The 53,404-nt window shown below is 59.1% G+C and carries 65 protein-coding genes and 1 tRNA gene; 44 read left to right on the forward strand and 22 right to left on the reverse strand.

What is annotated here, in order from left to right; all coding sequences use genetic code 11:
* Positions 1 to 122 precede the first annotated feature (122 nt).
* The 4 genes from G7025_RS22170 to G7025_RS22185 all read left to right on the forward strand — a co-directional run bounded on the left by G7025_RS22170 (position 123) and on the right by G7025_RS22185 (position 2,235).
* On the forward strand, positions 123 to 374 hold the full coding sequence (locus G7025_RS22170; RefSeq protein WP_181081217.1) for a hypothetical protein: 252 nt from the start codon (positions 123 to 125) through the stop codon (positions 372 to 374).
* A 58-nt stretch (positions 375 to 432) separates the two neighbouring features.
* Complete coding sequence (locus G7025_RS22175; protein WP_181081218.1) at positions 433 to 858, forward strand: structural protein; 426 nt, start codon at positions 433 to 435, stop codon at positions 856 to 858.
* Entirely contained in the window at positions 855 to 1,373 is a 519-nt protein-coding gene (locus tag G7025_RS22180; RefSeq protein ID WP_181081219.1) for a lysis system i-spanin subunit Rz, read from the forward strand. Before G7025_RS22175 ends, G7025_RS22180 begins: the two co-directional genes overlap by 4 nt.
* A 67-nt stretch (positions 1,374 to 1,440) precedes the next feature.
* Complete coding sequence (locus tag G7025_RS22185) at positions 1,441 to 2,235, forward strand: DNA adenine methylase (protein WP_181081220.1); 795 nt, start codon at positions 1,441 to 1,443, stop codon at positions 2,233 to 2,235.
* On the opposite strand, the gene G7025_RS22190 is transcribed toward G7025_RS22185, so the two are convergent.
* On the reverse strand, positions 2,232 to 2,912 hold the full coding sequence (locus G7025_RS22190; protein WP_181081221.1) for an SOS response-associated peptidase family protein: 681 nt from the start codon (positions 2,910 to 2,912) through the stop codon (positions 2,232 to 2,234). The two genes, G7025_RS22185 and G7025_RS22190, sit on opposite strands and share 4 nt — an antisense overlap.
* Before the next feature lie 101 nt (positions 2,913 to 3,013).
* Between G7025_RS22190 and G7025_RS22195 the strand changes: the two genes are divergently transcribed.
* From G7025_RS22195 to G7025_RS22230, 8 genes are all read left to right on the forward strand, one after another.
* Entirely contained in the window at positions 3,014 to 3,439 is a 426-nt protein-coding gene (locus tag G7025_RS22195) for a LexA family protein (RefSeq protein ID WP_181081222.1), read from the forward strand.
* Positions 3,432 to 4,709 (forward strand): translesion error-prone DNA polymerase V subunit UmuC, encoded by a 1,278-nt coding sequence (gene umuC / locus G7025_RS22200; RefSeq protein ID WP_181081223.1) that lies wholly within the window; start codon positions 3,432 to 3,434, stop codon positions 4,707 to 4,709. Before G7025_RS22195 ends, umuC begins: the two co-directional genes overlap by 8 nt.
* 365 nt (positions 4,710 to 5,074) lie before the next feature.
* On the forward strand, positions 5,075 to 5,500 hold the full coding sequence (locus G7025_RS22205) for a hypothetical protein (protein ID WP_181081224.1): 426 nt from the start codon (positions 5,075 to 5,077) through the stop codon (positions 5,498 to 5,500).
* 123 nt (positions 5,501 to 5,623) lie between these two features.
* The gene (locus G7025_RS22210; protein WP_181081225.1) at positions 5,624 to 7,237 is read left to right on the forward strand and encodes a histidine kinase famiy protein; all 1,614 of its coding nucleotides are present in this window, start codon (positions 5,624 to 5,626) and stop codon (positions 7,235 to 7,237) included.
* Positions 7,238 to 7,489: 252 nt separating this feature from the next.
* Positions 7,490 to 8,206 (forward strand): DUF969 domain-containing protein, encoded by a 717-nt coding sequence (locus G7025_RS22215; RefSeq protein ID WP_181081226.1) that lies wholly within the window; start codon positions 7,490 to 7,492, stop codon positions 8,204 to 8,206.
* The gene (locus tag G7025_RS22220) at positions 8,203 to 9,153 is read left to right on the forward strand and encodes a DUF979 domain-containing protein (RefSeq protein WP_181081227.1); all 951 of its coding nucleotides are present in this window, start codon (positions 8,203 to 8,205) and stop codon (positions 9,151 to 9,153) included. Before G7025_RS22215 ends, G7025_RS22220 begins: the two co-directional genes overlap by 4 nt.
* Before the next feature lie 7 nt (positions 9,154 to 9,160).
* The gene (pcp, locus tag G7025_RS22225; RefSeq protein WP_181081228.1) at positions 9,161 to 9,790 is read left to right on the forward strand and encodes a pyroglutamyl-peptidase I; all 630 of its coding nucleotides are present in this window, start codon (positions 9,161 to 9,163) and stop codon (positions 9,788 to 9,790) included.
* A gap of 79 nt (positions 9,791 to 9,869) precedes the next feature.
* Positions 9,870 to 10,328, forward strand: a complete 459-nt coding sequence (locus G7025_RS22230) for an anti-virulence regulator CigR family protein (RefSeq protein ID WP_181081229.1) — start codon at positions 9,870 to 9,872, stop codon at positions 10,326 to 10,328.
* Here the strand turns inward: G7025_RS22230 and G7025_RS22235 are convergent, their stop codons facing one another.
* Genes G7025_RS22235 through G7025_RS22245 form a run of 3 tightly spaced genes read right to left on the reverse strand, consistent with a single transcriptional unit; the run spans position 10,329 to position 12,694 of the window.
* Entirely contained in the window at positions 10,329 to 11,732 is a 1,404-nt protein-coding gene (locus G7025_RS22235) for a heavy metal sensor histidine kinase (protein WP_181081230.1), read from the reverse strand.
* Complete coding sequence (locus G7025_RS22240) at positions 11,729 to 12,400, reverse strand: heavy metal response regulator transcription factor (protein WP_181081231.1); 672 nt, start codon at positions 12,398 to 12,400, stop codon at positions 11,729 to 11,731. Before G7025_RS22240 ends, G7025_RS22235 begins: the two co-directional genes overlap by 4 nt.
* Before the next feature lie 42 nt (positions 12,401 to 12,442).
* Positions 12,443 to 12,694, reverse strand: coding sequence for a DUF2790 domain-containing protein (locus tag G7025_RS22245; RefSeq protein WP_181081232.1), 252 nt, complete (start codon positions 12,692 to 12,694; stop codon positions 12,443 to 12,445).
* A 215-nt stretch (positions 12,695 to 12,909) separates the two neighbouring features.
* Between G7025_RS22245 and G7025_RS22250 the strand changes: the two genes are divergently transcribed.
* Positions 12,910 to 13,587, forward strand: coding sequence for an HAD-IA family hydrolase (locus tag G7025_RS22250; RefSeq protein ID WP_181081233.1), 678 nt, complete (start codon positions 12,910 to 12,912; stop codon positions 13,585 to 13,587).
* Positions 13,588 to 13,605: 18 nt separating this feature from the next.
* Here the strand turns inward: G7025_RS22250 and G7025_RS22255 are convergent, their stop codons facing one another.
* The 3 genes from G7025_RS22255 to csrA all read right to left on the reverse strand — a co-directional run bounded on the left by G7025_RS22255 (position 13,606) and on the right by csrA (position 14,652).
* On the reverse strand, positions 13,606 to 13,902 hold the full coding sequence (locus tag G7025_RS22255; protein WP_181081234.1) for a hypothetical protein: 297 nt from the start codon (positions 13,900 to 13,902) through the stop codon (positions 13,606 to 13,608).
* Between the two features lie 96 nt (positions 13,903 to 13,998).
* Positions 13,999 to 14,250, reverse strand: a complete 252-nt coding sequence (locus G7025_RS22260) for a hypothetical protein (protein WP_181081235.1) — start codon at positions 14,248 to 14,250, stop codon at positions 13,999 to 14,001.
* Between the two features lie 207 nt (positions 14,251 to 14,457).
* On the reverse strand, positions 14,458 to 14,652 hold the full coding sequence (csrA, locus tag G7025_RS22265) for a carbon storage regulator CsrA (RefSeq protein WP_003192511.1): 195 nt from the start codon (positions 14,650 to 14,652) through the stop codon (positions 14,458 to 14,460).
* 247 nt (positions 14,653 to 14,899) lie between these two features.
* Here csrA and G7025_RS22270 point away from each other — a divergent pair, with 247 nt between their 5' ends.
* A complete protein-coding gene (locus G7025_RS22270; protein WP_181081236.1) occupies positions 14,900 to 15,280 on the forward strand; it encodes an SPOR domain-containing protein in 381 nt (126 codons plus the stop codon).
* 31 nt (positions 15,281 to 15,311) lie between these two features.
* On the opposite strand, the gene G7025_RS22275 is transcribed toward G7025_RS22270, so the two are convergent.
* The 3 genes from G7025_RS22275 to G7025_RS22285 all read right to left on the reverse strand — a co-directional run bounded on the left by G7025_RS22275 (position 15,312) and on the right by G7025_RS22285 (position 17,509).
* Positions 15,312 to 16,001 (reverse strand): endonuclease, encoded by a 690-nt coding sequence (locus tag G7025_RS22275; RefSeq protein ID WP_181081237.1) that lies wholly within the window; start codon positions 15,999 to 16,001, stop codon positions 15,312 to 15,314.
* A gap of 4 nt (positions 16,002 to 16,005) precedes the next feature.
* Complete coding sequence (locus G7025_RS22280; RefSeq protein WP_181081238.1) at positions 16,006 to 16,254, reverse strand: DUF1654 domain-containing protein; 249 nt, start codon at positions 16,252 to 16,254, stop codon at positions 16,006 to 16,008.
* Positions 16,255 to 16,420: 166 nt separating this feature from the next.
* On the reverse strand, positions 16,421 to 17,509 hold the full coding sequence (locus G7025_RS22285; RefSeq protein WP_181081239.1) for an asparaginase: 1,089 nt from the start codon (positions 17,507 to 17,509) through the stop codon (positions 16,421 to 16,423).
* Positions 17,510 to 18,058: 549 nt separating this feature from the next.
* On the opposite strand from G7025_RS22285, the gene G7025_RS22290 reads away from it, so the two are divergent.
* The 7 genes from G7025_RS22290 to G7025_RS22320 are packed head-to-tail and all read left to right on the forward strand — an operon-like array spanning position 18,059 to position 25,024.
* A complete protein-coding gene (locus tag G7025_RS22290) occupies positions 18,059 to 19,018 on the forward strand; it encodes a sugar ABC transporter substrate-binding protein (protein WP_181081240.1) in 960 nt (319 codons plus the stop codon).
* A 58-nt stretch (positions 19,019 to 19,076) separates the two neighbouring features.
* The gene (locus G7025_RS22295; protein WP_181081241.1) at positions 19,077 to 20,630 is read left to right on the forward strand and encodes a sugar ABC transporter ATP-binding protein; all 1,554 of its coding nucleotides are present in this window, start codon (positions 19,077 to 19,079) and stop codon (positions 20,628 to 20,630) included.
* Positions 20,627 to 21,604 (forward strand): ABC transporter permease, encoded by a 978-nt coding sequence (locus G7025_RS22300; RefSeq protein ID WP_181081242.1) that lies wholly within the window; start codon positions 20,627 to 20,629, stop codon positions 21,602 to 21,604. Before G7025_RS22295 ends, G7025_RS22300 begins: the two co-directional genes overlap by 4 nt.
* A gap of 3 nt (positions 21,605 to 21,607) precedes the next feature.
* Positions 21,608 to 22,630 (forward strand): LacI family DNA-binding transcriptional regulator, encoded by a 1,023-nt coding sequence (locus G7025_RS22305; RefSeq protein ID WP_181081243.1) that lies wholly within the window; start codon positions 21,608 to 21,610, stop codon positions 22,628 to 22,630.
* 23 nt (positions 22,631 to 22,653) lie between these two features.
* Entirely contained in the window at positions 22,654 to 23,571 is a 918-nt protein-coding gene (gene rbsK, locus G7025_RS22310) for a ribokinase (RefSeq protein ID WP_181081244.1), read from the forward strand.
* Complete coding sequence (gene rbsD, locus G7025_RS22315; protein ID WP_181081245.1) at positions 23,568 to 23,972, forward strand: D-ribose pyranase; 405 nt, start codon at positions 23,568 to 23,570, stop codon at positions 23,970 to 23,972. Before rbsK ends, rbsD begins: the two co-directional genes overlap by 4 nt.
* Positions 23,973 to 23,995: 23 nt before the next feature.
* Entirely contained in the window at positions 23,996 to 25,024 is a 1,029-nt protein-coding gene (locus G7025_RS22320; RefSeq protein ID WP_181081246.1) for a nucleoside hydrolase, read from the forward strand.
* A 32-nt stretch (positions 25,025 to 25,056) separates the two neighbouring features.
* Here the strand turns inward: G7025_RS22320 and G7025_RS22325 are convergent, their stop codons facing one another.
* A complete protein-coding gene (locus G7025_RS22325) occupies positions 25,057 to 25,269 on the reverse strand; it encodes a hypothetical protein (protein WP_181081247.1) in 213 nt (70 codons plus the stop codon).
* Between the two features lie 170 nt (positions 25,270 to 25,439).
* Between G7025_RS22325 and G7025_RS22330 the strand changes: the two genes are divergently transcribed.
* Complete coding sequence (locus G7025_RS22330) at positions 25,440 to 25,748, forward strand: hypothetical protein (RefSeq protein ID WP_181081248.1); 309 nt, start codon at positions 25,440 to 25,442, stop codon at positions 25,746 to 25,748.
* Positions 25,749 to 25,892: 144 nt separating this feature from the next.
* Positions 25,893 to 26,210 (forward strand): I78 family peptidase inhibitor, encoded by a 318-nt coding sequence (locus G7025_RS22335; protein WP_181081249.1) that lies wholly within the window; start codon positions 25,893 to 25,895, stop codon positions 26,208 to 26,210.
* Between the two features lie 72 nt (positions 26,211 to 26,282).
* Here G7025_RS22335 and G7025_RS22340 read toward each other — a convergent pair whose 3' ends face one another.
* Both G7025_RS22340 and G7025_RS22345 read right to left on the reverse strand, forming a co-directional pair.
* Positions 26,283 to 26,495 (reverse strand): cold-shock protein, encoded by a 213-nt coding sequence (locus G7025_RS22340; RefSeq protein ID WP_003234260.1) that lies wholly within the window; start codon positions 26,493 to 26,495, stop codon positions 26,283 to 26,285.
* A gap of 289 nt (positions 26,496 to 26,784) precedes the next feature.
* On the reverse strand, positions 26,785 to 27,099 hold the full coding sequence (locus G7025_RS22345) for a hypothetical protein (RefSeq protein ID WP_181081250.1): 315 nt from the start codon (positions 27,097 to 27,099) through the stop codon (positions 26,785 to 26,787).
* A 365-nt stretch (positions 27,100 to 27,464) separates the two neighbouring features.
* Here G7025_RS22345 and thrS point away from each other — a divergent pair, with 365 nt between their 5' ends.
* The 9 genes from thrS (at position 27,465) to G7025_RS22390 (ending at position 34,921) form a co-directional block, all read left to right on the forward strand.
* Complete coding sequence (gene thrS / locus G7025_RS22350; RefSeq protein ID WP_003192490.1) at positions 27,465 to 29,387, forward strand: threonine--tRNA ligase; 1,923 nt, start codon at positions 27,465 to 27,467, stop codon at positions 29,385 to 29,387.
* Positions 29,387 to 29,938 carry a translation initiation factor IF-3 gene (infC, locus tag G7025_RS22355; protein WP_169850653.1) on the forward strand — a complete coding sequence of 184 codons (552 nt, stop codon included), beginning with the start codon at positions 29,387 to 29,389 and terminating at the stop codon, positions 29,936 to 29,938. Before thrS ends, infC begins: the two co-directional genes overlap by 1 nt.
* A gap of 60 nt (positions 29,939 to 29,998) precedes the next feature.
* Entirely contained in the window at positions 29,999 to 30,193 is a 195-nt protein-coding gene (gene rpmI / locus G7025_RS22360; RefSeq protein ID WP_002553160.1) for a 50S ribosomal protein L35, read from the forward strand.
* A 30-nt stretch (positions 30,194 to 30,223) separates the two neighbouring features.
* Positions 30,224 to 30,580, forward strand: a complete 357-nt coding sequence (gene rplT / locus G7025_RS22365; protein WP_002553161.1) for a 50S ribosomal protein L20 — start codon at positions 30,224 to 30,226, stop codon at positions 30,578 to 30,580.
* Positions 30,581 to 30,689: 109 nt separating this feature from the next.
* The gene (gene pheS / locus G7025_RS22370; protein ID WP_181081251.1) at positions 30,690 to 31,706 is read left to right on the forward strand and encodes a phenylalanine--tRNA ligase subunit alpha; all 1,017 of its coding nucleotides are present in this window, start codon (positions 30,690 to 30,692) and stop codon (positions 31,704 to 31,706) included.
* A gap of 26 nt (positions 31,707 to 31,732) precedes the next feature.
* Positions 31,733 to 34,111 (forward strand): phenylalanine--tRNA ligase subunit beta, encoded by a 2,379-nt coding sequence (pheT, locus tag G7025_RS22375; RefSeq protein ID WP_181081252.1) that lies wholly within the window; start codon positions 31,733 to 31,735, stop codon positions 34,109 to 34,111.
* A gap of 3 nt (positions 34,112 to 34,114) precedes the next feature.
* On the forward strand, positions 34,115 to 34,417 hold the full coding sequence (gene ihfA, locus G7025_RS22380) for an integration host factor subunit alpha (protein ID WP_002553164.1): 303 nt from the start codon (positions 34,115 to 34,117) through the stop codon (positions 34,415 to 34,417).
* The gene (locus G7025_RS22385; protein WP_003174972.1) at positions 34,398 to 34,754 is read left to right on the forward strand and encodes a MerR family transcriptional regulator; all 357 of its coding nucleotides are present in this window, start codon (positions 34,398 to 34,400) and stop codon (positions 34,752 to 34,754) included. Before ihfA ends, G7025_RS22385 begins: the two co-directional genes overlap by 20 nt.
* Positions 34,755 to 34,844: 90 nt before the next feature.
* A tRNA-Pro gene (locus G7025_RS22390) sits at positions 34,845 to 34,921 on the forward strand.
* 68 nt (positions 34,922 to 34,989) lie between these two features.
* Here G7025_RS22390 and G7025_RS22395 read toward each other — a convergent pair.
* The 5 genes from G7025_RS22395 to G7025_RS22415 all read right to left on the reverse strand — a co-directional run bounded on the left by G7025_RS22395 (position 34,990) and on the right by G7025_RS22415 (position 37,473).
* A complete protein-coding gene (locus tag G7025_RS22395; protein WP_181081253.1) occupies positions 34,990 to 36,186 on the reverse strand; it encodes a tyrosine-type recombinase/integrase in 1,197 nt (398 codons plus the stop codon).
* A 279-nt stretch (positions 36,187 to 36,465) separates the two neighbouring features.
* On the reverse strand, positions 36,466 to 36,813 hold the full coding sequence (locus G7025_RS22400) for a hypothetical protein (RefSeq protein WP_181081254.1): 348 nt from the start codon (positions 36,811 to 36,813) through the stop codon (positions 36,466 to 36,468).
* A complete protein-coding gene (locus G7025_RS22405; protein WP_181081255.1) occupies positions 36,806 to 36,973 on the reverse strand; it encodes a hypothetical protein in 168 nt (55 codons plus the stop codon). Before G7025_RS22405 ends, G7025_RS22400 begins: the two co-directional genes overlap by 8 nt.
* Positions 36,970 to 37,203: an Arc family DNA-binding protein gene (locus G7025_RS22410; RefSeq protein WP_181081256.1), complete on the reverse strand. Its 234-nt coding sequence runs from the start codon at positions 37,201 to 37,203 to the stop codon at positions 36,970 to 36,972. The genes G7025_RS22405 and G7025_RS22410 overlap by 4 nt, the downstream gene beginning before the upstream one ends.
* A 48-nt stretch (positions 37,204 to 37,251) precedes the next feature.
* A complete protein-coding gene (locus tag G7025_RS22415) occupies positions 37,252 to 37,473 on the reverse strand; it encodes a hypothetical protein (protein ID WP_181081257.1) in 222 nt (73 codons plus the stop codon).
* Between the two features lie 323 nt (positions 37,474 to 37,796).
* Between G7025_RS22415 and G7025_RS22420 the strand changes: the two genes are divergently transcribed.
* The 4 genes from G7025_RS22420 (at position 37,797) to G7025_RS22435 (ending at position 39,854) form a co-directional block, all read left to right on the forward strand.
* Positions 37,797 to 37,928: a YHYH domain-containing protein gene (locus G7025_RS22420; RefSeq protein ID WP_156338103.1), complete on the forward strand. Its 132-nt coding sequence runs from the start codon at positions 37,797 to 37,799 to the stop codon at positions 37,926 to 37,928.
* Positions 37,929 to 37,967: 39 nt separating this feature from the next.
* Positions 37,968 to 38,204, forward strand: coding sequence for a hypothetical protein (locus G7025_RS22425; RefSeq protein ID WP_181081258.1), 237 nt, complete (start codon positions 37,968 to 37,970; stop codon positions 38,202 to 38,204).
* A 48-nt stretch (positions 38,205 to 38,252) separates the two neighbouring features.
* Positions 38,253 to 38,771 carry a BRCT domain-containing protein gene (locus G7025_RS22430; protein WP_181081259.1) on the forward strand — a complete coding sequence of 173 codons (519 nt, stop codon included), beginning with the start codon at positions 38,253 to 38,255 and terminating at the stop codon, positions 38,769 to 38,771.
* Between the two features lie 177 nt (positions 38,772 to 38,948).
* Positions 38,949 to 39,854 (forward strand): hypothetical protein, encoded by a 906-nt coding sequence (locus G7025_RS22435; protein WP_219855411.1) that lies wholly within the window; start codon positions 38,949 to 38,951, stop codon positions 39,852 to 39,854.
* Between the two features lie 58 nt (positions 39,855 to 39,912).
* On the opposite strand, the gene G7025_RS22440 is transcribed toward G7025_RS22435, so the two are convergent.
* Positions 39,913 to 40,200, reverse strand: coding sequence for a type II toxin-antitoxin system RelE family toxin (locus G7025_RS22440; RefSeq protein WP_181081260.1), 288 nt, complete (start codon positions 40,198 to 40,200; stop codon positions 39,913 to 39,915).
* A complete protein-coding gene (locus G7025_RS22445) occupies positions 40,190 to 40,477 on the reverse strand; it encodes a type II toxin-antitoxin system Phd/YefM family antitoxin (RefSeq protein WP_181081261.1) in 288 nt (95 codons plus the stop codon). Before G7025_RS22445 ends, G7025_RS22440 begins: the two co-directional genes overlap by 11 nt.
* A 396-nt stretch (positions 40,478 to 40,873) precedes the next feature.
* Between G7025_RS22445 and G7025_RS22450 the strand changes: the two genes are divergently transcribed.
* Entirely contained in the window at positions 40,874 to 41,191 is a 318-nt protein-coding gene (locus G7025_RS22450; RefSeq protein WP_034099046.1) for a helix-turn-helix domain-containing protein, read from the forward strand.
* Between the two features lie 51 nt (positions 41,192 to 41,242).
* On the opposite strand, the gene G7025_RS22455 is transcribed toward G7025_RS22450, so the two are convergent.
* Positions 41,243 to 41,668: a hypothetical protein gene (locus G7025_RS22455; protein ID WP_181081262.1), complete on the reverse strand. Its 426-nt coding sequence runs from the start codon at positions 41,666 to 41,668 to the stop codon at positions 41,243 to 41,245.
* A 590-nt stretch (positions 41,669 to 42,258) separates the two neighbouring features.
* Between G7025_RS22455 and G7025_RS22460 the strand changes: the two genes are divergently transcribed.
* The 7 genes from G7025_RS22460 (at position 42,259) to G7025_RS22490 (ending at position 50,368) form a co-directional block, all read left to right on the forward strand.
* Positions 42,259 to 42,927 (forward strand): GntR family transcriptional regulator, encoded by a 669-nt coding sequence (locus G7025_RS22460; RefSeq protein ID WP_181081263.1) that lies wholly within the window; start codon positions 42,259 to 42,261, stop codon positions 42,925 to 42,927.
* A gap of 61 nt (positions 42,928 to 42,988) precedes the next feature.
* A complete protein-coding gene (locus G7025_RS22465) occupies positions 42,989 to 43,795 on the forward strand; it encodes an ABC transporter substrate-binding protein (RefSeq protein ID WP_181081264.1) in 807 nt (268 codons plus the stop codon).
* An 11-nt stretch (positions 43,796 to 43,806) separates the two neighbouring features.
* Positions 43,807 to 44,583: an amino acid ABC transporter permease gene (locus tag G7025_RS22470; protein ID WP_181081265.1), complete on the forward strand. Its 777-nt coding sequence runs from the start codon at positions 43,807 to 43,809 to the stop codon at positions 44,581 to 44,583.
* A 2-nt stretch (positions 44,584 to 44,585) separates the two neighbouring features.
* The gene (locus tag G7025_RS22475; protein WP_181081266.1) at positions 44,586 to 45,365 is read left to right on the forward strand and encodes an amino acid ABC transporter ATP-binding protein; all 780 of its coding nucleotides are present in this window, start codon (positions 44,586 to 44,588) and stop codon (positions 45,363 to 45,365) included.
* Between the two features lie 36 nt (positions 45,366 to 45,401).
* Positions 45,402 to 47,012 (forward strand): gamma-glutamyltransferase family protein, encoded by a 1,611-nt coding sequence (locus G7025_RS22480; protein WP_181081267.1) that lies wholly within the window; start codon positions 45,402 to 45,404, stop codon positions 47,010 to 47,012.
* A 120-nt stretch (positions 47,013 to 47,132) separates the two neighbouring features.
* Positions 47,133 to 49,538: a TonB-dependent receptor gene (locus G7025_RS22485; protein ID WP_181081268.1), complete on the forward strand. Its 2,406-nt coding sequence runs from the start codon at positions 47,133 to 47,135 to the stop codon at positions 49,536 to 49,538.
* A 215-nt stretch (positions 49,539 to 49,753) separates the two neighbouring features.
* Positions 49,754 to 50,368, forward strand: coding sequence for a TetR/AcrR family transcriptional regulator (locus G7025_RS22490; protein ID WP_181081269.1), 615 nt, complete (start codon positions 49,754 to 49,756; stop codon positions 50,366 to 50,368).
* A 58-nt stretch (positions 50,369 to 50,426) separates the two neighbouring features.
* Here G7025_RS22490 and G7025_RS22495 read toward each other — a convergent pair whose 3' ends face one another.
* Complete coding sequence (locus G7025_RS22495; RefSeq protein WP_181081270.1) at positions 50,427 to 53,177, reverse strand: beta-glucosidase; 2,751 nt, start codon at positions 53,175 to 53,177, stop codon at positions 50,427 to 50,429.
* Between the last annotated feature and the right edge of the window lie 227 nt (positions 53,178 to 53,404).

A 53,404-nucleotide genomic window follows, 5' to 3' on the forward strand; every position in this document is an offset into this window, starting at 1 on the left:
ACCCGACAGAATGGTGAGCTCATCGTCACATTGCTTCTACCGTGCGGGGCAGATGCCTCCGACGCCGCGAACTTTCCTTTCGATATTGTCAGCCCGCCTGACGGCAACGTGAGCCTGCCCCAATGAACATTGATTTCAGCAAGATGAAGACCCGCGACCAGCTGTTGGCGGAGAAGGCTCGAGCAGAGCTTGAGTTGGTGCTCAGCAATCGCCGGGCTGCCTACCTTTCCGAGTCCGATCCGTTGCGCCTGGAAGCGGACTATGACGCGTTGAGCCAGGGTAGGGCGCCTGACTACACCGCCTGGCTTGCGTCGGTTGCCGCAATCAAAGCTCGGTTCCCGCTTCCGGTGAGCGCCTCCGCCCTCGACGCTTGACCGCCCTATACACCGCCACCCGCCACTGAGCGGGTTTTTTTACGCCTGGAGAAAGCCAATGCCGACCACCGAAACCCGTGGGGTGCGCAACAACAACCCCGGCAACATCGACTACAACCCGGCCAACCAGTGGCAAGGCCAGCTCAAGCCAGACCCTGCCATCGAGAAGCGGTTTGCCAGGTTCGACAGCCCGGAGAATGGAATCCGTGCCCTCGGCAAGCTGCTGCTGACCTACCAGCGAAAGCATGGGCTCAAGACCGTCAAGGCAATCATCAGCCGGTGGGCACCGTCGGTAGAGAACGACACCGCTGCGTACGTGCGCGCGGTTGAAGCCAATACCGGCACCCGGCCTGGCGCCGAGATCGACCTGAGCCAGCCGACGGTGATGACTGGCTTCGTCAAAGCGATCATTCATCACGAGAACGCATGGTACGCATACCCCAACGCGGTTGTGGCGGAAGGCGTGCGGCGGGCGCTGGCATGACGCCGGTGCAGAAACTGGTCGGTTTGTTGGGGCTGGTACTGGTGTTGATGGCCGGCGCCGCGGGCGTGACCTGGCAGGTGCAGGACTGGCGGATGGGTAAGAAGCTGGCCGAACAGGCCGGCCTGCATCAGGGCGACATGGCCAGGATCAGCATGGCCGCTGCCGCCCAGGCCCGCGCGGAGCAGGAGAAGCGCCTGGCCACCGAGCAACAGATCGCCGTCCAGGACCAACAACACACCAAGGAATTGACCGATGCCCAACGTATTCAGGCTGCTCTGCGCGATCGCCTTGCCACTGCTGATGTGCGGCTGTCAGTCCTTGTCGACGCAGCGGATACAGCCAGTGGATACAACATGCCTACCGCCGCCGGCGCCGTCGGCGTGGTTCATGCAACCCGTCGAGCCCAACTTGACCCAGCGCATGCTCAACGAATTATCGCCATCACCGATGCCGGCGACCAAGGATTGATCGCGCTGCGGGCGTGCCAGGCGTATGTCAGGGCCATTGCGCCCTGACCTACATTCCCGGTCGCAAAAATTAACATGACCCCAATAAACACCCACTTTGCAAAGGATTGCAAAAATGACAAACCCAATCGTTCCATGGATGGGCGGCAAGCGTCGCTTGGCTGATCGCCTTATTCCTCTGTTCCCACCGCACGAATGCTACGTTGAAGTGTTTGCTGGTGGTGCTGCGCTTTACTTCATGCGCCCTCAGGCCGCCCCGGTCGAAGTTCTCAACGATATCAATGGCGACCTGGTGACGTTGTACCGGGTGGTGCAGAACCACATGGAGGAGTTCGTACGCCAATTCAAATGGGCCCTGAGCTCGCGCCAAGTGTTTGAGTGGCAGAAGATGACCCGACCGGAAACCCTCACCGATATCCAGCGAGCTGCCCGTTTTTTCTACCTGCAGCACCATGCCTTCGCCGGGAAGGTCAGCGGCCAGACCTTCGGCACTGCCACTACGGGCCCCGCTATTAATCTGTTGCGGATCGAAGAGAACCTTTCCGCAGCCTGGCAGCGCCTCTCCGGAACCTATGTCGAAAACTTAGGATGGCTCGAATGCGCCGAGCGCTACGACCGGCCCCACACCTTCCACTACATGGACCCACCTTACTGGCAGACCGCGGGCTACGGGGTGGACTTTCCGTTCGAAAACTATGAGCGAATGGCCGACTTCATGCGCCGCTGCAAAGGCAAGGTCATGGTGAGTATTAACGACCATCCTGATATTCGGCGGGTATTTGAAGGGTTTCACTTTGAAACGCTGGAAATCCGCTACAGCACCGCCAATCAGCGCCAGGGAAAAGCCGAGGTCAGCGGCGAGCTTGTGATCATGAATTGGAAACCCTCCGACCTCGGCGGGCTGTTCTAGGGTGCAGGCTGTATCAGGTTGGGCCCCTTGTTCCGGACGTTTCCCACGGCCGTATCGACCTTGAACCATTCGAAGGCCTCGGCTGGCTCGCCCTGGTGCAGCACCATCTGCTCGGCGCGTTCCTTGGGCGTGGCAGGGTCCAACCATTCACGGGCCAGTTCAGGATTCAGCACCACGGGCCGCCGGTCATGGATGTCAACCATGCCGCCGGCGCTGTCGGCAGTGATGATCACAAAGCCATCGTGCTCACCTGGGCCTTCGTCAGCGTTGGGCAGCTGGCCGATAGCTGCGCAGTAGATCGGCGCGCCGTCGCGCCGGCGGATCAGGTAGGGCTGCTTCTTCGGGCCGCCTTCATCGACCCATTCAAACCAGTTATTGATCGGTGTGATTGCCCGGTGCGGCCAGATCGCCCGGAAGAACGGGCCGTGGGCCACCTTCTCGACACGAGCGTTGATCGGCGCCGCACGGTCCTTGGCCCAATGCGGTCGCCATCCCCAGCGCACCGGATCAGCCAGCAGCAATTCGCCTTGTACGTGGAGCAGGGCAACCTGGGTGGTGGGCGCGACGTTGTATCGTTCCAGTGGCAGCTCGCCAACTGAGTTGACCATGGCGTTCGGCATGCTCAGGGCCGCGACGAAGTCATGAATGCCGCTGTATTGAGACAGTCTCCCGCACATACGCAAATCTCCGTCTGTCGAAATTACCTACAGAAAAATTGACCGCAAGCCGGGCGCAAAGTTAACTGTACATTCGTACAGTATTTGTAAAAGGCTGCGCCATGAGCTTTTCCATTTTAGGTCCTATTGCCGAGGGCGGCACGAAGCTGCCTTACTGCTCGTTTCGTGTCCCAGCGGGATTTCCCTCGCCAGCAGCTGACCATATAGAGCAGCACATCTCACTGGATGAGGTTTTAAACATCAGGGCGCCGCACGTCTATCTGATCGCCATTACCGGTGAGAGCATGCAGGGTGCAGGTATTTTCGAGGGAGACTTGGCAGTTGTGGATCGGTCTATTGAGCCGGCCCACGGGCATGTGGTGGTGGCCCTGCTGAACAATGACCCCATCTGCAAGCGACTGTGCAAGCGCGGTAAAGAAGTGATTCTTTTATCGGAGAATCCGAAATACCCGGCGCGGTACATTTTAGAGGGGGACGAGCTGTCGATCTGGGGCGTTATCACCAGCACCGTGCGCAGCCATGTCTAAGTCGACCCCGGTATTTGCCCTGATCGACTGCAACAGCTTCTATGCCAGCTGCGAGCGCGTGTTTCGCCCGGATCTGGCCAAGGTGCCCATCGTCGTCCTCAGCAATAACGACGGCTGCGTTATCGCCAGGAGCTACGACGCAAAGCCTTTCATCAAAATGGGCGAACCGTACTTCCAGATCAAGCATAAGCTCAAGCAGCACGGAATAGTGCCGTTCTCGTCCAACTATGCGCTCTACGGCGACATAAGCGAGCGAGTCATGACGCTGATCGAGAGCATGGTGCCCGCTGTGGAGATCTACAGCATTGACGAAGCCTTCGCCGATCTGACCGGTATCGAAGGTCTGGATGCTCTGGGACGCCAAATTCGCGCACGCGTTCTGCAGTGCACCGGCATCCCGGTCGGCGTTGGAATCGCCAGCACGAAGACCCTGGCCAAGCTGGCAAACCACACGGCGAAACGCCTGCAAGCCCAGACTGGCGGTGTAGTGAACATCACCGACCCCGTCAAGCGTGACTGGGTGTTGCGCAATACAGACGTTTGCGAGGTGTGGGGTGTCGGGCGGAAGATGAAACTCCACCTCGACGCAATTGGAATCAAGACCGCGATGGACTTGGCCAAGGCTGATCCGTGGACACTTCGAAAGAAATTCAGCGTAGTGATCGAAAAGACGGCGCGTGAGCTTGCCGGCACTTCATGCCTGGAGCTTGATGAGCCCGATCCGCCAAAGCAGGAAATCTGCTGTAGCCGGATGTTCGGAAAGAGGCTGACTGAGTTGGCCCCAATCAAGGAAGCCGTGGCCACCTACATGATGCGGGCCTCGGAAAAGCTGCGCGCACAGAGCTCTCTGTGCAAAAAGATCCGTGTCTGCATCCGCACCGGGATGTTCAACCCGGAGGAAGCGAAGTATGCCAATGGCGTGGTGTTGGATATGCCGTTTCCCACCGACGACGTGCGATTGCTAACCAAGGCGGCGGTGGACGCCCTGGATCGAATTTTTCGACCAGGCTTCAAGTACAGCAAGGCTGAGGTAATGTTGCTTAACCTGTGCCAGCCAGGCGAATACACGGATGATCTATTCGCCGTGTCACAGCCGGCCGAAGCCACCAGAGTGATGACCGTGCTGGACCAGATCAACGAACGGTGGGGAAGGGGAACGCTGCGGTCGGCCAGTGTGCCGACGAATCCTGACTGGGGGATGCGGCGTGAAATGATGAGCCAGAGCTATACGACAAGGCTTGATCAGCTGTGGTCCGTCGCGTGTAAATGAAGGGATGGTGTTCGGTAGGCAGGTCGTCGGGGAGGGTGATGCTGTAGCAATATCCAACGCTAAGTTGTTGATTCTTATAGGGCGTATGGTGCGTTTTGGATACATAGAAAAATGGTATGTTTTCCTTTTGCATCAGATACTTGCATGGGTTTCGGGGTCACCTTGACATGGTGGGGGTCGTTGGTTCGAGTCCAATCGCGCCTACCAAACAAAATCCGCTCTGCTGGGCGGTTTAGAAGGGCTCACCGAAAGGTGGGCCCTTTTTTGTTGCCCTGGATTTACTTCAACGCAGATCGACGCCCAGACTAAAGTGCTGGGTAGACCAGCCGATAACGTGAGCACTATCTCGTTATTGGATACTCGACATGCTTACCAACGTTGGTAATTCCACCTCCGTAGTCGTCCCGCAGACCACGTCCATCACCAGCGAGACGACCAAGAACGAAAGCACCGGCGCCTTGACTATCCGCATGGATCCCAGCGCCAAGGGCGCCGCTGCCGCAGGCGGCGCGGACCAGGCTTCATCCGGCCCGCAGGAGTCCGACCGGGTCAAGGAATTGAAGAAACAGATCGAGCAGTTGCAAGAGCAGCTTCTGGAGGCGCAGCAGGCGTTGCAGAGAGCTCAGGCCAGTAAACAGAGTGAAGAGGCCAAGGCCGTGGCTGTCGCAGCGGCTCAGTCGCAGATTACGACCATCAGCGCGGCGTTGCAGACGGTCACTGGGGCTCTATTGCAGGCGGTCATGGATGAAAGCGGCAGCGGGAAGGGCTCGATGGTCAGCACCACCGCTTGAGCCGAGCGCAAAGCAGTGAGGTAGCAACGGAGCCACGGGGGCGCCAAACTATTTTTTAATTCCGGTTGTCTATGAGGCAGGAAGTCCGTTTTCTCCTCTATCAAGCCGACAGGATCGACCCCCGTGACTCATCAACCCAAAGACCTCCACACCCGCGTGGATAACTCTGAAACCGGTGATATCACATCGGCGGGTAAGAACATTTTCTTCGCCGCCGTCGGCACCACCCGCATGCCTATGATCGTCACTGACCCCAATCGCGAAGATAACCCGATCATATTCGCCAACCAGGCGTTCCTGGACATGACGGGTTATAGCACCGACGAGATTTACGGGCGCAACTGCCGCTTTCTGCAAGGCCCGGACACCGATCGCGAGGTCGTCGCGCAGATCAAGCAATCCATCAACGAAGAAGAAGATATTTCGGTCGAGTTGCTCAACTATCGCAAAGACGGTTCGACGTTCTGGAATGCTTTGTTCGTTTCGCCGGTGTACAACGAATCCAATCAATTGATGTACTTCTTCGCTTCGCAGCTGGACGTCAGTCGTCGCCGCGACGCGGAAGATGCTTTGCGCCAGGCGCAGAAAATGGAGGCGCTGGGCCAGCTCACCGGCGGTATCGCCCACGACTTCAACAACCTGTTGCAGGTCATCGGCGGCTACGTGGAGATGGTTGACCGTGCCGTGCGCAAGCCGGTGCTGGACGAAGGCCGGGTGATTCGCAGCCTGAGCATGACCAAAGGCGCGGTGGAGAAAGCCTCCACGCTAACCCAGCAACTGCTGGCGTTTTCCCGCAAGCAAAAGCTGCAGGGACGAGTGATCAACCTTAATCATTTTGTCGATTTGGCCAGGCGCTCCGCGGAGCGGGTCATGGGCGACAACATTGATTTTCGTACCGACCTGCAAACCGACCTATGGAACTGCCGCATCGATCCGACCCAGGTCGAGCTGGCGATTCTCAACATTGTGATCAATGCGCGTGACGCGCTGGTGGACCGTGATCAGCCGGCACTGGCCATCGAAACGCGTAACATCCAAGTGCGTGAACTGAGCTCCATGTCCTACGACGGCTTGATGCCGGGCCGCTATGTCAGCATGGCCCTCACGGACAACGGCTGCGGCATGTCCGAGAGTATTCTTACGCGCGTCATGGACCCGTTTTTCACGACCAAGGATGAAGGCAAGGGCACCGGGCTGGGTTTGTCGATGGTGTACGGGTTTGCCAAGCAGTCCGGCGGCGCAGTGCGGATTTATTCCGAGGAGGGCCTGGGCACCACGGTGCGCCTGTATTTTCCGGCCGACGAAGCCGGCGTGTCGCCCCATGAAGAGCCCAAGGTGTCGGAAGCACGCAGCGGTTCGGAACGCATCCTGATCGTCGAGGACCGCCCGGATGTCGCTGAGCTGGCGCGCATGGTGCTGGAAGACTACGGCTACCACACCACCATCGCCTACGGCGCTGCGGAGGCGTTGGAGGTGCTGGCCAGGGAGGAGCGCTACGACTTGCTGTTCTCCGACGTGATCATGCCCGGCGGCATGAACGGCGTGATGCTGGCGCGAGAGGTCTGCCAGTTGTACCCCGATATGAAAATCCTGTTGACCACCGGCTATGCGGAAAACGCCATCGAACGTACCGACCTGGGCGGCGCGGAGTTCGAAGTGATCTCCAAGCCCTGCTTGCCCAACGTGCTGGCCAAGAAGGTCAGGTACGTGCTCGATGGCCCCAATGGCGTGAGCTGACCCTGGTGTAGGGGGCGCTGCCGCCGGCGCGCCCCATCGCCTTCGATACCCACAAAATTTATTGGATCGCAGCAACAATTTTTCTTGTTGGACACCCCCGCCCCCAGGCAGCAAAGTTGCCGCCACTGACGCTCGACCTTCCGGGTCAACAATAAAAAACCGAGCCGACTGCACGCCACCTCTTGCTGTGAACGCCTTGTTCACATCCTGCTGTAATGGCGCCGCAGCGCGCATTTAAAGGACCTCATCGTCATGCAGACTGTTGTGAACCTATGGCCGTTGATCGGCGTACTTGTCATCGTGGTTGGCTTTGTCTTGCGCTTCAATCCGCTGCTGGTAGTGACCGCCGCTGCCATCGCCACGGGGCTTGCGGCCCACTTTCCCCTGGAAAAAATCCTCGCCACCATGGGCGATGGTTTCCTTCAGACCCGTGCCCTGCAATTGATTCTATTGTTACCGCTGGCAGTTATCGGCCTGCTGGAGCGCCACGGGCTGCGTTTGCATGCGCAGAACTGGATAGCACGGTTCCAGCGCGCCACGGTCGGGCGCCTGTTGATCATCTATCTGTTCGTGCGCGAATCCACCGCGGCCATGGGCTTGACCAGCCTGGGCGGGCATCCGCAAATGGTGCGCCCGCTGCTGGCGCCGATGGCCGAAGGCGCGGCTGAAAAACGCTACGGCAAACTGCCGGACAAGGTGCGCCATAAAGTGCTCGCCATGTGTGCGGCGACGGACAATGTCGGGCTGTTTTTTGGTGAAGACATCTTCGTCGCCTTTGGCGCCATCGCGCTGATGCACACGTTCCTGCTGGGCTCGGGGATCGATGTGGAGCCGTTGCACATTGCGGTGTGGGGCATTCCTACGGCGATCTGTGCATTTATCGTGCATGCGATCCGGCTGCACCGCTTCGATCGACGGCTCACCCGTGAGCTGACGCCCACCGCGACGGCCGTGGAGGCGGAGCAATGATTATTTCGATTCAATACCTGTACTGGCTGGCCGGGGTCTTGCTGTTGATCACCGCAGGCATGATTGTGCTGGACCACAGCCACCCCAAGCGCTGGTCCAGCGCGCTCTTCTGGCTGCTGTTCGCGATTCCGTTCCTGGTAGGCGAGCGGCTGCCATCGGTGGTGGTCGGTGCCGGCGTGGTGGTGATGGCGTTGATCGCAGGTTTCGGCGGCGTGGGGCGTGGCACGCATGCGCAGTTGCACGACAAGGCCAGCCGCGCGAGTGCCGGTCGCCTGGGGCACAAGTTGTTTATCCCCGCGTTGGCCATCCCCCTGACCACGGTGATCGGCTCGGTCCTGCTCAAGCACGCCGAGATCGGCGGCGTGCCGTTGCTGGACCCGAAGAACACGACCTTTGTTTCCCTCGGTATCGGCTGTTTGATCGCCCTCGGCCTGGCGTGCTGGCTGACACGCGATACGCCGGTGCAAGCCCTGCGCGAGTCGCGGCGCCTGACCGAAGCCTTGGGCTGGGCCATGGTGCTGCCGCAGATGCTGGCAATGCTCGGCCTGTTGTTCAACGAGGCCGGTGTGGGCACGGCGGTCGCCCATGTCACTACCACCTATATCAACCTGGATTTCAAGTTGGTGGCGGTGATGGTCTACGTGTTGGGCATGGCATTGTTCACGGTGATCATGGGTAACGGCTTCGCCGCGTTCCCGGTGATGACCGGCGGCGTCGGTGTGCCGGTGCTGGTGGGGGTGTACGGCGGCAACCCGGCGGTCATGGCGGCCATCGGCATGTTCTCCGGCTATTGCGGTACGCTGATTACCCCGATGGCCGCCAACTTCAATATCGTCCCTGCGGCCTTGCTGGAACTGCCGGACAAGAACGCGGTGATCAAAGCGCAACTGCCGACTGCCTTGATGATGCTGGTGGTCAATATCGTCCTGCTTTATCTGTTGATGTGAGGCCACTATGCACACTGTGCTGCTGACGGGGTTTGAACCCTTTGATCAAGACCCGGTGAACCCGTCCTGGGAAGCGGTGCGCCAGTTGGACGGTGTGTTGCTGAGCGACGATGTGCGCATTGTGGCGCGTCGGCTGCCTTGCGCATTTGCCACGGCGCCGGCGTGCCTCATGCAGATGCTCGACGAACTGCGTCCGGCGATGGTTATCGCCACGGGACTGGGGCCTGGGCGCAGCGATATCTCTATTGAACGGGTGGCGATCAATCTCAACGATGCGCGTATCCCGGATAATCTCGGCGCCCAACCGATCGACACCGCCGTGGTAGTGGATGGCCCGGCGGCCTATTTCACCACGTTGCCGATCAAGGCGATGGTGCGGGCAGTGCGCGAGGCGGGCATGGCTGCTTCGGTGTCGCACACCGCGGGCACGTTCGTTTGCAATCAGGTGTTTTATCACTTGCAGCACAAGCTCGCCGGCTCGGCGGTGCGCAGTGGGTTTATTCATGTACCGCGCTTGCCAGGAGCAAGCGAGCCGTTCATGCCGCTGTCGAGCATGGTTGAAGGGCTGCGTGTGGCAGTGACGGCGGCCTGGCAGACCTCGGTGGATGTGCTGGAGGCGGGCGGTCAGGTGAGCTGATCGCAGCGCACCGGTTGCAGTGCGCCACGGGCTGATATCGACTACAGTTCAGGAACCTTCCTGTCTCGGAAAACCTGCCATGACCAACTCTTCTAAAGGCGTGTCCGTCGTGCTGGCGCTTGCTTTGTTTGCCGGCAGCGGCCTGGCGTTGGCCGATCCCGGCAATGGCCACGGAAACGGCAAGGGCGGCGGCAACGGAAAAGGCAACAATCCCGGTGGGCAGGGGTATGACCAGCCCAAGGGCAAAGGCGCGTCGGGCGGTCACGGCCCCAGCGTTGATCGCAGCGGGGTGTTGAACGTGCTGGGAGGCTATCGCGATTACTGGCGCCCAGGCCCTGCTTTGCCGCCGGGTATTCAGAAGAACCTGGCGCGCGGCAAACCGCTGCCGCCGGGTATCGCGAAAAAACTCGATGGCCGTTTACTCGGCCAGTTGCCGCATTACGATGGCTACGAATGGCAGCAGGCGGGGACTGACTTGATCCTGGTGGCCATTGCCTCGGGCATCATCTACGAAGTCCTCAATGGCGCGTTCAACTGATCAGGCGTCTTCCCGTTTGGGGAAAAACAGCTCGAAACACGTCACGCCGTCCTGGCTGCTGACGCTGTAGCGACCATTGTGCAGTTGCATGATGGTCGCCACGATCGACAGACCCAACCCATTGGAATGAGCCGAACGTTCCCGCGACTCGTCCACGCGGTAAAACCGTTCGAACAGCCTCGGCAGGTGTTCGGCCGCAATCGTCTCGCCGTGATTGCTGACCCGCAGCTTGAGCCCTGCAGTCGTGGCAATTGCCTCGATACGCAAGTCTGAATGGGCCGCCCCATACTTGATTGCATTGGCACACAGGTTCGCCAGGGCGCGCCGCAGCAACATGGGTTCAGCCCATATCTCGCCTTCGCCTTCCACCAGAATGCGCATTCCTCGGTCGCTCGCCAGCCCCTCGAAATAGTCCGCGATGCGTTCTACTTCGTCCGCAGCGCTGAGTGCCTGGCGTTGGCGCAGGGCGCAGGCCGGGTCGGTACGGGCGAGGAACAGCATGTTGTCGAGCATCCGCGACAGGCGTTCAAGTTCTTCGACATTCGAGGCCAGCAGTTGCTGATAACTGTCCACGCTGCGTTGCTGGTGCAGGGCGACCTGGGTTTCCCCCAGCAAATTGTTGATCGGCGTACGCAGTTCGTGGGCCATGTCGGTCGACACCTGGCTCAATTGCGTAAAGCCCTTCGCCAGGCGTTCAAGCATGGTGTTGAAGGCGTCGATCATCGGCAGCAGTTCTTTGGGCGCGCCATGGCTGTCCAGGCGTTCGGCCAGGTTGCCGACACCGATGCCCTGGGCATGCCGTGCCAAGCGTCGCAACGGCAGCAGGCCGCGATGCACCAGCAGGTACCCGGCCAGCGCCAGGACCAGTGCGGCGATGCCCGCCAGGATATAAACACTCAGCCGATAGCTGGCGAGCACGGCGGTGCGCTCGGTCATCAGGCGCCCGCTGGTAACCTGCAGGCTGCCCAGGTCGCCGGAGTCGATAGAGGCGGCGAGGGTGGCGAACGGCACGCCGTTGACACCGGGCAGATGGTGCACGTCGGCAAGGTCCAGGACGTGGCCTTTGGGGACGGGGCTGACTGTCGGTAAGTCGATATTGGCGGGGTTTACCAGCAGCAGCGGTTTCTGACCGGGCGCGGCGATGCTCAACACCGATTCGCGATTGCCCAGCATGTTCTGGAACAGTTCCGGTTTAGTCTTGATCAGTTCCAGGGTGTTGCTGTCGTTGAGCAGGTTGCGCAGTTGGTCTACCCGCGATATCAGCGCGGCATCGTCGCGGCGGATCAACTCGCGCTCCAGTTCGCGGTACAGCGCCACGCCCAGCGTGGCCAGCAGGGCAAACGCGAGCAGGGCGAATACCAGGGCCAGGCGCAGCGTCAGCGAATAATGGCGGCGAGCAATCATGGCTGAGTATCGAAGCGGTAGCCGATGCCGCGCACGCTGTGGATCAGCTTGAGCGGGAACGGGTCATCGATTTTCAGGCGCAGGCGGCGCACCGCGACATCCACCACATTGGTGTCGCTGTCGAAGTTCATGTCCCATACCCGCGAGGCGATCAGCGAGCGCGAGAGCACCTGGCCCTGGTGCGTGGCAAACAGGTGCAACAGGGCGAACTCCTTATTGGTCAGGGTGATGCGTGTGCCGTCGCGAGTGACACGGCGCTTGAGCACTTCGATGTGCAGGTCGGCGATCTGCAACTGATCTTCTTCTCGGATCGGGCCGCGCCGGGTCAGGGTACGCAGGCGGGCCACCAGCTCGGCAAAGGAAAACGGCTTGATCAGGTAATCGTCCGCACCCAGTTCCAGGCCCTTGATGCGGTCGGCAATATCGTCACGGGCCGTCAGGAAAAGTACCGGTGTATCGGTCTCCTTGCGCAGGCGGCGCAGCACTTCCCAGCCGTCCATTTTCGGCATCATCACATCCAGGACGATGACGTCGAACGGCGTTTCCAGCGCCTGATGCAAGCCGTCCACGCCATCACGCGCAAGGCTGACGCAATAGCCCAGTTCCTGGAGGCCATTGAGCAGGTAATTGCCGGCCTTGGGTTCGTCTTCTACAACAAGGATGTTCATGGGAAGGGCTCGGGTTCAATGCGTCGCGCCAGTGTAATCCGATCAATTGTCATTGGGGCAACCGATGGCCAGGACTCGATAGTCCAGCACATGTTCGCGACCCTGATGATCCAGATAGCGCAGTTGCGCCGGGACCACCCCGCATTGCCCGTAGGTATCGGTGCTCGACAATACTTTGGCGACATCCAGGTTCACGTAGAAACCGGTCGTATCGTGAATCACGGAGGTGTTGTCGGCTGCGAAGACCGAGGTGGTGATAAACAGGGCGGCGGCGCCAAGCATAAACAGTTTCATAAAGACTCTCTCAGAAGGATGGGTGCCGGACCGTGGCAGTGCGCTCACGGTAACCAGGCGGCCCAAACAGCCGGCCAACAGGATGATGACAAGTTCGTCATAAAACCTCGCATCCCGCCGGCCTTGGTCCGGGCACCGATGACGTTTACAAGCCATCGGTTCATCCGTAGATTGCGACGCTCGATGATTGTTACAGCCCATGAGGAACTCACGCCGTGTCCACCCCAGGTTCAAGCGTATTTGCCCGTCCTTACCGTGCCTTTCTATTCGATATGGATGGCACGCTGCTCAACTCCATTGCCGCCGCCGAGCGTGTGTGGAGTTTGTGGGCCGAGCGCCACGGGTTGGACGTGGCGGCGTTCTTGACCACCATTCACGGCGCTCGCGCGATCGACACCATCACGCGCCAAGCCTTGCCCGGCGTCGATCCGGAGGCTGAAGCGCAATGGATTACCGACGCCGAGATCAATGATGTGCGCGGCGTGGTGCCGATTGCCGGTGCCGGGGCGTTTCTGGCCGGCGTGCCTGCCGATCAATGGGCGTTGGTGACGTCGGCACCCAGGGAGCTGGCGTTGCGCCGGCTGCAAGCGGCGGGCATTACACCGCCGACGGTGATGGTGACGGCAGAGGATGTTGCGCTGGGTAAGCCTGATCCAGCCTGTTATGTGCTGGGGGCGCAGCGTTTGGGCGTTCCGGTTCAAGATTGCCTGGTGTTCGAGGATGCGACAGTGGGTATTCGTGCCGGTGAGGCGGCGGGGGCGGATGTGATGGTGGTGACGTCGACGCACCTCCAACCGATGGAGACGTCGCATCCAACGATCGATGGGTATGGCAAGTTACAGGTCCGATGCAGCGCTGACGGGCTGCTGACGTTGGTCCACAAGGCGGGTTGAAGCAAAAGGACCAACGGCCTAGCGGTCTTGGCCTTCCTGCCAGGCGGCCCGAGCAGCCGGTGCATGCCTGCGTTCGCTGCGCATGCCGCGTCGTGACAGCACCATCTCGCGCAGAATTTCGTTGGCAAGCCGGGCAATCGCTTCGGCGCCGCGATAGTGCGAGCGTACGATTCCGGTGATAGCGAAGTGGTCGGTCTCCGGGCCACTGAGTACCACGGATAATGTGCCGTCAGTATGCAGGGTGCAGGTGACCGAATAGCTGGGCAGGCGGGCTGCCAGGGCGGATTCGATTTCGGATCGACTGAGGCTATCCATCGGCTTCAAAGCCCTTACTGACGTATCAAACACACCAAGCATAAGGACTGCTGCGGCGCTGTAAATACCGGCAATCTGCTAGCCAGTTGGCGACCGTCAGCGCGCAGGTTTTCCAGCGCTTCGTCGACACAGTCGATGGTGCACGGTTTTCTGGATGGGCTTGAGGCAAAACATGAAAAGATAGCCGCACAGCAGCAGCGTCAGGTCCAGCGCCGGGTGTTGATCGGCGGGGTCGCTGCCGGCGATTTCAAACCGCAGCGCAAGTTCCAGGCCCACGAAGGCCAGACCGATCAGCAGAGCGATCAGCCAGGATCTGGAGAAAAATGGCGCCGCGGTGCGAGGCCTCATCAACGCGCTCCTGAGTGGACACGGATGGTGGATGTCAGTCAGCAGTTTCGGCTGTCAATAACGCAACAAGTTCCAGGCCGTGGGACAGTTTCATCTTGTTGTGCGATAGAAGGGGACGGCGATGTCGGCTACGCCCGAGCGCGGGCCGTGCAGAGAGGTTTTCGCCAGCCTTCACCGTGAATGAATGGGCTGGCTACTGAGGGCGTTTCAAGGCGTCTGGTTTTTGTCCGGGGCAGTCAGGCCGGCCTGGATACGTTGGTAGATCTCCTCGCGATGCACGGCGACGTCTTTAGGTGCGTTGATGCCGATTCGTACTTGCTGGCCGCTCACGCCCAGAATGGTGATCGTGATGTCATCACCGATGTTTATGCTTTCACCGACTTTGCGGGTGAGTATAAGCATGGACTTCTCCTTGATTACTTTTAAGGACACATGTTTCAGACAGGGCAGGTGTCGGATGTTTGTAGCTTAATGCTAAGCGCTTCCCTGTGACTGCCTCTTTAGGACGCATAGAGGCACTATTAATTCCCATGACGGCATCATACAGGTCTGCGATACATCATTCGCATTGTTTAACCTGACGTTTATGACGGCCAGAATAGACAGTGAATGATAAAGTCGCCTCTTTAATCCTTAAAGGAGCAGGGCAGTGCGTAAAGTAGCGATGGCAATGGCGGTGTTGGCGCTGGCCGGTTGTGGCGAAGGCAAACCCGTCGATGCCCCCAAGGCCAAGCCCGCCGTGACCGAAAGCCAGCCGCAGGCCGGTACGATTGCTGCTCAGGAGTGGGATGTGCGGGTAGGCCCGCCGGACCATAAGCTGCAGGCGATCACCGACCTTACCGCCTGGTTGCTGGAACATGGTTTCAATTTTTATATCGTGAAAGCGGACGGCAAGGACGAGGTATTCCTCGGGCCTTTCGCGACCAGGGCCGAGGCCGAAGCCAAGCAGGCGCTGCTCACCGAAAAGCTCGCGCGGGCCAAGAAGAACGACACCGAGTCCCAAGTGGTGGAGCACAAGGCCGCCCAGTAACCGGTTGATCGGGCGGGATTCCCGCCCCTGTTCAGCCGCAGGCCTTGAGGTTCACCGGGCCGACAAATTCATTGCCGCGCCCCATCACGCACGCCACGGTCTGGTTCCGCTGGCGTTCCCAGGCTTGTACCGGGTAGGTCTTGTTCCAGGCTTCATAGAGCTGGCGATCCTGTTTTGACAGGCGCAAGCCATACTGTTTGCTCATGTAGAAATAGGTGCGTGCGATCATTCCGCGTATCGAAGGGCGCGGCATGACTTTCCTGGCCTTGAAGTCCACCTGGGTCAGGCATGAGCCGTACTGCCCGCGTTGCACCGGCAGCCAACCGAAACTGAAGTTGTTCCGGTCACCATTGACCTCGCCGATGCTGGGCACCAGATTGTGCAGATCCGCTTCGGCGCGCTTGAACACCTCGTCATGGCGCGTGCAGTTCTTGCGCCCGCCGTTCTGCCAACATTGGCGCTGATGCCCGATCTGCCAGGCCGGCACGATGTGTTCCCACTCAATACGCGCGGCCCGACCGGCATTCTTGCGCGGGGTGTAGCCGCAGGCTTTAAGGTCCACGCGGTTGCCGGTGTACTTGCAGCCGCAGTAAAACTCGGTGGATTGGGGGGCGTAGAGCTTCCAGGCGATCTTCTTGGCTTCGCTGAAGGTACGTGGCGCTTGAGCCTGGACAGTGGCGGTAAGCAACAGGCAGCACAGGGCAATGAAACGGACGCGCATTGAATCAATCTTCCTTCGGTACAACCCAGAAAATCTGCACGCCGCCGTCGTCGCGGTAGGCGAGGGTGACGTTATCGTTCTCCGCGATTTCTTCCAGCAAGCGCTGCCATTCGTCCTCGGGTTCGTCCGCCAGGCGGAAGATCAAGGCGGCTTTGGCTTTCTGGGCCTGGGTGGAGTTGATGATCTTTTGCACGCGAACGGCCAGCCGTTCGTAGGCGTCAGGTAGGGTTGGCACGGCGGATGATTTAGCCACGGAGTATTCCTTAATAAGCTGTACGTGCATACAGTATTTAACTGTAGGCAATTTCGCAACTGCTTAAACTTCAAGAAACTCGTCTGACGGCAATTCGGGATATTTAATAGGGAAGCGGAGAAGGCACTGTAGGAGCGAGTTCGCTCCTACAGCAGGTGGTCAGGAATCAATATTCCCAGAACATCCGTTGCAGCTCTTTGCTGTCCTGGGTCTTGGTCAGGGCGACCATCGCCAGAATCCGCGCTTTCTGCGGGTTCAGATCAAGCGCAGCCACCCAGTCATATTTGTCATCAGGCTGTTCGGCATTACGCAGCACCATGCCGCCGGCGTTGACGTGGGATGAACGAATGATCTGCACGCCTTGCTTGCGCAGGTCCACCAGAGTCGGCACCACTTTGGAAGACACCGAGCCATTGCCGGTACCGGCATGGATGATGGCTTTGGCGCCCGCCTGGGCCAGGGCCTTGTAGGCGGTGTCGCTCACGTTGCCGTAGCCGTAGGCGATCTCAACGTCGGGCAGGCTCTTGATGGTTTTGATGTCGAACTCAGAGTCCATGGTGTGGCGCTTGGCCGGCAGGCGGAACCAGTAGGATTTACCTTCAACCACCATGCCCAATGGTCCCCATGGGCTTTTGAACGCTTCGGTCTTGATATTGATCATTTTGCTGACATCGCGACCCGATTGGATCTCGTCGTTCATGGTCACCAGTACGCCTTTGCCACGTGCCTCTTTGCTGCCGGCAACGGCCACGGCGTTGTACAGGTTGAGCATGCCGTCGGCCGACATGGCAGTGCCCGGGCGCATGGAGCCGACCACCACGATGGGCTTGTCGGTCTTTTCCACCAGGTTCAGGAAGTAGGCGGTTTCTTCCAGCGTGTCGGTGCCGTGGGTAATAACAATGCCATCCACGTCCTTACTGTCGGCCAGTTCGGCGACGCGGCGACCCAATTGCAGCAGGTTTTCGTTGGTGATGCTTTCGGACGCAATTTGCATCACTTGTTCGCCGCGCACATTGGCGATCTGGCTAAGCTCAGGAACACCGGCAATCAATTGCTCGATGCCGACCTTGGCCGCCTGGTACGTGGCGCTGTTGGCGGCGCTGGCGCCCGCGCCGGCGATGGTGCCGCCGGTGGCAAGGATCACTACGTTGGATAGCTTGGCCTTGGATTCAACATCCTTTGCCTGGGCGGCGGCAGGGAACAGCAGCAGGAGGGCCAAAGCGCCCGGAACAAAGTTCTTCAGTGCAGATTTCATTATTTTTCTCTCTGATGTTGATGAGTGCTGTAGCAGGTTCATCCAGAACACTCGGGCGATGCTGAATGCCGCGAGGTACTGCGTAGGAGCAGGATCTGTACCAGGCCGGCTGCGTGCCTGGTTTTTAAAATAACTTTATGATTAATAAGGCGTTATTTCGTTCTGCAAATGAACCGGCTTCTTCAGCTGTCCGGCTTTCCGAACAACGTGCTGCCCAGGCGTTCGGTTGTCCGAAAATCATGACGGAAACCTCCTTGATCACCCGTACACACCTGTCGTTTCAGATAACGGAGAATCAAGAAGGTTATTTAATGCTGTTGGCGCGGCCTGCGCCGATCACGTCCAACAGGGGGGTATGAAAGACATCGTTCACCCGTTGACAAATTTCCACAAGGTTCTCATAGTTTGGATAACGCAAACGTTTGCGAGATGTTTCACGCTACCCAAGGTTCGCCGTGACAGCTCGTATCAGCCGCCCGGGTGGGTAGCTGCCGAAGTCCTCTTCGGAGCAAGCGTTGCTCACAATAATCATAAGATCGGAGTGACCCCATGAAGCTGCCATTTGCTGGACGTCTTCTTGCTATCGCTGTGCTTGCTGCCGCATCCGCTGCTTTACCTCTCTCCTCTGCATTTGCCGATGACGCCGCCGCCAAACCGAAGGTCGGCCTGGTGATGAAGTCACTGGCCAACGAATTCTTCGTGACCATGCAGGAAGGCGCCAAGGACTATCAGAAAACCCACGCCGCCGATTTCGACATGATCACCAACGGGATCAAGAACGAGACCGATACGTCGGCGCAGATCGACATCGTCAATCAGATGATTCTTTCCAAGGTCAACGCCATCGTCATTGCACCTGCTGACTCCAAGGCGCTGGTCACGGTCCTGAAGAAAGCCTCCGACGCCGGGATCAAGGTCGTCAACATCGACAACCGCCTTGATCCGGATGTGCTGAAAGGCAAAAATCTCGACATCCCGTTCGTAGGTCCGGACAACCGCAAGGGCGCCAAACTGGTGGGCGACTACCTGGCCAAGCAACTGGCCGCTGGGGATAAGGTCGGGATCATCGAAGGGGTCCCGACCACCACCAATGCCCAGCAGCGCACCGCCGGTTTCAAGGACGCGATGGATGCTGCGGGCATGAAGATCGTTTCCACCCAGTCGGGTAACTGGGAGATCGACCAGGGCCAGAAAGTCGCATCTGCAATGCTGAGTGAATACCCTGACCTCAAGGCTCTGCTGGCCGGTAACGACAACATGGCCCTGGGCGCCGTCTCTGCCGTACGTGCGGCGGGCAAGGCGGGCAAGGTACTGGTAGTGGGTTACGACAATATCGAAGCCATCAAGCCGATGCTGCAGGACGGTCGCGTGCTGGCCACTGCCGACCAGGCGGCTGCCCAGCAAGCCGCGTTCGGTATCCAGAACGCCCTCAAGCTGGTCAAGGGTGAGAAAGTCGATGCCAAAGATGGCGTGATCGAAACCCCGGTCGAACTCGTCCTCAAGAAGTAATCCTGGCAGCACCCAAACAGCGTCCGCTCGCCCCGGGCGGACGCCTGGAGATTTTCCTATGTCATCTTCCGCCCCGAACGCTGTCCTCTCGGTCAGCGGTATCGGTAAGACCTATGCCCAGCCTGTGCTGGACGACATCACCCTGACGCTCAATCGTGGTGAAGTGTTGGCACTGACCGGTGAAAACGGTGCAGGCAAAAGTACCTTGTCGAAGATTATCGGCGGGCTGGTCACACCGACCACCGGGCACATGCAGTTCAACGGCCAGGATTACAGCCCGGCCAGCCGCACCCAAGCCGAGGCGCTGGGTGTGCGCATGGTCATGCAGGAGCTCAACCTGCTGCCGACCCTGACCGTAGCCGAAAACCTGTTTTTGCATAAGCTGCCCAGCCGCGGTGGCTGGATCAGCCGCAAGCAATTGCGCAAGGCGGCGATCGAGGCCATGGCCCAGGTCGGCCTGGATGCCATTGATCCGGACACCCTGGTCGGCAGCCTCGGCATCGGCCACCAGCAAATGGTCGAGATCGCGCGCAACCTGATCGGTGACTGCCATGTGCTGATCCTCGATGAGCCCACGGCCATGCTCACCGCCCGCGAAGTCGAGATGCTGTTTGAACAGATCACGCGTCTGCAGGCCCGTGGCGTGGCGATCATCTACATTTCGCACCGGTTGGAAGAATTGGCCCGGGTCGCCCAGCGGATCGCGGTATTGCGTGACGGCAAACTGGTGTGCGTCGAGCCGATGGCCAACTACAACAGCGAGCAACTGGTCACGTTGATGGTCGGTCGCGAGTTGGGCGAGCACATCGACCTGGGGCCCCGTACCATCGGCGGTCCGGCGCTGACGGTCAAAGGTCTGACCCGCTCGGACAAAGTCCGCGATGTGTCTTTTGAGGTACGTGCCGGTGAGATCTATGGCATTTCCGGCCTGATCGGCGCCGGGCGTACTGAATTGCTGCGCTTGATCTTCGGCGCCGACCAGGCCGACAGCGGCACTGTAGCCCTGGGCACGTCGGCCCAGGTGGTGAGCATTCGTTCACCGGTTGATGCGGTAGGCCATGGCATTGCGTTGATCACCGAGGACCGCAAGGGCGAAGGTCTGCTGCTGACCCAGTCCATCAGCGCGAACATTGCCCTGGGCAATATGCCGGAGATTTCCAAAGGTGGCGTGGTCAATGGCCGCGATGAAACCGCCCTGGCCAAGCGTCAGATCGATGCCATGCGCATCCGCAGTTCCAGCCCGGCGCAACTGGTGTCGCAATTGTCCGGCGGCAACCAGCAGAAGGTGGTGATCGGCCGCTGGCTGGAGCGCGACTGCTCGGTGATGCTGTTCGACGAGCCCACGCGCGGTATCGACGTTGGCGCCAAGTTCGACATCTACGCTTTGCTCGGCGAGTTGACCCGCCAGGGTAAGGCGCTCGTGGTGGTGTCCAGCGACCTGCGTGAACTCATGCTGATCTGCGATCGCATCGGCGTGCTGTCCGCCGGGCGCCTGATCGACACGTTTGAGCGCGACAGTTGGACCCAGGACGAATTGCTCGCCGCCGCCTTTGCCGGCTATCAGAAACGTGATGCGCTGCTCAACGATGCAGTGCTTAGGGATACCCCATGAAAACAACTATTTCTCCCGGTAAAACCGGCGGTAACTTCTATGGCCTGGGGACTTACCTGGGCCTGGCAGGAGCCTTGCTCGCGATGATTGCGCTGTTCTCGGTGCTGAGCGATCACTTCCTGTCCTACGACACGTTCAGTACGTTAGCCAACCAGATTCCGGACCTGATGGTGCTGGCGGTGGGCATGACCTTTATCCTGATCATCGGCGGTATCGACCTGTCGGTTGGCTCGGTGCTCGCATTGGCGGCGTCGGCGGTCAGTGTGGCGATCCTCAGCTGGGGCTGGAGCGTTTTGCCGGCCGCCGTGCTGGGCATGGGTTGCGCCGCATTGGCCGGCACGCTCACCGGTTCGATCACCGTGGCCTGGCGCATTCCGTCGTTTATCGTGTCCCTCGGTGTGTTGGAAATGGCCCGCGGCGTCGCGTACCAGATGACCGGTTCACGCACCGCCTACATCGGTGACTCGTTCGCCTGGCTGTCCAACCCGATTGCCTTTGGTATTTCACCGTCGTTCATCATCGCCTTGCTGGTGATCATTGCGGCGCAACTGGTTTTAACGCGCACGGTATTCGGTCGCTACCTGATCGGTATCGGCACCAACGAAGAAGCGGTGCGTCTGGCGGGGATCAATCCCAAGCCCTACAAAATATTGGTATTCAGCCTTATGGGCCTGCTGGCTGGCGTGGCCGCGCTGTTCCAGATTTCGCGCCTGGAAGCGGCGGACCCGAACGCCGGTTCCGGCCTGGAGCTGCAAGTAATCGCGGCGGTGGTGATCGGTGGCACCAGCCTGATGGGCGGGCGCGGTTCGGTGATCAGCACGTTCTTTGGCGTCTTGATCATCTCGGTCCTGGCTGCCGGCCTGGCGCAGATCGGCGCCACCGAGCCGACTAAACGCATCATCACCGGTGCCGTGATCGTGATCGCCGTGGTCCTCGATACCTACCGCAGCCAGCGCGCCAGTCGGCGAGGCTAAGCCATGGCAACGATCAAGGATGTGGCAGCACTTGCGGGTATTTCCTACACCACGGTGTCCCATGTGGTGAACAAGACGCGCCCGGTCAGCGAGCCGGTGCGTCTCAAGGTCGAAGCGGCGATCAAGCAGCTCGACTATGTGCCCAGTGCCGTCGCGCGTTCGCTCAAGGCCAAGACCACCGCTACCATCGGCCTGTTGGTGCCTAACAGCCTCAACCCGTACTTCGCGGAACTGGCCCGTGGCATCGAGGATTATTGCGAGCGTAACGGTTACTGCGTGATTCTCTGCAACTCCGACGACAACGCTGAAAAGCAACGCAACTATTTGCGGGTGTTGCTGGAAAAAAGAATCGACGGCTTGATCGTGACGTCCGTAGGCGGTGATGACAGTGGGCTTGCCGCAGGCTTGAGCGCGGTGCGCACGCCCATGGTGATTGTCGACAGGGCGTTGGATGGCATCGACGTCGATCTGGTGCGTATCGACCATGAGGAGGGCGCTTACCTGGCCACTCGCCATTTGCTTGAGCTGGGGCACCGCGACATTGCCTGTATCGGTGGCCCGGCGCATACCCGAGTGGCGCAGATGCGCCTGGCAGGGTATCAGCGGGCGCTGCACGAAGCGGGCGTGAAGGTGCCGGCCGCGCGCGTCCGCGACAGCGACTTCACCAGCACCGGCGGTTATGCTGCCGCGGTGCAACTGCTGGCGGATAAGCCGCCCAGCGCAATTTTCGCCAGCAATGACATGATCGGTTTCGGCGTGCTGCGCGCGGCGGCGGAACGCAATATCCGCGTGCCCGGGGAGCTGTCGGTGATCGGTTTCGATGACATTCAAATGGGCCGTTACGTTTACCCGGCGCTGACCACGGTGGGGCAGTCCATCGTGCAATTGGGCGAGACGGCCGCCGAGCTTTTACTGCGACGGATCGCAACCCCTCAACTGCCGATCGATCAACGTATCGTGACGCCGAGCATTGTGTTGCGCGAGTCGACGGCACCCGTCGCCGGTGTGTTTGCCCAATACCGCTGAACCGAATTGATGAGTATTGATGTATGCCCGCAAAAGTAGTGGTAATAGGCAGCTTGAACATGGACCTGGTCACCCGCGCCAGCCGTTTGCCGCGCGCCGGTGAAACGTTGATCGGCCAGACATTTTCCACCGTGCCCGGCGGTAAGGGCGCCAACCAGGCCGTGGCGGTGGCGCGCTTGGGAGGCGAGGTGGCGATGATCGGCTGCGTGGGCTCCGATGCCTACGGTAGCCAATTGCGCGATGCTTTGCTGGTCGAGGGTATCGATTGTCAGGCTGTGGCTGCCGTCACTGGCTCCAGCGGCGTGGCGTTGATCGTGGTGGATGACAGCAGCCAGAACGCGATCGTGATCGTGGCCGGCAGCAATGGCGCTCTGACGCCAGCCTCATTGCAAACGTTCGACGCGGTGCTGCAGGGGGCCGACGTGATCGTCTGCCAGCTTGAAGTGCCCATGGACACCGTAGGGTACGCCCTCAAGCGTGGCCGTGAACTGGGCAAGACCGTGATCCTCAATCCGGCCCCGGCCAGTGGCCCGTTGCCGGTCGAGTGGTACGCCTCGATCGACTATCTGGTTCCCAACGAAAGCGAAGCCAGTGCGCTGAGTGGCGTGACGGTCGATTCCCTCGACAGCGCCAAAGAAGCCGCGACTCGCCTGATCGAAGCCGGTGCCGGCAAAGTCATCGTTACCCTGGGTGCGCAAGGTGCGTTGTTTGCCGATGGCCAAGGGTTTGAGCACTTGGTGGCGCCCAAGGTCAAGGCGGTGGATACCACCGCAGCCGGCGACACCTTCGTGGGCGGTTTTGCAGCCGCGTTGTCCGCTGGCCAAAGCGAAGCCGAGGCCATCCGCTTTGGCCAGGTTGCAGCCGCGCTATCGGTTACCCGCGCTGGCGCACAACCTTCCATTCCAACGCTGCACGACGTACAAGGTTTTGTGCCCTCATGAAAAAGACTCCGCTGCTCAATATCGCGCTGTCGCGTGTGATCGCCTCCCTGGGCCATGGCGACATTCTGGTCATCGGCGATGCCGGTCTGCCGGTGCCGCCGGGTGTCGAGCTGATCGACCTGGCGTTGACCCAGGGTATTCCTGACTTCATCAGCACTTTGCGCATTGTGCTCAGTGAAATGCAGGTGGAGAGTCATGTGCTGGCCAACGAGATTCTGCTCAAACAGCCACCGGCGCTGGCGCAGCTCAATACCCTGGCTGACCAGGCCGCGCTCGGCGAGCGTCACCTGCTCAGCCATGATGAGTTCAAACAGCTGAGTCGCAAGGCGCGCGCCGTGGTGCGCACTGGCGAGTGTCAGCCTTACTGCAATATTGCGCTGGTGTCCGGCGTGACGTTCTAGTCTTTTCCAACAAGGAGTGTTCTATGCAACGTGGTCTACCCATCCTGAGAAATCTGTTCCGGAGTGTTCTGCTTTTGTCCGCACTCACTGCAGCAAGCGCCCAGGCGGCGGAGAAAATCGACCTGATCATCGACACCGATCCTGGCGCCGATGATGTGGTGGCATTGTTGTTCGCCATGGCCTCTCCGGAAGAACTGAGCATCCGCGCGCTCACCACCGTCGCTGGTAACGTGCGCCTGGACAAAACTTCCCGTAACGCAAGGCTGGCCCGCGAGTGGGCGGGGCGCGAGGATATCCCGGTATACGCCGGTGCGCCGGCGCCGCTGCTGCGCACGCCGATCTATGCCGAGAATATTCATGGCAAGGAAGGCATTTCCGGTGTGACCGTGCACGAGCCCAAGAAGGGGCTTGCTGAAGGTAATGCCGTCGATTACCTGATCAAGACTTTGCGTGCCGCCAAACCACACAGCATTACCATCGCCATGCTCGGCCCGCAGACCAACCTGGCGCTGGCCCTGACCCAGGATCCGGAAATCACCCAAGGTATCAAGGAAGTGGTGGTGATGGGCGGTGCGCACTTCAACGGTGGCAATATCACGCCGGTGGCTGAGTTCAACCTGTTCGCGGACCCCGTCGCAGCGGAAATCGTGCTCAAGAGCGGCGTCAAGCTGACCTACCTGCCGCTGGACGTGACCCACAAAGTGCTCACCAGTGAGGCGCGCTTGAAGAAAATCGCCGACCTCAAGAACAATGCGAGCAAGGTGGTCGGCGACATTCTCAATGAGTACGTCAAAGGCGACATGGAGCACTACGGCATTCCCGGTGGCCCTGTTCACGATGCCACCGTAGTTGCTTACCTGCTCAAGCCCTCGCTGTTCAGCGGTCGAGCGGTCAACGTGGTGGTAGACAGTCGTGAAGGCCCGACCTTCGGCCAGACTATCGTCGATTGGTACGACGGCCTGAAACAACCGAAAAACGCGTTCTGGGTTGAGAACGGCGATGCCCAGGGCTTTTTCGATCTGTTGACCGAACGTCTGGCGCGCCTTAAGTAAACCTGTGTCGGTCGGCGCTCGCCGGCCGGCTCTCAGTCTCGCTCGGGTTTTTCTGCGCCCCTGTGATCGGCCGGGTATTTTTCGAATACCTGGCCGATGAACGCTTGTGCGGCCTCAGTGCCCATTTCCTTGACCAACAGATCAATTCCGATAATCGCCAGCTCCTCAGGGCTGCCAGGGCTATAGGCGCTTTGGCCCTGAGGCCACTTGGCTTTGATGTCGGCTTGGAGCGTTACGGTGGTCATGAAAATCTCGCGAGGCTGAAAATACTGGGCAGGGCGCTGGAGCGCGGTTTCTGGCCACGCAGTTAATCATCTTGCAGGCTGTTTGGCACTGATACTTAGGCATGAGACGCTCAGGCGTTCGCTCGAACTGTGCGACACTCGCACCGTGTTTAACCATCGGGAACCACCGCGTGCAGATCGATTTGAATAACCCCGAGAGCCTCACACGGGATGCCGTGCGCCAATTGCTCGCCAGTGCCAGTGACGACGAACATGCCCAACTGCGGGTGACCAAGGCCGGCATAGCCTACATCTCATCCGGAAAGGTCGTGGGTGGGGTCGACATCGCAGGGTTGCTGTTTCGCTTGGAGACGTGGGCCAAAGGTTCCGGGTACGTCGGAAACGTGGCAGCCAGCGACGAAGTGTGGGTCACGCAGATTTTCAACGCGTTGAAGCAGAACTGGCCTACGCCGGCAGATGCCTACATCGATATCTACTGATTGCATTCATATCTGGTCACGATTGACCTGGCGAATGCCCCGCAAGAGTCAGGCAGACTTGCCCCTTGACGGTTTACGTCTTGAAACCAAATCGTAAGACCGCTGTCGCACGATCTCTGTCCATTTTTTATCATAGGAGGCTTCATGCCTTGGAAGCTCGCATCATTCGGTACTTTGTTGGCGGCACTCGCACTAGCGGGTTGCAGCACCTCGGGTACCTCTGAGCCGGCCAAAGATGCCGTGGCCGACGCCGGCCATAGCCGCTGTGAGGCGAAGGCCGCCGAATTTGCGATTGGCCAGAAAGCCTCTGCGCAACTGCTTGAGCAGGCACGCGCGCGATCCGGTGCGCAGAATGCGCGGATCCTCAAGCCCAACGATATGATCACCCTGGAATATCGCTCCGACCGCCTGAACCTGAATACCGATGACAACCTGGTGATCACTCGGGTTAATTGCGGCTGATCGTTATCGACCTTCGCAGCGCCCATAAAAAACCCCGTCACATGGACGGGGTTTTTTTAGCTCAGCGGAGAATTACTCGCCGCGAACCTGTGCAGCTTGCATACCCTTTTGGCCTTTCTCAGCCACGAAGGAAACGGTTTGGCCTTCTTTCAGGCTTTTGAAACCGTCGCTTTCGATAGCTTTGAAGTGTACGAACAGGTCGTCACCGCCACCTTGAGGAGTGATGAAGCCGAAGCCTTTTTCATCGTTGAACCATTTAACGGTGCCGGTTTGGCGATTAGACATGGTGTATCTCCAAGAAACATATATTTTCAGTAGTGCTGTGCTGCTCAGGCCAACTGGGCACACCGGGCTATCATAGTCGAAATGTTCGGCTTGGGAGCCCCCCCAAGGCATTGTTTGCTAATCAATAGCGTTGCGTTTAGCCCTTTGACTGGCTGAAAGCCCCGGTCTACGGGGCTTTGATGCAAAACATAAGGGTGTAAAAAAAGCCGTAAAAGCTGCGTATTTTGTGAGAAACGAGGCATTTCAGGCCGTTTTTTCAGGCAAATAGCCGTCTGATCGGGCGGCGATATTACTTTTTCTTCACGACTTTGCAGGACGAAATAGCCGCCACCGCTTTGTTTTTAAGCTCCGGGCTGGCGTTCTGGTTAGTCATGAGTTCTTTGATTTCTGCAGTACTCAATTCCGCGTTGATTTTGTCCGCGCCACATTCGCAATGGGCCTTGGCGGTCTTGGCGTCCACGTTCTGGCTGGCTGCGGCGCTGCAGTCGCTGACAAAGCTTTCACGGGCACCGGCTGGCCAGTTAGACGGGGCTGCGGCCTGAGCGCCGAAGGAAAGAACAGTCAGGGAGGCGGCGAGAGCGAGGGTCGAGGTAAAACGCATCATGGGATGCTCCTATGGGTCGAGGACGAACGGCGATTCTCAGTGGCTTTGAGGCGCCGCGTACAGCTCAAGTTCACTTTTGCAGCTATAAAGCCTGGAAATCTGCATTACCGGCGGCGGCGGCTCTGCGATGACCGTTCATCTGTGCTAGCATCGACGCCCTGGCTATTTCCCGGTGTGCCAAAGGCCGCCTTGCCACGTTACTTTTGTTCACTCCAGTCACTCTGGTTCGATGATCGGTTGGCCGAAAGGCTCCTGCCGCTGTAAGGCAGGCGTTCAGAAATGAACGGCCTGATATTGGATCTTGTACTGGCTCATCCCAACCCACGTGACCTTTGGTAGGGGTCACCACTAGGAGAGGAGGCGCCATGCCAACTATTACTCTTCCCGACGGCAGTCAGCGTTCATTCGATCATCCGGTTTCGGTAGCCGAAGTCGCCGCGTCGATTGGCGCAGGCCTGGCCAAGGCCACCGTGGCCGGCAAGGTCGACGGCAAACTGGTCGATGCCAGCGACCTGATCACCAGCGATGCCAGCCTGCAAATCATCACGCCCAAGGACCAAGAGGGGCTGGAGATCATTCGCCACTCCTGTGCGCACTTGATTGGCCATGCGGTCAAACAACTGTACCCGACTGCAAAAATGGTGATCGGCCCAGTCATTGAAGAAGGCTTTTATTACGATATCGCCTACGAGCGTCCTTTTACTCCGGATGACCTCGCGGCCATCGAACAGCGCATGCACGCCCTGATCGAAAAAGACTACGACGTGATCAAGAAGGTCACGCCGCGCGCCGAAGTGATCGATGTGTTCACCGCCCGCGGCGAAGATTACAAGCTGCGTCTGGTCGAAGACATGCCGGACGAGCAGGCCATGGGCCTGTACTACCACGAAGAATACGTGGACATGTGCCGTGGTCCGCACGTGCCGAACACGCGCTTCCTCAAGTCGTTCAAATTGACCAAGTTGTCCGGCGCCTATTGGCGCGGCGACGCCAAGAATGAGCAGCTGCAGCGTATCTACGGTACTGCCTGGGCTGACAAGAAGCAGCTGGCCGCTTATATCCAGCGTATCGAAGAAGCCGAAAAACGCGATCACCGCAAGATCGGCAAGCGCCTGAACCTGTTTCACCTCCAGGAAGAAGCGCCGGGCATGGTGTTCTGGCACCCGAATGGCTGGACTCTGTACCAGGTGCTTGAGCAATACATGCGCAAGGTTCAGCGCGAAAACGGCTACCTGGAGATCAAGACTCCGCAGGTCGTTGATCGCAGCCTGTGGGAGAAATCCGGGCACTGGGCCAACTACGCCGACAACATGTTCACCACGCAATCGGAAAACCGCGACTACGCCATCAAGCCGATGAATTGCCCGTGCCACGTGCAGGTGTTCAACCAAGGCCTGAAGAGCTACCGCGAGTTGCCGATGCGCCTGGCCGAGTTCGGTGCCTGCCACCGCAACGAGCCCTCGGGTGCGCTGCACGGCATTATGCGCGTGCGTGGCTTCACTCAGGACGACGCCCACATTTTCTGCACCGAAGAGCAGATGCAGGCTGAGTCGGCTGCGTTTATCAAGCTGACCATGGATGTCTATCGCGATTTCGGCTTTACCGAAGTCGAGATGAAGCTGTCCACTCGTCCGGAAAAGCGCGTCGGCTCCGACGAATTGTGGGATCGCGCCGAAGCTGCACTGGCCGCAGCGCTCGACAGCGCGGGTCTCGCGTACGATCTGCAGCCGGGCGAGGGCGCCTTCTACGGGCCCAAGATTGAATTTTCGCTGAAAGATTGCCTTGGCCGTGTCTGGCAATGTGGTACCTTGCAGCTCGATTTTAACCTGCCGATCCGTCTGGGAGCCGAATACGTCTCCGAAGACAACAGCCGTAAGCACCCGGTCATGCTGCACCGGGCGATCCTCGGTTCGTTCGAGCGGTTCGTCGGAATCCTGATCGAGCACTACGAGGGTGCATTCCCTGCGTGGCTGGCTCCAACCCAGGCAGTGATCATGAATATCACTGATAAACAGGCAGATTTTGCCGCTGAAGTTGAAAAAACTCTCAACGAAAGCGGATTTCGTGCCAAGTCCGACTTGAGAAATGAAAAGATCGGCTTTAAAATCCGCGAGCATACTTTGCTCAAGGTTCCCTATCTTTTGGTTATCGGAGATCGGGAAGTCGAGATGCAGACTGTCGCTGTGCGTACTCGTGAAGGTGCTGACCTGGGCTCGATGCCCGTCGCCCAGTTCGCTGAGTTCCTCGCGCAAGCGGTTTCCCGGCGTGGTCGCCCAGATTCGGAGTAATTATTATTAAGCGTGAAATGAGACAAGATAAACGAGCTGCACCGAAAGCCCCGATCAACGAGAATATCTCGGCACGCGAGGTTCGGTTAATTGGCGCTGACGGCGAGCAGATTGGCATCGTCTCGATTGATGAAGCGCTTCGTATCGCTGAAGAGTCCAAGTTGGACCTGGTGGAAATTTCCGCCGACGCAGTCCCGCCTGTTTGCCGGGTGATGGACTACGGCAAATCGATCTTCGAAAAGAAGAAGCAGATTGCTGCAGCGAAGAAGAACCAGAAGCAGATTCAAGTAAAAGAAATCAAGTTTCGTCCAGGGACGGAGGAAGGGGATTACCAGGTAAAACTGCGCAACCTGGTACGTTTCCTGAGTGATGGGGACAGGGCCAAGGTATCCTTGCGATTCCGCGGCCGTGAGATGGCCCACCAGGAGCTGGGGATGGAACTCCTCAAGCGGGTTGAAGCTGACCTGCTCGAGTACGGTTCGGTCGAACAGCATCCTAAGATGGAAGGACGCCAGCTGATCATGGTCATCGCCCCGAAAAAGAAGAAGTAATCAACAGGGCACGGCAGGCCTTCTGATTATGTTTATCAACTGAATGCGGAGTATCCGAACATGCCAAAGATGAAGACTAAAAGTGGTGCTGCTAAGCGGTTTCTGAAAACTGCTAACGGTATCAAGCACAAGCACGCTTTCAAGAGCCACATCCTGACCAAAATGTCGACCAAGCGTAAGCGTCAACTGCGCGGTAGCAGCTTGCTGCATCCGTCTGACGTGGCAAAAGTCGAGCGCATGCTGCGCCTTCGTTAATTTTTGGATCAAGAATAGAGGAAGTAACTCATGGCTCGTGTAAAGCGTGGCGTCATTGCCCGTAAACGTCACAAAAAAATTCTGAAACTTGCTAAAGGCTACTACGGCGCGCGTTCACGCGTATTCCGTGTTGCCAAGCAAGCGGTAATCAAGGCAGGCCAATACGCCTACCGTGACCGTCGTCAGAAAAAACGTCAGTTCCGCGCTCTGTGGATCGCTCGTATCAACGCTGGTGCTCGTGTTAACGGTCTGTCCTACAGCCGTTTCATCGCCGGTCTGAAAAAAGCGTCCATCGAGATCGACCGTAAGGTTCTGGCTGATCTGGCAGTGAACGAAAAAGCGGCGTTTGCTGCGATTGTCGAGAAAGCTAAAGCCACCTTGGCTTAAGTACCCCCGACAGTCACCTTGGGTTGCTCCTGCAGCCCAAGGTGTTAAACGTCATAAATAGGGGAAGAGCCTTCAAGCTCTTCCCCTATTTTGTATCTGGAGTCTGTACATGGAAAACCTGGACGCGCTCGTCGCTCAAGCTCTCGAGGCTGTGCAAAGCGCTGAAGATATCAATGCCCTGGAGCAAATCCGGGTTCACTACCTTGGCAAAAAGGGTGAATTGACTCAGGTGATGAAGACCCTGGGGAATTTGCCGGCGCAAGAACGTCCGCAAGTCGGTGCGCTGATTAACGTCGCCAAGGAGCGTGTCACAGAGGTTCTCAATGCGCGCAAGGCGTCGCTCGAGGAGGCCGATCTTGCGGCCAAGCTCGCCGCCGAGTCCATTGACGTTACCTTGCCTGGTCGTGGTCAGGCCTCGGGCGGTCTGCATCCGATTACCCGGACTCTGGAACGTATCGAACAGTTCTTCACCCATATCGGCTACGGCATTGCCGAAGGCCCCGAGGTCGAAGACGACTATCACAACTTCGAAGCGCTCAACATCCCAGGCCATCACCCGGCCCGGTCGATGCATGACACCTTCTATTTCAATGCCAACATGCTGCTGCGCACCCATACCTCGCCGGTACAGGTCCGCTCCATGGAAGCGAACAAGCCGCCGATCCGCATCGTCTGCCCAGGCCGTGTGTACCGCAGCGACTCCGATATCACCCACTCGCCGATGTTCCATCAGGTCGAAGGCCTGCTGGTAGATCGCGATATCAACTTCGCCGACCTTAAAGGCACCATCGAAGAATTCCTGCGGGTGTTCTTCGAGAAAGAACTGGCGGTGCGTTTCCGCCCATCGTTCTTCCCGTTCACCGAGCCTTCCGCTGAAGTCGACATGGAATGCGTGATGTGCAGCGGCAAAGGCTGTCGCGTATGCAAGCAGACCGGTTGGCTGGAAGTCATGGGCTGCGGCATGGTTCACCCGAATGTGTTGCGCATGTCCGGGATCGACCCGGAGGCGTTCTCGGGCTTTGCCTTCGGCATGGGCGTAGAGCGCCTGGCTATGCTGCGTTACGGCGTGAACGACTTGCGTCTGTTCTTCGACAACGACTTGCGGTTCCTCGCGCAATTTCGCTAGTCGTAACGAATCTTTAGGAGAGCAGGATGAAATTCAGTGAACAATGGCTGCGTGGCTGGGTAAGCCCGCAGGTAAGTCGCGACGAGCTGGTCGCTCGTCTGTCGATGGCCGGTCTTGAGGTCGATAGCGTTACGCCGGCCGCCGGTGTTTTCAGTGGCGTGGTAGTGGGTGAGGTGCTGAGCACCGAGCAACACCCCGATGCTGATAAGTTACGTGTATGCCAGGTCAGCAACGGCGCCGAAACGTTCCAGGTCGTGTGCGGAGCGCCCAACGTGCGCCCGGGCCTGAAGATTCCGTTTGCCATGATCGGCGCCCAGCTGCCGGGCGACTTCAAGATCAAGAAGGCCAAACTGCGTGGTGTTGAGTCCAACGGCATGCTGTGCTCCCAGGCTGAGCTGCAGGTAGGCGAGGGCAATGACGGCCTGATGGAGCTGCCGGCCGATGCGCCGGTGGGCCAGGACATCCGTGTCTATCTGGAGTTGGAAGACGCCAGCATCGAGGTCGACCTGACTCCCAACCGTGGTGACTGCCTGTCCCTGGCGGGGCTGGCGCGTGAAGTAGGCGCGTTGTACAACGCTCCAGTCACTCGCCCAGTGGTCGCCGCAGTGGCTGCGGTGCATGATGAAGTGCGGCCGATCGAAGTGCTGGCTCCAAACGCCTGCCCGCGTTACCTGGGCCGTGTGATCCGTAACGTCGACCTGTCCAGGCCTACCCCGCTGTGGATGGTTGAGCGCCTGCGTCGCGCGGACGTGCGCAGCATCGATGCTGCCGTCGACATCACCAACTATGTGATGTTGGAGCTGGGCCAACCGCTGCATGCGTTCGATCTCGCCGAAATCAACGGTGGCATTCGCGTACGCATGGCCGAAGAAGGCGAAAAGCTGGTACTGCTCGACGGCCAGGAAGTGGCCTTGCGCGCCGATACCCTGGTGATCGCCGACCATTCCCGCGCCCTGGCGATTGCCGGCGTGATGGGTGGCGAGCACAGCGGTGTGTCCGCGACCACCCGTGACGTGTTCCTTGAAAGCGCATTCTTCGACCAGATTGCCATCGCCGGCAAGGCCCGTTCCTATGGCCTGCATACCGATGCATCACACCGCTACGAACGTGGCGTGGACTGGAAGCTGGCCCGCGAGGCCATGGAGCGCGCCACTGGCCTGTTGCTGGAAATCACCGGTGGCGAAGCTGGTCCGATCACCGAAACCGTCAACGAGCAGTACCTGCCGTCCGTTGCGCCGATCACCCTGCGCGCCAAAAGTGTCGAGCAGATGCTTGGCCTGGTGATCGCACCGGCTGAAATCGAACAGCTGTTGTCTGCTCTCGGCCTGGGTATTTCTTCGAGTGGGGAAGGACAGTGGCACGTTGAAGTGCCAAGCCATCGCTTCGATATCAGCCTGGAAGTCGACTTGATTGAAGAGCTGGCGCGCTTGTACGGCTACAACCGCCTGCCGGTTCGTTATCCGCAAGCGCGCCTGGCACCGCAACCCAAGGCCGAAGCGCGTGCGCATCTGCCTGACCTGCGTCGCTTGTTGGTGGCTCGTGGTTATCAGGAGGCAGTGACCTACAGCTTCATCGATCCCAAGCAGTTCGAACTGTTCAACCCTGGCGTCGAGCCGCTGCTGCTGGCCAACCCTATTTCCAACGACATGGCGGCCATGCGCTCTTCGCTGTGGCCAGGCCTGGTGAAAGCGCTTTCCCATAACCTGAACCGTCAGCAAGACCGCGTGCGCATGTTCGAAAGCGGCCTGCGCTTCGTCGGCCAACTGGACGGCCTCAAGCAAGAGCCGATGTTGGCGGGTGTTGTATGCGGTAGTCGCTTGCCCGAAGGCTGGGCGCAAGGCCGCGACGCGGTAGATTTCTTCGACGTCAAGGCTGATGTGGAAGCGGTGTTGGGCTTCGCCGGTGCACTGGACGCTTTCACGTTTGTGCCGGGCAGCCACCCAGCGTTGCACCCTGGCCAGACCGCTCGCATCGAACGCGAAGGGCGCCTGGTGGGCTTCATCGGTGCTCTGCATCCTGAATTGTCGAAAACCCTCGGTCTCGACCGTCCGGTCTTTGTTTTCGAATTGGTATTGGCTGAAGTGGCTGCAGGCAAGATGCCCAAATTCAGCGAGTTGTCGCGCTTCCCTGAAGTGCGCCGTGACCTGGCGTTGATCGCCGATCGTGAAGTGCCCGCCACTGCCGTTATGGAGGTAATCCGTGAAAATGCAGGGGAATGGCTGACGGACCTCAGGCTATTTGACGTCTATCAGGGTAAAGGTATTGATCCGCATAGAAAAAGCCTTGCGGTCGGCTTGACCTGGCAGCATCCATCGCGCACTCTTAATGACGATGAGGTGAATGCCACGACACAAAATATCCTCACCTCGCTTGAACAAAGGTTAAACGCCACGTTAAGGAAGTGACGTATGGGGGCTTTGACGAAAGCTGAGATGGCGGAACGTCTGTACGAAGAGCTGGGTCTTAACAAGCGCGAGGCCAAGGAATTGGTCGAGCTGTTTTTTGAAGAGATCCGTCACGCTCTGGAAGACAACGAACAGGTCAAATTGTCCGGTTTCGGCAATTTTGACCTGCGGGACAAACGCCAGCGGCCTGGCCGCAATCCAAAAACGGGAGAAGAAATCCCGATCACGGCTCGCCGTGTGGTCACCTTTCGTCCAGGGCAGAAGTTGAAGGCCCGAGTTGAGGCTTATGCTGGAACCAAGTCATAACGACGAGCTACCCGTCATCCCAGGCAAGCGCTACTTCACCATCGGTGAAGTCAGCGAGTTATGTGCGGTCAAACCGCACGTGCTGCGCTATTGGGAGCAGGAGTTTCCTCAACTCAACCCCGTCAAACGCACCGGGAACCGTCGGTATTATCAGCGCCAGGATGTGCTGATGATCCGACAGATCCGTGCATTGCTGTACGACCAGGGATTCACTATCAGCGGTGCGCGCCAGCGCATGTCGGGTGATGAAGCCAAAGACGACACCACTCAGTACAAGCAATTGATCCGCCAGATGATCTCCGAGCTCGAAGATGTGCTGGTAGTTTTGAAGAAATAAATCCGGCTTTTAAAATACTTCCACATTTCAAAAGCTTGCGGTATATTCCTGATCGCTTCCTTGCGAAGCAAACCCAGTAACACGCCTAGTCGGGGCGTAGCGCAGTCCGGTAGCGCACTAGCATGGGGTGCTAGGGGTCGAGTGTTCGAATCACTCCGTCCCGACCATATTATTCAATGACTTAGCCCAACTTTAGCGAGTTGGGCTTTTTCATGCGTAGGGACTTTGCGGGGGATCATCCCGATTTCCTCCTTAAGATGGTCAGCGCTGGCCCGCGAGAGTCGGTTGCCGACACTTTGTTAGCAGCCTCAATCAGATGCTGCAGCTCCGGGGTAGAATAGTGGCTTGTGATGCTGCCGTTCTTATGTCCCAACAATGCCTTCCGATCTTCCTCTGTCACGCCAGCTGCACGTAGCCTTCTGCCAAAGGTGTGCTTCAAGTCGTGAACGCGGAAAGCCCTGAACCCTGGATGCGCCGGCGACTGGTTGGTTTGTTCCCATTTGTCCGCCGAACGCTTCCTGGCCTTTCTCCACGCCGAGTCATTCATTCTGTCCATGGTAGTGGCCCCATATTGATCTGGCTGTCCGTAGGGGAACACCAAGTCTTTGTGCAGGCCGCGCTGCTTGTCGATGATGTTCATCGCCACCCTGTTCAGAGTCACCAGGCGTTCATCGCCGTTCTTCACCCCAGCTTTATCACTTCGTCCGCCGAATCCGGCAGGTATCAGAAACACGCTGGTGTTCAGATCAGGCACCCGTATCTCCCATTCCCATCGCAACTTGCACACTTCCTGCTCCCGGCACCCCGTGTTCACCTTGTAGAGGGCCATCCTCAACAGATGATCTGGCAGTTCTGGAAACAGAATCGCCTGCTCTTCCCACGACATCGGGTAGGGCTTCCTGGCCGACCTCTTTTCCTCAAGCATCGATATCATCGGCACGCTTTCCAGCCACGGCCGTTTTTCAGCATCGCGCCACTTGCGGTGGCACAGGTTCAAGATCCTAACAACACGTTGCAGCGCTATAGTGACCGTCCTGTTCGATACGCCTGGATTGACCTTCCCTTTGTCCGTCTTGCCTGGCCGCTGCCTGTCACGGATGAATGGGGCCAAGGTCCCGTCATCGATGTGTGTGATCGGCAGATCACCGATATACGGGTCAAGCTGTTCGATGTGGGATGCGGAAAGGCCGATCGATGCGTGGTCTTTGAACTCAACCAGGAATCGGGTAGCAGCCTCACGCCAAGTTCGCACCTGGCGCACGCCGTATATCTTTTCCTGTCGTAGCTTTTCCAGCCGATGAATCAGGTACTGCTCGGCTTCTTCCCTTTCGCTTGCTCCAGTGCTTTCCTGAAGTCGGCTACCTCGGACGACTTTGTCGATGTGCCAAATCCCGCTCCTCTGGTAGAGGCCCGACATTGTTTTTCGCGCCATTGTTTTGCTCCTTGGCGCCCACTGCGGGGCAGATTGTTGTCCTCATTGGCCTGCTTTTCAATTGCCATGGACTCAGCCCAGGAATCTGCCCACTGATCCAACTCGAGCCGGTCGAAGCCAACGCCCTGTTTCCCAATGGGGAATTCGCGGACGTTAGGTCGAACGGTCTTGTTAAATTCTTCCCGGCACATGCCCAGGTACGCGGGGGCAGTTGACGCTCTCAGGAAGCGCGGCGCGGTCTCTTTGGTGGGTAATGCAGTTGACTTGGCCATGGAGTCATCACTGTTCGATAGAGGACGTTGTTTGCACTGACTTCCTGACGGGAAAAGCCTCGCCCTCCCATATGCCGGGTTTGCCACGTATCGCGCCATGGAGGCCGTATCGGTGGGGCTTCTTGCTGGCGAATAGCTTTTCACACGCCTTTAGCAGGGCCTTTTCGTCGTCCACTGCCAACAACTCCTGGCCAGCCATCGAGCCCACCTGAATCCAGCCGGATTTGTCGCGTCCGTAGTTTTCTGTCTTGAACAAGCGATACCTGTTCCGGTGTCCGGTACCAGGTGAAGAGGTCTCGGTGTTCATGTAGAGCGCCACGACATCGAGGCGCACCCGCAGTACTGTCTTAACCATCGAGTTCACCACCGTGAAAGTGGTCTGCCAGCACCCGGCGCGCGTCGATCCCGCACGATGCTGAAATGGCGTAGATCTGGCCGAAGGTGGTTTCCCGACGCAGCAGGGCGTTGAACAGCTCGATCAGGCGATCGCCCAATTGTCCGTTGCGGCGGTTCATAGATCCGAACTCACAGCAGGTGGGAGTGGAGCGACGGCACTTGCCAGCGCCTTCAGCAGCAAGGCTTGGCGATTCTGTCCGTCCAGATACTGGAGCACGGCTTGGACGAATACGCTGTTCATGCTGCGGTCCGCGGCGTTCGCAGCCGCTTCAATGTCAGCCCGTAGGCCGTCAGGCAGTCGCACCACAAACTTGTCAGCGGTGCGGGAATCGTATTGGTTGATGCTCATGATGATCTCCTGGCGAACTCTCAAAATATTGGGAGCTGAATGAATGGGTTAATCGCCTGATTTCGGCGTGGTGATGAGGAGGAATAAGCAAGCACTCGCAATGAGCCAGACTGCGGTACCGAAGAAAGCCGTTGTCACGTCGAAATCCGAGGAGCTGCTGATCAGGTCGCGGGCGGCAAAAAGCAGCCAGGCGCCAGAGGCGATGATGTAGAACAGTATGGAAATCATCACTTTGAATAGCTGAAACGGTGTGATGGGCTTAAGTGACATTCACTTTCTCCAGGGCGAGCAAGGGCCCGCCGCGTTGTTGGCTTTCTTAAAAAATTGAGGTGCTCTTGTTTCGCCATGAGGTGGCAAAGGAGTGGCTATAAATTAGCAATGGCTAAATAAATTAGCAAATTATTTTTTCTGATTTCGGTTTGCTAATTTACATGCCGAAATAAAACCCGCCTTGGGTGGCTCGTAGTGGCGAAGTAATGGTGCTAAATTTTGCACACCAGTCGCGCTTGGGTAATCAGCCGCGCCGGAGGAGCGTAGGACATACGACCTCTCAGATTGACAAGACACAAAATAACAATCACAGGAAGTGAACTATGAAAATTATCACCCTCGTACTCGCGACAGTTCTTGCTGTCACCTCTGTATCTGCAATCGCTCACGGCGGTCGTACCGACAAGCAGGGGTGTCACAACGATAAGAAGGCGGGTACACGGCATTGTCACTGATCTAAGCCCGGATTCAGTGTTGCCTTGTAGAAAGCTGGCATGCACCTCGCGAACCCATCCCAATTGCGCCGCGACCTGAAAGAGGCTGCGGCCCTATGTAAGTGGTTGGGCATCGATCTGGTGCGGGCAGTTGTGCGGCTATCTGAGGCTGGTCAGGAAGATGAAGCCAAGGATTTGCAGAGGATTGCAGCGAGCTACCAGGATGTCGAGGACAGGCTGGCGGGCCATGCGGATGAGGTCAATGCTGGAAGAATTTTGCGTGGGAAGGCTGAGTAGAAAGCGCAACGAATCTGGTCATTCGACCAGCACAAGGGAGCGAGTCTGGTGACAACCATCAAGTTCAGTTACAGGGATGCAAAGGGTGATTTGAGTCATCGCGAGCTGATCCAGTGGTCAGAGAACTCGCTCTACATTCAGGGGAGATCTGCTGCTGACTCATTCCCTAAAACCTTCAGGAAAGACCGCATAGTTGAAGTCTACTTTGGTTCGGAGCTGTTGCTGAATGACGCCGCACCACCTGCTCCAGAGCTGCTGCAAAAAACACGACCCTCGGCCAAAGCTGTGTGGGCTGCTACTTCCCAGCATCCATCGCCAAAGGCAACGCTTGGCGGTATTAACCAAATTCTTTTCACGGGCTTTGCGGCGGTATACCGAGCCGAGCTTGAGCAAAAAGCATTAGATTCAGGATTCAAAGTGATGAGTACACCTGGTAAAACGCTGACCTTTCTCTGCTATGGCGATAACGCTGGACCTACTAAGGTTGCGAAAGCCCAGGAGGCCGGGGCCTTCATCATTGATGCTGAGCAGTTTCTGACTTTGATAATGACCGGCGAGATGTCTTAGCGGGAGCGGGCATGGCGTGACGGAATGTTGTAGCAGGTTGTGCGGATAGGTTGAAAGCGGGAAGGTTCGTTCGACTAGCGAGTACTTAGCATCGGCAAGCAGGAAACGCTTGGACGCTATATCAAGCGCACATGCACACCACATAAAACCGTTTTAAATCAGATGGATATGAGAAAAATGGCTAATTTGCCCACCAGCCCTAAATCACAGATGCCTTTAGCAATTGATGCTCAGATTGAGATCGATGGCATTGGTATGGGCGTACTTTCGGATGGTACGCCTTTTCTAACTGCGCGCGGTCTGGCCCGATTATGTGGCATTCAGCACACGTCGATCTTGGATATTGCAAACGACTGGGCATCGAATAGGCCGGCAATTACCAAAATTCACTCGCTGCTTCAAACACATGGGCTGACCTATGAGGAGCCTTACACAACGGTTGTTGACAAAGGCACGATGTCACATGCGTACCCAGATGGCGTCTGCTTGGCGATCTTAGAATATTACGCATTTGAAGCAGGAATAAATCGTAAAGACGAAGCACTGATGAACTTCAGGCTTCTTGCTGGTAAAGCTCTTCGAGACTTCATTTACACGCAGGTCGGATACGATCCAGAGAACCACGTTCCCACTCAGTGGAAGCAGTTCCACGATAGGATGTCTCTGGTCTACAACGCGGTACCAGCGGGTTACTTTGGGGTGTTCAAAGAAATCGCTGATATGGTCGTCCATCTTGGGCAGAGCGGAATTCATATTGATAGCACCTTTGTTCCTGACGGTAGCGTGGGAATACATTGGGCAAAGCATTGGAAGACCGCTGAGTTAGAAAACGTTTACAGCCCACGAATCAAATACGAACACAACTACCCAGATTATTTCCCGCAAGCCCTGTCGAACCCTCAAGAGTCAAACTGCTATCCAGAGTCCGCCCTGGGGGAGTTTCGGAGGTGGTTCCGTGAGGTATACATAGGCGCTGGCAAGTTTGAGGCGTACCTGACAACGAAGGTCAAAGCCAAGGCTCTGCCGATATCTGTAGCTCAGTTAGCCATTTCTTCGTACGCAAATCAGCAGCTTCTCAAGTAATAGGCTTTTTCGCTGTATAGAGCTCGGCCCGGCCTCGCGCCGGGTTTCTTGTCTCTGCCTACCGCTTCCCCGCCTGCTGATACACAGAGCTTCGCTCGCGTTTGCCGACAGCCAGCACCAGGATGACAATTCGCTCGTCCTCAACGCGGTACACAAGTCGGTAGCCGGCGCCGCGCAATTTGATCTTGTAGCAGTCCTTCATGCCATGAAGCGCATCGCCTGGCACTCGCGGGCCGGACTGCCGCTCCTGGAGCTTTTTCAGAAACTGGAGGCGTATTGTTCCGTCGAGTTTACGCAACTCCTTCAGTGCCTTCGGATCCCACTCAACCTCGTACTCAGCGGCCATTGGCGATATCTGCCTCTGCCTCGCCAATCAGATCGTCCAGAGATACCCGAACAGGTGTTTCTTTAGCATCGAGCCGAGCCTTGACCAGTTGGACCAGCTCCAGTTCGTCCAGGCGCTCAACCATCGCCTCGTAGACGTTTGCTGGAACCATGTAGCCCATAACGCGGTTGTGGTTCAGCACAGCCACAGGCATGCCGTTGGCGCCGCTCAAGACGGAGGAGGGGTTCTTCTTGAGTTCAGATACGCTGACGGCCACATCAGCCAGAATATTTTGCATAGATAAGACTCCTAGATAGGTCTTTATTCTGGTCTTTTTGTCATGGTGTGGCAAGCGCCTGCTATGTGCTCAGTACATGCTCGGGCACTTGTAGAGGCTAATCGCTGAGCTGTCTAGGCTGGTGCTACCGACTATATATAGCGTTTGAATGTTGGCCTTCTGTGCAATAAAGCCTTCACAGGAGTAGCTGCACATCATGATCCTGGCAGTGAAGCAAATGTTCTGCAGCCTCAGCTTGTACAGGTCTTGAGGCCAAGTCATGCAGTCGTAATCACCGCCAATGGGGCAGGTGACTCTCTCAAGTCCGCCAGAGGTCAAGACTGTTGACCCTGCCAGGTTATCAATATCTTCATATCCCCACGCCGCCTGGCTCAGCCCAGCAATGATCAGCGGCAAATGAAAAAGAAGCGCGATCTGTTTGCTGAGCTGATGCAAGGCGTAAACGAGATGGGCGAGCACCGGCAAGGGAAGATCACACTTCGACAGTACGAAGTTGAGGCTCTTGCGCCTCCAGAGGTGACGGCTGCTGAGATCGTTTCCATCCGTGAGAACCTTCACATGTCGCAGCCGGTTTTCGCCCGGCAAATCAGGACTAGCCCTGACACGCTGAAGAACTGGGAGCAATCGAAGTCAAAGCCAAATGCCCAGGCGGCGCTGCTGATTAAGTTGGTTCAGCGCTTCCCTGACATGGTTGAGCGACTCAACGCCGTTTGAAACGATGATTACCTTGAAGCCCGGCCAAGTGCCGGGCTTTCTGCATCCGGCTCAAGGCTTTTCAGCGTTGGCCTTCTCAAGCAGGGCGGCTATGCCCTCAAGCAGAACCAAGTCCGACTCCTTGAGTCTTCCCTTCGCCGCAGCCCTGGCGAGTTTCTCGATAACCGCAACTGCCCGCGGCGTGGCCTTGTCCTGAAGGGCCTGGTAAGCAGACGCCGCCTCTCGCACCACATCCTGACGACTGTACTCACCCTCGATCAACGCCGGCCCGTGCCCATTCGGGTTGACCAGCACACCAGGCGTGAGCCCGATTTTCTGCTCGAGGTTGAGCGCTGCCTTCTCGCCTAGGGAGCGATGCCCATTGAGGATCTGTGACAAATACGAAGCGTCCAGATCGTGCTGGTCGGCGAAGTCTTTCTGACTGAGTGGGCCGATGACGCGCCGCAGCGCGTCGACCCGAAGAGTTTTGATATCCATAGGCGATAGTGTCCCTGCGTTAGCAAACAGTAAATTATAAAATGCTATTTCTATCTAAATTAGCAAAATGTAATCTTAGCTTCTTTCGGAGACTAACATGACGCTACTCGAACTCATCCGGTCCCTCGACACACCTTTCGGTGGAGTCGGTGGCCAAGCGCAGCGGCACCAGCGCCGGGAACTTTAAACAGATCGCCCATGGCTTTCGCCGGGCAGGCCCAGACCTCGCCATCAATCTTGAGCGGGAGTCGAGCAGGGCGGTTACCTGTGAAGAGTTCCTGTCCGAACGACGAATCGCACCGCCCAAACCTGGAGCAATTTCTCCACATTCTGGTGCACAGCAAGAACGTTGAACCGCTGGATCACCTGGTCAACACATTGGGCTACCCGGCACTTTCCTGCACACAGATGGCGCCTCTGCTGAGCCATTTGGTAGCACATTCGATCTTCAATCAATCCGGCCATGACGATGGCATTTCCATACTGCGTGCCAAATCAAACACTTAAGCAGTGCCCATCGCACCTGGCACACATTCTGCTCTGTTTGTATTCGTGGATAATTGGATACAAAAAGTCAAAAGGTGCTGCCAATGCAATTTGCTCCCGTTTACAGTGATCGTCAGCCGCTGACTGCCGAGGAGGAGGCCTATAACTTCCTGCTCGATGCGATCTGCGGCGGACGCTATCGCAAAGGTGATCGGTTGATTGCCGAGGACATTGCCAGCGAGATCGGCATGAGCCGCATGCCGGTGCGCGAGGCGTTTCGCCGTCTGGATGCTCAAGGCCTGGTGACCTTGCGTCCCAACCGCGGTGCGATCGTCAGTGGCCTGGACATTGACGAGTTGCACGAGGTTTTCGAAATGCGCAGTGCCCTCGAAGGCCTCGCGGTGCGTGTGGCGGTCGGGCGCATCGGCGAGCGTCAATTGGCGGCGCTGGAGCGTCTGCTGGATGAAATGGATGACTACCGCGATGAAAGCGCCGAGTGGGTCATCCGACATCGCGCCTTCCACGAGTACTTGTGCAGCCTCAGCGGCCGGCCGCGGTTGATGAAGCAGATTTCGGCGTTGTATTCCCTGGTCGAAGCGCCAATGCGGTTGTGGCTGCAGCACGGTGAAAAGCCCCTCAGCGCGCGCCAGGAGCACTCAGTGATCCTGGAAGCGATCCGTGCCGGCGATGCGGCCCGCGCTGAGGCGGTGGTGCGTGAGCACATCGAAGGCACTGTGCCGGCGCTGATCCAATTCCTGCAAACAGAACAATAAGATCCATTGTGTTTTGACGTTGAGTCCTGCCCCGTTTTTCAACGAACTGGAGTGTCTGGTCATGCATAAACACCGCGCCTTGCTGGTGGCTGTCTCCCTCGGTCTGTGCACGCAATGGGCCGTCGCCGCGCCCCAAGTGCCGGAGCGCTTGCGCAACGTCGATAAACTCACTTATTGCTCGGGGATGGATTCCCCGCCGCTGGTGTCCTTCGATGAATCCCAGAAACCGCGTGGCCTCACCGTCGACCTGGGCCTGGAAATCGCCAAGCGCCTGGGCGACAAGCAGGTGCAATGGAAGGTGATTCCGTTCTCCGGGCTGGTGCCGGCGTTACTCGCCCAGCAATGCGACATGATCGTCGACCAGCTGTTCGACAAACCCGAGCGGCGGCAAGTGATCGACATCGTCAACTACATGTACTCCAGCCAGTCGGTGGTGGTGCCCAAGGGCAACCCCAAGGGCATCAAGACCCTGGATGAGCTGTCCGGCCACAAGGTCGCGGTGCTTAACGGCTCCACCATCAAGACCCTGCTGGACACGCAGAACGACAGCCTGGCCAAGGCCGGCAAGCCGCCGATGAAACTGGTGGTCTACAACACCGACACCGATGCCTTCCAGGCCCTGCGCATCAGCCAGGTCGACGCTTACGGCACCACCGTGGAAACCGCCGGTTATTACGCAGCGATGGCGCCGGACCTGTTCCAGGAGGGCGTGCCCGCGTTCAGTCGCATCCTCACGGGCCTGGGCATGCGCAAGGATGACCCGCAACTGACGGCGGCCGTGCAGCAGGTGATCAGCGACATGCGCAGCGATGGCAGCTATGCGCAGTTGCTGAATAAATGGCATGTCAGCAGCGACACACTCGACTGAGGTCCGGCGCGATGAACTTCAATTGGGATGTGTTCTGGCAGTACCTGTTACAGCCCAGCGGGGTGTACCTCACCGGGCTCTGGCTGACTTGCCTGATCAGTGTGCTGGCGATGCTGCTGGGCTGTGTGCTTGGCCTGGCGGCGGCGCTGCTGCGCCTGTCGAAAAACCCGCTGCTGCACCTGCCGGTGCGCTTTTACGTGTGGCTGATGCGCGGCACGCCGTTGCTGGTGCAGATCGTGTTTCTCTACACCGCGCTGGCGGCCGGCGGGATTTTCCGTTTTGAGGACATCGAGCTGTTCGGCCTGGTAGTGCCCGGCAATATCCAGGCGGCGATCATTGCCCTGGGCCTGAACGAAGGCGCGTATATGGCCGAGATCATTCGCGCCGGCATCGGCGCGGTCGACAAAGGTCAGTACGAAGCCGGACGTTCCCTGGGCATGGGTTTCGCCAAGTTGATGCGGCGCATCGTGCTGCCCCAGGCGTTTCGCGTGATCGTGCCGCCGCTGGGCAACGAGTTCAACGTGATGCTCAAGAACACCACCCTGGTCAGCGTGATCGGTGTGCAGGAACTGCTGCTCAGCACCCAGATGATCACCTCGGCGACCTTTCGCGTATTTGAGCTGTACCTGGTGGTCGCGTTGTACTTCCTGACGCTGACCACGCTGTGGGGCTTTTTTCAGCGCTGGCTTGAAGTCCGCTTCAGCCAGTCCGACCGGCCATCGGCGCCCCCGCCGGCCGCCGGCCGCATGTTCGGTCGCAGCACCCTGAAACTGCTGAGGGGACGTTAACCATGGCGCATCAAAGTGAAGAGTTGATCATCGAAGCGCTGGACATCCACAAATCGTTCGGCGCGTTGCAGATCCTCAAGGGCATCTCCCTGCAAGTGCGGCGCGGCGAAGTGGTGGTGCTGATCGGCGCCTCCGGTTCCGGCAAGACCACCTTTATCCGCTGCATTAATCTGCTGGAGGACATCCAGGGCGGGCGCATCCGCGTCAACGGCCGCGCCATGGGTTACCGCGAGCGCAGCGACGGCAGCCTGGTGCGCGATTCGGAGCGCAACATCGCCCGCCAGCGTCGTGACATCGGCATGGTATTCCAGCGCTTCAACCTGTTCCCCCATATGACCGCGCTGGAAAACATCATCGAGGCGCCGATCCAGGTGCTGGGTACCCCGCGTGCCGAGGCGTTGGAACAGGCGCGCGGTTTGCTCGCGCGCGTCGGCCTGGCGGACAAGGCCAACCATTACCCGTCGATGCTCTCCGGCGGCCAGCAGCAACGGGTGGCGATCGCCCGTGCGCTGGCGATGAAACCCCAGGCGATGCTGTTCGACGAACCCACCAGCGCCCTCGACCCGGAAACCGTCGGCGAAGTGCTGCAGGTGATGAAAGAACTGGCCGAGGAGGGCATGACCATGGTGGTGGTCACCCACGAAATGGGCTTTGCCCGTGAAGTGGCCGACCGCGTGGTGGTGCTCGACCAGGGCGAGCTCATCGAGCAAGGGCCGCCGGAACAGATCTTCAGTCATCCCAGCCACCCGCGTACCCGAGCCTTTCTCAGTCGCGTGCTCTGAGCGCACGCCAATCCCTCTTATTCAAGAGCTTTTGCCATGTTGAACTTCTCTGCCCACGAATATCCCTATGCGTCGCAACGCCAAAGCGTGTTCGCCCGGCGCGGCATGGTCGCCGCGTCCCAGCCCCTGGCCGCCCAGGCCGGTATCGAAGTCATGCAACAGGGCGGCAATGCCATTGATGCGGCCATCGCCACGGCGGCGGCGCTTACCGTGGTGGAGCCCACCGGCTGCGGCCTGGGCGGCGATGCGTTTGCGCTGGTCTGGTGCAAGGGCCAGCTGCACGGCCTGAATGGCAACGGTCACGCGCCGGCCGCGTTGAGCATCGAGGCGGTCAAGGGCGCAGGCCACGAGCGTATGCCGCTGTACGGTTGGACGCCGGTAACAGTGCCCGGCTGCCCCTCGGCCTGGGCGCAGCTGTCGCAACGCTTCGGCAAGCTGCCCTTCGACGCGCTGCTGCAACCAGCCATCCGCCTGGCACGGGACGGTTTCCCGCTGTCGCCGGTGGTCGCCCATCAATGGCAACTGGCTGTGAACGAATTCAGCCCCCATCGCGACCCGGTGCTCGATGCCTGGTTCGACACCTTCCTCATCGATGGGCGCGCGCCCAAGGCCGGGGAGATGTTCCGCAATCCGGCCCAGGCCCGCACGCTGGAGGAGCTGGCCGCCACGCGCTGTGAAAGTCTGTATCGCGGCGCACTCGCCGAGCGCCTGGACGCGCATTCCCGTGCCACTGGCGGTTACCTGCGCGCCAGTGATCTGGAAGATTACCGTGCACAGTGGGTGGCCCCCATCCACATCAACTATCGCGGCGTCGACGTCTGGGAAATTCCACCCAGCGGCCAGGGCCTGGTCGCCCTGATGGCGCTGAAAATCCTTGAAGGCTTCCACTTCGATCACCGCGACAGCGCACAGACCTGGCATCGCCAGCTCGAAGCCATGAAGCTGGCCTACAGCGACGGCCTGCACTACATCACCGATCCACTGCACATGCGTATGGCGGTGGACGACCTGCTCAGCGACAGCTACAGCACCCGGCGTCGCGGGCAGATCGGCGAACAGGCGCAACCGCCCAAACCCGGCGACCCGCACGCCAGCGGCACCGTGTACCTGGCGACCGCCGACGCCGAAGGCAATATGGTCTCGTTTATCCAGAGCAACTACCACGGCTTCGGCTCGGGCGTTGTGCTGCCCGACAGCGGTATCGCCCTGCAGAACCGTGGCCAGGAATTCAGCCTCGACCCGGCCCACGCGAACTGCCTGGCCCCTGGCAAGAAAACCTTTCACACCATCATCCCTGGGTTTCTCACTCAAAACGGTCACGCCCTCGGGCCGTTCGGCGTGATGGGTGGCTACATGCAGCCCCAGGGCCACGTGCAAATGGTGATGAACCTGGTGGACTTCGGCCTCAACCCCCAGGCGGCCCTGGACGCGCCGCGCTGGCAATGGCTGGGCGACCTGAAAGTCGGCATCGAACACGGGGCCTCCCGCGAGTTGGCCAACGCCCTGTCGCGGCGCGGCCACCAGGTGCAGATCGCCAGTGACCTCACTGACTATGGGCGCGGCCAAATCATCCTGCGCGACCCTGTCAGTGGCGTACTCTGCGGCGGTACCGAACCGAGGGCGGATGCGCATATCGCGGTGTGGTGAGCCGAGCAGGGGCGGGACTGTCGCTGCCCCTGTTGTTTTGGAAAAGGTTGGTCGAAGCTGTCCCTTTTTTTCACCTCGCCTGTCATTCCAGGCAAGTGAACAAAATCGAGAGCTTCTCCAATGCCCGTTTTCCGACCCCTGCGCTTGCGCCCTTTGCTGAAACTGAGCCTGCTGGTGAGCCTGAGTACCAGCCCGTTGTTCGTCCCCGTCAGCTATGCCGAAGACAGCGCCGCGCGCCGCAGCTATCAGGTGCCGGCCGGCAGCCTGAGCGCGGCATTGACCCGGTTTGCAGGGCTGGCGGGCGTCAACCTGTCGGTGGACCCGGCGCTCGTCAGCGGGCGCAGCAGCGCCGGCCTGTCCGGCGAGTATGGCGTGGAGGAGGGCTTCGCGCGCCTGCTGCAAGGCTCCGGCCTGCAACTGCAACCCATGGGCGAGCAGGCCTACATGCTGGTGCCCCAGCCGGACGGCAGCAGCCTGGAACTGGCGCCCACCTCGATTCTCGGCACCACCGGCCTGTACGACGGCGACAGCTATTCCGGCGGCCAGGTGGCGCGACGTGGCTCCCAGGGGCTGCTGGGCACGCGGGACTTCATGGAGACCCCGTTCAGCATCACCACCTACACTCAGGAAGCGGTGAAAAACCAGCAGGCGCGCACCCTCGGCGACCTGATCGCCAGCGACCCTTCGGTGCGCGCCACCAACCCGGCCGGTGGACGCTACGAGCAATTCACCATCCGGGGGTTCAGCCTGTTCAACAGCGATGTGGCCTACAACGGCCTGTACGGCGTGCTGCCCACCTATAGCATCGACATGGAAATGGCCGACCGCGTCGATATCCTCAAAGGCCCGAGCCAGTTGATCAACGGCATCTCGCCGCGAGGCAGCGTCGGCGGTGGCATCAACGTGGTGCCCAAGCGTGCCACCGACAAGGACATCACCTCGCTCACCGGCACCTGGGCTTCCGACAGCCAGGCCGGCGGCGCGGTGGATGTGGGCCGGCGCTTCGGCGAGGACAATCAGTTCGGCCTGCGTTTCAACGGCGTGAAACAGTCCGGCGATACCGAATGGGACCACCAGAGCGTCGACCGCGAGATGGCGGTACTGGGCCTGGATTTTCGCGGCGAGCGCCTGCGCCTTTCCACCGATATCGGCCACACCGAGCGCGACACCGATGCGCCCCAGGAGCGCGTGCAAGTCGCCGCCGCCGCCCCGGTGCCCCGCGCCAGCGATGTAAGCCGCAACTATGCGCAATCCTGGAGCAAGGCACGCACCAACGACACGTTCGGCACGGTCAACGGCGAGTTCGACCTCAGCGATAACGTGATGCTCTACGGGGGTGTCGGCGCGCGCAAAAGCAATCACGATTTCCTGCGCCATGCGGTATCCGTCAGCAATGCGGCCGGCGCGTTCAGTGTGCAGCCGCGCGACTTCACCCGCGATGAAAACGTACGCACCGCCACAGCGGGCGTGCGCAACTGGTTCCACACCGGGCCGGTGACCCATGAGGTCAACCTGGCGGCCAGCTATTTCTATATGGACTTCACCAACGGCGGCGCGCGCTATGCGGCCGCGCCGAGCAACCTGTACGACCCGGTGCAAACGCCGACGCCTTCAACGCCTACGCGCCAGGACGCCAAGGTCTACACCGAGAACACGTTCAGCGGCCTGGCGTTGTCCGACACCCTGGGCTTTTTCGACGATCGCCTGCTGCTCACCCTGGGTGCGCGCTGGCAGCGGGTGAAGGTCGACGACTGGAGCGACGGCGTCAAAGGCGACACCGCTTACGACGAAGAAAAAATCTCGCCTTCGGGCGGCCTGCTGTTCAAGGCCACCGACAAACTGTCGCTGTACGCCAACTACATGGAAGGCCTGAGCCAGGGCAAGATCGCGCCGTCCACCTCGGTCAACGAAGACCAGATCTTCGCGCCGTTCATCAGCCGCCAGGTGGAAGTGGGCGCCAAGTACGACGCCGGTGCCTTCGCGGTGACCGCCGCCGTATTTCGCATCAAGCAGCCGGCCTACGAGACCAACGCCACCACCCGCGTATTCGGCCCCAACGGCAAGCGCCAGAACGACGGTGTGGAGCTGAGTGTGTTCGGCGAACCGCTCAAGGGCGTGCGCCTGCTGGGCGGCGTGATGTACATCGACAGCGAACTGAAAAACACCACCAACGGCACTTTCGACGGCAACCGTGCGCCGGCCACGCCCAAGTACAACGTCAACCTCGGTGCCGAGTGGGATGTGCCAACCCTCGAAGGCCTGACCCTGACCAGCCGCGGCATCCATTCCAGCTCGCAATACCTGGACCAGTCCAACGTCAAGGAAATCGACGCCTGGAACCGCATCGATGTCGGCGCGCGCTACGCATTCAAGGTGGATGACAAACACATCACCCTGCGCGCCAACGTGGAGAACGTCGCCGACAAACGCTACTGGAGCTCCGCGGGCGCCTCGGACGACAGCGAACCGGGGCTGACCCTCTCGACGCCGCGCACCTACCTGCTTTCCGCCACCGTCGATTTCTAAAGGCAGATCGGCATGGAAAAGCGGGCTTGCTCATCACAGCAAGCCCGTTCACCACAGCGTTATGTGTCAGCCTTTAAGCTTGTACAGCTACCCATGGCTGTCGAAGGCAAGTCGAATCGTCGCACCGGCTTCGTGCGCAATGCGCCAGCGCCTTTTCGAATTGCGGCCCAGGGGCAATTTGGATAGGGTGCATGCCTGCCCCTCAGGATACCCCCATGACCGAGCCCGCCCCCAAGACCCGTCGCGCACCCAAAGGTGAAAAACGCCGCGAAGCGCTGCTGGATGCGGCCTTGCAGGTGTTTTCCCTGGAAGGCTACAGCGGTGCGTCCGTGGCTCGGGTGGCAGCGATTGCGGGGCTGTCCGTGGCGGGTCTGCTGCACCACTTTCCCAGCAAGATTTCGCTGCTGATGGGCGTGTTGCAACGCCGCGATGAGGTCAACCAGCGCATTGCCGATCAAGTGCGCGCGGAAAAATCCCTGAGCGGTCTGCTCGGCAGCCTGCGGGCGATCAATCGTTCGAATGCCACGGCGCCGGGCGTGGTGCGCGCCTTTACGATCTTGAATGCCGAAAGCCTGCTCGATACGCAGCCTGCCTGGTCGTGGTTCCAGGAACGGTATGCGGGGATTCACGCACGGTTGCAAAACCAGTTCGCCGAGCTGGTGGCAGCGGGGGAGGTGCGCAGCGATGTAGACATCCCTGGGCTGGTGGAAGAAATCCTGGCCATGATGGATGGCCTGCAAATCCAATGGCTGCGGTTTCCCGCGCGCGTGGACCTGGTGGCGCGCTTCGATACCTACCTTGCGCGGGTCGAAGCGGCCATCAGAACCTGAACCGAGCGCGGGTCACATGTGGGAGGGCGCAGGCCCACCCACACCCGGCCGCACTGGATCAGTTGCCCGCAGCGCTGCCCTGGCTGCTGTCATCACTCATGTCGTAGCCATCACCGTCGCTGGTGCCGCTGTCACCCTGGTTTTGATGCAGCACGCCGCCGGTCTTGACCGTCGATTCACGCAACGTCGAGTTCAGCGCCGAACGCGGCAGCGGGTTGCTGGTGCCGGTCGACAGTTCCTGGCGGAACGGGTTGACCAGCTTGGCGTTCAGGCGAATGTCCTGGGACGATGCGCCCACCGACAGGGTGAAGCTGTCGGCATCCACCACCCAGTGCTTGCTCGCCACGTCGTAGTAGGCCAGCGAGCGGTCATTGAGCTCGATGGTGACGCGCTTGCTCTCGCCCGGCTTGAGGAACACTTTTTTGTAGCCTTTGAGTTCCTTCAGCGCGCGTTCGACTTTCGGGTTGTTCTGGCCTACATACAACTGCGCGACTTCGGCACCGCCGACCTTGCCCGTGTTGGCCAGGTCGAACGAGACTTTGATCGGCGCACCGGCCACCGCCACCCCAGGCGTGACGCTGATATTGCTGTAGCCGAAGGTGGTGTACGACAAGCCATAGCCGAACGGATAGAGCGGCTTGATGCCTTTTTTCTCATAGCCGCGATAGCCCAGGAACAGGTCGTCCTTGTAGCTCATCCGGTCCAGTTTCTCCTGGTTGTCGAATGTGGGGAAGGTCGCGTAGATCGGGTTGTCTTCGATGTTACGCTCAATGCTGATCGGCAACTTGGCCGACGGGTTGACCTTGCCCAGCAGGATCTCCGCCAGCGCCTGGCCGCCGTTCTGCCCAGGGTAGAACGCATGCAGCGCAGCCGGCACCTGGTCGACCCAGTCACTCATCTTCAAGCCGGTGCCGCCGTGCAGGGTGACGACAGTGTTCGGGTTGACCTTGGCGATGTTTTGAATCAGCAGGTTCTGGTATTCGGGCAGATCGAAACTATGGTCGAACCCTTCGCCTTCGTACTCGTTGCTGTTACCGGCGGCCACCAATACCGCGTCGTAGTTGGCCAGCTCCTGTGGCGCGACCAGCGAGGCCCAGCTCATCTGCACGCCGACCAGGCCGCCCATGGTCGAGAGGTAGCCGTTGCGGCGCGAATATTCCAGCTTGATATCGACCGGCTTGCCGGCTTCCAGCTTGAGTTTGGCAAACACCGGAATGGTCGGCGGAATGCTGTTGTTAGGCAGCGGTTTACCGTCGCCATTGTCGAGGATTTTCTGACCGTTGACGTACAGGCGCACCGCGCCGTCGGCGCGCACCTTGAACACCTGCTCGCCGCTGACGGTCGGGGTGATCTGCCCGCTGTAGCGAATCGACGTCGCGGCGGTGTCGCCATTGACCGGCAGGCTGTCGGTGGACCAGTCCAGGTCGACGTGCTGGTCGGTGCGGCTGGCGGCCGGCTCGCCGGACCAGTTGGTGTTGCTGAAGAACTCGGTCTTCAGACCTTTGACCGGCTTGCCGTCGCTGTCGACATGGGTCCAGGTCGAGGTGGTCGGGTCCAGGGACAGCCCATCGATGAACTCCACCTTGGCGCCCGGTGCCAGTTGCTGCAGGCCGCTCAACTCGCTGATGTAGTTGGCGGCCATCACGTTGGCGCTGCCGAAACCAGTGGGTGGCGCGTACTTGGCGAGGCTGCCGACCACAGCAATGCGCTTGACCTTCTTCGCATCCAGCGGCAGCAGGTTGTTCTGGTTCTTCAGCAGCACAATGCCTTCGCGCGCGGCATTGAGCGCCACGCGGTTGCTGGTGGCGCTGTTCATGTTATGGCTGGTCAACGGCGCCTTGCTGTCGAATTTGTACAGGTAGATCTGCTTGAGGATGCGCCGCACTTTGTCGTCGATGGTCGCGCTGCTCAGCTCGCCGCTGTCCAGATACGGCTTGAGCACCGTGCTGTTCATCTGGTAACCCATCATGTCCAGGTCAGTGCCGGCCTGGGCCGCGGGCAGGCCGTTGACCACCGCGTTGTAGTCGCTCTGCACGAAGCCCGGATAGCCCCATTCGGTTTTCAGGATGTCACGCATCAGGTGTTTGTTCTGGCAGGCAAACTCACCGTTCACCTTCTGGAACGCGCACATCATCATCGCGACTTTGCTGTTCTTGGAGGCGGACTCGAACGGCGGCAATGTCATCTCGCGCAGTACGCGCTCGCTGATGATTTCGTCGAGGTGGAAGCGGTTGCTTTCCTGGTCGTTGGCCGCGAAATGCTTGGCGTTGGCCCACACGCCGCGGGACTGGATGCCGTTGATCACAGCGGGGCCCAGGCTGGCGCCGAGGAACGGGTCTTCACCGGATAGATACTCGAATGCACGGCCGCTGAAGGGCATGCGGTACAGGTTCACGCCGGGGCCGGTGACGAACTGATAGCCGCCACTGGCGGTGTCATACCCCAGCGCGCGGCCCAGGTCGATGGCGCGGCGCGGGTTCCAGCTTGCGGCCAGGTTAGGCCCGGACGGGTACACCACGCCCTGGGCGTTGCCTTCGCTGGTGTAGCGCACGCCTACGCCGCCGTCGGCGCCGTGGATCTGCGGGATGCCGTATTGGCTCAGCGGTTTGACGTCCCAGCCACCGATGCCGCCGATGTAGGCGAGCTTTTCTTCCATGGTCATCTTCGCCAGGGTTTTATCCGCGGCTTTTTCGGCGCGGCTCATCCGTCCTTCGTCCAGCGCCGGGCTGGTGGCGGCATGCACTTGGGACACCGCCAGTGCCAGCAGGGCTAACGCCGACTGCGCACCGATCATTTTGCGTTTACTCATGGCTCTCTCCGACAACGGTCATTCAACATGGCGCGACGAGACCTGTGTCATTCAGGCACGCTCGTCACTTTTTTCTAGGCAATAGTTGCCCTTGATCGCAATTTTTAACCGATGGCTAATTGCAACTACTTGGCGAAATTCGCGGGTTTATTAGTTAATTAAAAGTGTGAGTTATTGTTGTGAGTAGTGTCTAAGCGATATCACGCGATGGCATTTTGAACCGCAAA

This window comes from Pseudomonas lurida (assembly GCF_013522705.1).
Taxonomy (GTDB): domain Bacteria; phylum Pseudomonadota; class Gammaproteobacteria; order Pseudomonadales; family Pseudomonadaceae; genus Aquipseudomonas; species Aquipseudomonas quebecensis.

Coding starts and splice junctions, on each gene's coding strand:
- thrS (WP_003192490.1), top strand. CDS start 27,465: ATGCCAACTATTACTCTTCCCGACGGCAGTCAGCGTTCATTCGATCAT.
- G7025_RS22405 (WP_181081255.1), bottom strand. CDS start 36,973: ATGAACCGCCGCAACGGACAATTGGGCGATCGCCTGATCGAGCTGTTC.
- G7025_RS22175 (WP_181081218.1), top strand. CDS start 433: ATGCCGACCACCGAAACCCGTGGGGTGCGCAACAACAACCCCGGCAAC.
- pheT (WP_181081252.1), top strand. CDS start 31,733: ATGAAATTCAGTGAACAATGGCTGCGTGGCTGGGTAAGCCCGCAGGTA.
- G7025_RS22450 (WP_034099046.1), top strand. CDS start 40,874: ATGAAAAAGAAGCGCGATCTGTTTGCTGAGCTGATGCAAGGCGTAAAC.
- G7025_RS22485 (WP_181081268.1), top strand. CDS start 47,133: ATGCCCGTTTTCCGACCCCTGCGCTTGCGCCCTTTGCTGAAACTGAGC.
- G7025_RS22180 (WP_181081219.1), top strand. CDS start 855: ATGACGCCGGTGCAGAAACTGGTCGGTTTGTTGGGGCTGGTACTGGTG.
- csrA (WP_003192511.1), bottom strand. CDS start 14,652: ATGCTTATACTCACCCGCAAAGTCGGTGAAAGCATAAACATCGGTGAT.
- G7025_RS22400 (WP_181081254.1), bottom strand. CDS start 36,813: ATGGTTAAGACAGTACTGCGGGTGCGCCTCGATGTCGTGGCGCTCTAC.
- G7025_RS22190 (WP_181081221.1), bottom strand. CDS start 2,912: ATGTGCGGGAGACTGTCTCAATACAGCGGCATTCATGACTTCGTCGCG.
- G7025_RS22480 (WP_181081267.1), top strand. CDS start 45,402: ATGTTGAACTTCTCTGCCCACGAATATCCCTATGCGTCGCAACGCCAA.
- G7025_RS22245 (WP_181081232.1), bottom strand. CDS start 12,694: ATGAAACTGTTTATGCTTGGCGCCGCCGCCCTGTTTATCACCACCTCG.
- G7025_RS22170 (WP_181081217.1), top strand. CDS start 123: ATGAACATTGATTTCAGCAAGATGAAGACCCGCGACCAGCTGTTGGCG.
- rplT (WP_002553161.1), top strand. CDS start 30,224: ATGGCTCGTGTAAAGCGTGGCGTCATTGCCCGTAAACGTCACAAAAAA.
- G7025_RS22385 (WP_003174972.1), top strand. CDS start 34,398: ATGCTGGAACCAAGTCATAACGACGAGCTACCCGTCATCCCAGGCAAG.
- G7025_RS22205 (WP_181081224.1), top strand. CDS start 5,075: ATGCTTACCAACGTTGGTAATTCCACCTCCGTAGTCGTCCCGCAGACC.
- G7025_RS22320 (WP_181081246.1), top strand. CDS start 23,996: ATGCAACGTGGTCTACCCATCCTGAGAAATCTGTTCCGGAGTGTTCTG.
- G7025_RS22235 (WP_181081230.1), bottom strand. CDS start 11,732: ATGATTGCTCGCCGCCATTATTCGCTGACGCTGCGCCTGGCCCTGGTA.
- G7025_RS22445 (WP_181081261.1), bottom strand. CDS start 40,477: ATGCAAAATATTCTGGCTGATGTGGCCGTCAGCGTATCTGAACTCAAG.
- G7025_RS22470 (WP_181081265.1), top strand. CDS start 43,807: ATGAACTTCAATTGGGATGTGTTCTGGCAGTACCTGTTACAGCCCAGC.
- G7025_RS22395 (WP_181081253.1), bottom strand. CDS start 36,186: ATGGCGCGAAAAACAATGTCGGGCCTCTACCAGAGGAGCGGGATTTGG.
- G7025_RS22435 (WP_219855411.1), top strand. CDS start 38,949: ATGGCTAATTTGCCCACCAGCCCTAAATCACAGATGCCTTTAGCAATT.
- G7025_RS22195 (WP_181081222.1), top strand. CDS start 3,014: ATGAGCTTTTCCATTTTAGGTCCTATTGCCGAGGGCGGCACGAAGCTG.
- G7025_RS22340 (WP_003234260.1), bottom strand. CDS start 26,495: ATGTCTAATCGCCAAACCGGCACCGTTAAATGGTTCAACGATGAAAAA.
- G7025_RS22425 (WP_181081258.1), top strand. CDS start 37,968: ATGCACCTCGCGAACCCATCCCAATTGCGCCGCGACCTGAAAGAGGCT.
- G7025_RS22465 (WP_181081264.1), top strand. CDS start 42,989: ATGCATAAACACCGCGCCTTGCTGGTGGCTGTCTCCCTCGGTCTGTGC.
- pheS (WP_181081251.1), top strand. CDS start 30,690: ATGGAAAACCTGGACGCGCTCGTCGCTCAAGCTCTCGAGGCTGTGCAA.
- rbsD (WP_181081245.1), top strand. CDS start 23,568: ATGAAAAAGACTCCGCTGCTCAATATCGCGCTGTCGCGTGTGATCGCC.
- G7025_RS22420 (WP_156338103.1), top strand. CDS start 37,797: ATGAAAATTATCACCCTCGTACTCGCGACAGTTCTTGCTGTCACCTCT.
- G7025_RS22490 (WP_181081269.1), top strand. CDS start 49,754: ATGACCGAGCCCGCCCCCAAGACCCGTCGCGCACCCAAAGGTGAAAAA.
- G7025_RS22460 (WP_181081263.1), top strand. CDS start 42,259: ATGCAATTTGCTCCCGTTTACAGTGATCGTCAGCCGCTGACTGCCGAG.
- G7025_RS22410 (WP_181081256.1), bottom strand. CDS start 37,203: ATGAGCATCAACCAATACGATTCCCGCACCGCTGACAAGTTTGTGGTG.
- G7025_RS22285 (WP_181081239.1), bottom strand. CDS start 17,509: ATGAAATCTGCACTGAAGAACTTTGTTCCGGGCGCTTTGGCCCTCCTG.
- G7025_RS22300 (WP_181081242.1), top strand. CDS start 20,627: ATGAAAACAACTATTTCTCCCGGTAAAACCGGCGGTAACTTCTATGGC.
- ihfA (WP_002553164.1), top strand. CDS start 34,115: ATGGGGGCTTTGACGAAAGCTGAGATGGCGGAACGTCTGTACGAAGAG.
- G7025_RS22215 (WP_181081226.1), top strand. CDS start 7,490: ATGCAGACTGTTGTGAACCTATGGCCGTTGATCGGCGTACTTGTCATC.
- G7025_RS22440 (WP_181081260.1), bottom strand. CDS start 40,200: ATGGCCGCTGAGTACGAGGTTGAGTGGGATCCGAAGGCACTGAAGGAG.
- G7025_RS22295 (WP_181081241.1), top strand. CDS start 19,077: ATGTCATCTTCCGCCCCGAACGCTGTCCTCTCGGTCAGCGGTATCGGT.
- G7025_RS22230 (WP_181081229.1), top strand. CDS start 9,870: ATGACCAACTCTTCTAAAGGCGTGTCCGTCGTGCTGGCGCTTGCTTTG.
- G7025_RS22275 (WP_181081237.1), bottom strand. CDS start 16,001: ATGCGCGTCCGTTTCATTGCCCTGTGCTGCCTGTTGCTTACCGCCACT.
- G7025_RS22345 (WP_181081250.1), bottom strand. CDS start 27,099: ATGATGCGTTTTACCTCGACCCTCGCTCTCGCCGCCTCCCTGACTGTT.
- G7025_RS22475 (WP_181081266.1), top strand. CDS start 44,586: ATGGCGCATCAAAGTGAAGAGTTGATCATCGAAGCGCTGGACATCCAC.
- G7025_RS22415 (WP_181081257.1), bottom strand. CDS start 37,473: ATGTCACTTAAGCCCATCACACCGTTTCAGCTATTCAAAGTGATGATT.
- G7025_RS22305 (WP_181081243.1), top strand. CDS start 21,608: ATGGCAACGATCAAGGATGTGGCAGCACTTGCGGGTATTTCCTACACC.
- umuC (WP_181081223.1), top strand. CDS start 3,432: ATGTCTAAGTCGACCCCGGTATTTGCCCTGATCGACTGCAACAGCTTC.
- G7025_RS22290 (WP_181081240.1), top strand. CDS start 18,059: ATGAAGCTGCCATTTGCTGGACGTCTTCTTGCTATCGCTGTGCTTGCT.
- G7025_RS22335 (WP_181081249.1), top strand. CDS start 25,893: ATGCCTTGGAAGCTCGCATCATTCGGTACTTTGTTGGCGGCACTCGCA.
- pcp (WP_181081228.1), top strand. CDS start 9,161: ATGCACACTGTGCTGCTGACGGGGTTTGAACCCTTTGATCAAGACCCG.
- G7025_RS22185 (WP_181081220.1), top strand. CDS start 1,441: ATGACAAACCCAATCGTTCCATGGATGGGCGGCAAGCGTCGCTTGGCT.
- rpmI (WP_002553160.1), top strand. CDS start 29,999: ATGCCAAAGATGAAGACTAAAAGTGGTGCTGCTAAGCGGTTTCTGAAA.
- G7025_RS22260 (WP_181081235.1), bottom strand. CDS start 14,250: ATGAGGCCTCGCACCGCGGCGCCATTTTTCTCCAGATCCTGGCTGATC.
- rbsK (WP_181081244.1), top strand. CDS start 22,654: ATGCCCGCAAAAGTAGTGGTAATAGGCAGCTTGAACATGGACCTGGTC.
- G7025_RS22495 (WP_181081270.1), bottom strand. CDS start 53,177: ATGAGTAAACGCAAAATGATCGGTGCGCAGTCGGCGTTAGCCCTGCTG.
- G7025_RS22220 (WP_181081227.1), top strand. CDS start 8,203: ATGATTATTTCGATTCAATACCTGTACTGGCTGGCCGGGGTCTTGCTG.
- G7025_RS22240 (WP_181081231.1), bottom strand. CDS start 12,400: ATGAACATCCTTGTTGTAGAAGACGAACCCAAGGCCGGCAATTACCTG.
- G7025_RS22455 (WP_181081262.1), bottom strand. CDS start 41,668: ATGGATATCAAAACTCTTCGGGTCGACGCGCTGCGGCGCGTCATCGGC.
- G7025_RS22325 (WP_181081247.1), bottom strand. CDS start 25,269: ATGACCACCGTAACGCTCCAAGCCGACATCAAAGCCAAGTGGCCTCAG.
- G7025_RS22255 (WP_181081234.1), bottom strand. CDS start 13,902: ATGGATAGCCTCAGTCGATCCGAAATCGAATCCGCCCTGGCAGCCCGC.